This window comes from Ruminococcus sp. Marseille-P328, from assembly GCF_964249465.1.
Taxonomy (GTDB): Bacteria; Bacillota; Clostridia; order Lachnospirales; family Lachnospiraceae; genus Blautia_A; species Blautia_A faecis.
In genome coordinates this window covers 1-57,671 of the sequence record NZ_CAXUBQ010000014.1, presented here as the reverse complement: position 1 = coordinate 57,671, position 57,671 = coordinate 1, and the positions used below count along the sequence as shown (strand labels likewise).

General features: G+C 43.9%; 53 protein-coding genes and 4 pseudogenes. 11 read left to right on the top strand and 46 right to left on the bottom strand.

The annotated features are described in order from the left end of the window. Window positions 1-104: 104 nt before the first annotated feature. From ACESTK_RS11270 to nifS, 3 genes are all read right to left on the bottom strand, one after another. Window positions 105-2,711: a cation-translocating P-type ATPase gene (locus ACESTK_RS11270; protein ID WP_270413937.1), complete on the bottom strand. Its 2,607-nt coding sequence runs from the start codon at window positions 2,709-2,711 to the stop codon at window positions 105-107. A gap of 288 nt (window positions 2,712-2,999) precedes the next feature. Continuing rightward, window positions 3,000-3,446: a Fe-S cluster assembly scaffold protein NifU gene (gene nifU / locus ACESTK_RS11265; protein ID WP_118580961.1), complete on the bottom strand. Its 447-nt coding sequence runs from the start codon at window positions 3,444-3,446 to the stop codon at window positions 3,000-3,002. A 186-nt stretch (window positions 3,447-3,632) separates the two neighbouring features. After that, window positions 3,633-4,814, bottom strand: coding sequence for a cysteine desulfurase NifS (nifS, locus tag ACESTK_RS11260; protein ID WP_373119760.1), 1,182 nt, complete (start codon window positions 4,812-4,814; stop codon window positions 3,633-3,635). Window positions 4,815-5,017: 203 nt separating this feature from the next. Here nifS and ACESTK_RS11255 point away from each other — a divergent pair, with 203 nt between their 5' ends. Continuing rightward, window positions 5,018-6,454 carry an MATE family efflux transporter gene (locus tag ACESTK_RS11255; protein WP_373119758.1) on the top strand — a complete coding sequence of 479 codons (1,437 nt, stop codon included), beginning with the start codon at window positions 5,018-5,020 and terminating at the stop codon, window positions 6,452-6,454. Between the two features lie 96 nt (window positions 6,455-6,550). Then, window positions 6,551-7,582, top strand: coding sequence for a 3-deoxy-7-phosphoheptulonate synthase (locus ACESTK_RS11250; protein ID WP_118580970.1), 1,032 nt, complete (start codon window positions 6,551-6,553; stop codon window positions 7,580-7,582). A 394-nt stretch (window positions 7,583-7,976) separates the two neighbouring features. Here the strand turns inward: ACESTK_RS11250 and xerD are convergent, their stop codons facing one another. Then, window positions 7,977-8,858 (bottom strand): site-specific tyrosine recombinase XerD, encoded by an 882-nt coding sequence (gene xerD / locus ACESTK_RS11245; protein WP_373119757.1) that lies wholly within the window; start codon window positions 8,856-8,858, stop codon window positions 7,977-7,979. A 24-nt stretch (window positions 8,859-8,882) separates the two neighbouring features. Further along, window positions 8,883-8,996: pseudogene (locus ACESTK_RS11240) on the bottom strand (DUF6783 domain-containing protein); the annotation flags it as partial. Here ACESTK_RS11240 and ACESTK_RS11235 point away from each other — a divergent pair. Beyond that, window positions 8,955-9,113 (top strand): DUF6783 domain-containing protein, encoded by a 159-nt coding sequence (locus ACESTK_RS11235; RefSeq protein ID WP_368072541.1) that lies wholly within the window; start codon window positions 8,955-8,957, stop codon window positions 9,111-9,113. The pseudogene ACESTK_RS11240 and the gene ACESTK_RS11235 sit on opposite strands and share 42 nt — an antisense overlap. Before the next feature lie 126 nt (window positions 9,114-9,239). Here ACESTK_RS11235 and ACESTK_RS11230 read toward each other — a convergent pair whose 3' ends face one another. The 8 genes from ACESTK_RS11230 to spo0A form a co-directional block, all read right to left on the bottom strand. Then, the gene (locus ACESTK_RS11230; RefSeq protein ID WP_215659722.1) at window positions 9,240-9,842 is read right to left on the bottom strand and encodes a stage II sporulation protein M; all 603 of its coding nucleotides are present in this window, start codon (window positions 9,840-9,842) and stop codon (window positions 9,240-9,242) included. Between the two features lie 215 nt (window positions 9,843-10,057). Further along, window positions 10,058-11,614, bottom strand: a complete 1,557-nt coding sequence (rny, locus tag ACESTK_RS11225; protein ID WP_118580984.1) for a ribonuclease Y — start codon at window positions 11,612-11,614, stop codon at window positions 10,058-10,060. A 190-nt stretch (window positions 11,615-11,804) separates the two neighbouring features. Beyond that, window positions 11,805-12,293 (bottom strand): regulatory protein RecX, encoded by a 489-nt coding sequence (locus tag ACESTK_RS11220; protein ID WP_195409229.1) that lies wholly within the window; start codon window positions 12,291-12,293, stop codon window positions 11,805-11,807. A gap of 3 nt (window positions 12,294-12,296) precedes the next feature. Next, window positions 12,297-13,373, bottom strand: a complete 1,077-nt coding sequence (recA, locus tag ACESTK_RS11215) for a recombinase RecA (protein ID WP_118580990.1) — start codon at window positions 13,371-13,373, stop codon at window positions 12,297-12,299. Between the two features lie 654 nt (window positions 13,374-14,027). Then, window positions 14,028-14,276: a spore coat protein gene (locus ACESTK_RS11210; RefSeq protein ID WP_118580993.1), complete on the bottom strand. Its 249-nt coding sequence runs from the start codon at window positions 14,274-14,276 to the stop codon at window positions 14,028-14,030. A 12-nt stretch (window positions 14,277-14,288) separates the two neighbouring features. After that, entirely contained in the window at window positions 14,289-14,474 is a 186-nt protein-coding gene (locus ACESTK_RS11205; protein ID WP_148462515.1) for a hypothetical protein, read from the bottom strand. Window positions 14,475-14,868: 394 nt separating this feature from the next. Beyond that, window positions 14,869-16,314: a glycogen synthase GlgA gene (glgA, locus tag ACESTK_RS11200; RefSeq protein ID WP_118580996.1), complete on the bottom strand. Its 1,446-nt coding sequence runs from the start codon at window positions 16,312-16,314 to the stop codon at window positions 14,869-14,871. Window positions 16,315-16,405: 91 nt separating this feature from the next. Continuing rightward, window positions 16,406-17,212 carry a sporulation transcription factor Spo0A gene (gene spo0A / locus ACESTK_RS11195; protein WP_173718390.1) on the bottom strand — a complete coding sequence of 269 codons (807 nt, stop codon included), beginning with the start codon at window positions 17,210-17,212 and terminating at the stop codon, window positions 16,406-16,408. Window positions 17,213-17,784: 572 nt separating this feature from the next. On the opposite strand from spo0A, the gene ACESTK_RS11190 reads away from it, so the two are divergent. Beyond that, window positions 17,785-19,116: a SpoIVB peptidase S55 domain-containing protein gene (locus ACESTK_RS11190; protein WP_243284037.1), complete on the top strand. Its 1,332-nt coding sequence runs from the start codon at window positions 17,785-17,787 to the stop codon at window positions 19,114-19,116. A gap of 29 nt (window positions 19,117-19,145) precedes the next feature. On the opposite strand, the pseudogene ACESTK_RS11185 reads toward ACESTK_RS11190, so the two are convergent. Then, window positions 19,146-19,196: pseudogene (locus tag ACESTK_RS11185) on the bottom strand (DUF6783 domain-containing protein); the annotation flags it as partial. Between ACESTK_RS11185 and ACESTK_RS11180 the strand changes: the two are divergent. After that, window positions 19,173-19,304 (top strand): annotated as a pseudogene (locus ACESTK_RS11180) (DUF6783 domain-containing protein); the annotation flags it as partial. The pseudogenes ACESTK_RS11185 and ACESTK_RS11180 overlap by 24 nt on opposite strands. Before the next feature lie 30 nt (window positions 19,305-19,334). Here ACESTK_RS11180 and recN read toward each other — a convergent pair. The 25 genes from recN to ACESTK_RS11055 form a co-directional block, all read right to left on the bottom strand. Further along, window positions 19,335-21,011, bottom strand: a complete 1,677-nt coding sequence (gene recN / locus ACESTK_RS11175) for a DNA repair protein RecN (RefSeq protein ID WP_187565772.1) — start codon at window positions 21,009-21,011, stop codon at window positions 19,335-19,337. 239 nt (window positions 21,012-21,250) lie between these two features. Next, window positions 21,251-21,706 carry an arginine repressor gene (argR, locus tag ACESTK_RS11170; protein WP_118581008.1) on the bottom strand — a complete coding sequence of 152 codons (456 nt, stop codon included), beginning with the start codon at window positions 21,704-21,706 and terminating at the stop codon, window positions 21,251-21,253. A 191-nt stretch (window positions 21,707-21,897) separates the two neighbouring features. Then, window positions 21,898-22,776, bottom strand: coding sequence for an NAD(+)/NADH kinase (locus tag ACESTK_RS11165; RefSeq protein WP_148462519.1), 879 nt, complete (start codon window positions 22,774-22,776; stop codon window positions 21,898-21,900). 55 nt (window positions 22,777-22,831) lie between these two features. Beyond that, window positions 22,832-23,656 (bottom strand): TlyA family RNA methyltransferase, encoded by an 825-nt coding sequence (locus tag ACESTK_RS11160; RefSeq protein WP_118581011.1) that lies wholly within the window; start codon window positions 23,654-23,656, stop codon window positions 22,832-22,834. Continuing rightward, the gene (gene dxs / locus ACESTK_RS11155) at window positions 23,653-25,536 is read right to left on the bottom strand and encodes a 1-deoxy-D-xylulose-5-phosphate synthase (RefSeq protein ID WP_173715645.1); all 1,884 of its coding nucleotides are present in this window, start codon (window positions 25,534-25,536) and stop codon (window positions 23,653-23,655) included. Before dxs ends, ACESTK_RS11160 begins: the two co-directional genes overlap by 4 nt. A gap of 13 nt (window positions 25,537-25,549) precedes the next feature. Next, the gene (locus tag ACESTK_RS11150; RefSeq protein ID WP_243243779.1) at window positions 25,550-26,458 is read right to left on the bottom strand and encodes a polyprenyl synthetase family protein; all 909 of its coding nucleotides are present in this window, start codon (window positions 26,456-26,458) and stop codon (window positions 25,550-25,552) included. Further along, the gene (xseB, locus tag ACESTK_RS11145) at window positions 26,430-26,654 is read right to left on the bottom strand and encodes an exodeoxyribonuclease VII small subunit (protein ID WP_118581019.1); all 225 of its coding nucleotides are present in this window, start codon (window positions 26,652-26,654) and stop codon (window positions 26,430-26,432) included. Before xseB ends, ACESTK_RS11150 begins: the two co-directional genes overlap by 29 nt. A gap of 81 nt (window positions 26,655-26,735) precedes the next feature. Next, window positions 26,736-27,965 (bottom strand): exodeoxyribonuclease VII large subunit, encoded by a 1,230-nt coding sequence (xseA, locus tag ACESTK_RS11140; RefSeq protein ID WP_195379675.1) that lies wholly within the window; start codon window positions 27,963-27,965, stop codon window positions 26,736-26,738. Continuing rightward, entirely contained in the window at window positions 27,958-28,515 is a 558-nt protein-coding gene (nusB, locus tag ACESTK_RS11135; RefSeq protein WP_118581025.1) for a transcription antitermination factor NusB, read from the bottom strand. Before nusB ends, xseA begins: the two co-directional genes overlap by 8 nt. Window positions 28,516-28,619: 104 nt before the next feature. Beyond that, window positions 28,620-29,006, bottom strand: a complete 387-nt coding sequence (locus ACESTK_RS11130) for an Asp23/Gls24 family envelope stress response protein (protein ID WP_118581028.1) — start codon at window positions 29,004-29,006, stop codon at window positions 28,620-28,622. Window positions 29,007-29,189: 183 nt separating this feature from the next. After that, window positions 29,190-30,779, bottom strand: a complete 1,590-nt coding sequence (locus ACESTK_RS11125; RefSeq protein ID WP_118581031.1) for a peptide chain release factor 3 — start codon at window positions 30,777-30,779, stop codon at window positions 29,190-29,192. Between the two features lie 136 nt (window positions 30,780-30,915). Beyond that, window positions 30,916-31,611, bottom strand: coding sequence for a SpoIIIAH-like family protein (locus ACESTK_RS11120; protein ID WP_373119753.1), 696 nt, complete (start codon window positions 31,609-31,611; stop codon window positions 30,916-30,918). Window positions 31,612-31,622: 11 nt separating this feature from the next. Next, window positions 31,623-32,009: a hypothetical protein gene (locus tag ACESTK_RS11115; RefSeq protein ID WP_373119751.1), complete on the bottom strand. Its 387-nt coding sequence runs from the start codon at window positions 32,007-32,009 to the stop codon at window positions 31,623-31,625. Then, window positions 31,951-32,517, bottom strand: a complete 567-nt coding sequence (locus ACESTK_RS11110) for a stage III sporulation protein AF (protein WP_195379673.1) — start codon at window positions 32,515-32,517, stop codon at window positions 31,951-31,953. Before ACESTK_RS11110 ends, ACESTK_RS11115 begins: the two co-directional genes overlap by 59 nt. Before the next feature lie 87 nt (window positions 32,518-32,604). Then, complete coding sequence (locus tag ACESTK_RS11105; RefSeq protein ID WP_373119749.1) at window positions 32,605-33,873, bottom strand: stage III sporulation protein AE; 1,269 nt, start codon at window positions 33,871-33,873, stop codon at window positions 32,605-32,607. Continuing rightward, window positions 33,870-34,256 carry a SpoIIIAC/SpoIIIAD family protein gene (locus tag ACESTK_RS11100; RefSeq protein ID WP_118581049.1) on the bottom strand — a complete coding sequence of 129 codons (387 nt, stop codon included), beginning with the start codon at window positions 34,254-34,256 and terminating at the stop codon, window positions 33,870-33,872. Before ACESTK_RS11100 ends, ACESTK_RS11105 begins: the two co-directional genes overlap by 4 nt. A gap of 44 nt (window positions 34,257-34,300) precedes the next feature. Beyond that, window positions 34,301-34,495 carry a stage III sporulation protein AC gene (spoIIIAC, locus tag ACESTK_RS11095; RefSeq protein ID WP_021924294.1) on the bottom strand — a complete coding sequence of 65 codons (195 nt, stop codon included), beginning with the start codon at window positions 34,493-34,495 and terminating at the stop codon, window positions 34,301-34,303. A 74-nt stretch (window positions 34,496-34,569) separates the two neighbouring features. After that, entirely contained in the window at window positions 34,570-35,085 is a 516-nt protein-coding gene (locus ACESTK_RS11090; protein WP_226837127.1) for a stage III sporulation protein AB, read from the bottom strand. Continuing rightward, a complete protein-coding gene (gene spoIIIAA, locus ACESTK_RS11085; protein ID WP_330382709.1) occupies window positions 35,082-35,990 on the bottom strand; it encodes a stage III sporulation protein AA in 909 nt (302 codons plus the stop codon). The genes ACESTK_RS11090 and spoIIIAA overlap by 4 nt, the downstream gene beginning before the upstream one ends. 117 nt (window positions 35,991-36,107) lie before the next feature. Next, complete coding sequence (locus ACESTK_RS11080; protein ID WP_373119747.1) at window positions 36,108-37,256, bottom strand: hypothetical protein; 1,149 nt, start codon at window positions 37,254-37,256, stop codon at window positions 36,108-36,110. Window positions 37,257-37,518: 262 nt separating this feature from the next. Next, entirely contained in the window at window positions 37,519-39,348 is a 1,830-nt protein-coding gene (locus ACESTK_RS11075) for an ATP-dependent helicase (RefSeq protein ID WP_373119745.1), read from the bottom strand. A gap of 19 nt (window positions 39,349-39,367) precedes the next feature. Next, on the bottom strand, window positions 39,368-40,822 hold the full coding sequence (gltX, locus tag ACESTK_RS11070) for a glutamate--tRNA ligase (protein ID WP_173773261.1): 1,455 nt from the start codon (window positions 40,820-40,822) through the stop codon (window positions 39,368-39,370). A 331-nt stretch (window positions 40,823-41,153) separates the two neighbouring features. Continuing rightward, complete coding sequence (gene acpP, locus ACESTK_RS11065) at window positions 41,154-41,387, bottom strand: acyl carrier protein (protein WP_021924300.1); 234 nt, start codon at window positions 41,385-41,387, stop codon at window positions 41,154-41,156. A gap of 102 nt (window positions 41,388-41,489) precedes the next feature. Then, complete coding sequence (locus ACESTK_RS11060) at window positions 41,490-42,710, bottom strand: putative peptidoglycan glycosyltransferase FtsW (RefSeq protein WP_330656045.1); 1,221 nt, start codon at window positions 42,708-42,710, stop codon at window positions 41,490-41,492. Window positions 42,711-42,923: 213 nt separating this feature from the next. Further along, window positions 42,924-46,505, bottom strand: a complete 3,582-nt coding sequence (locus ACESTK_RS11055; RefSeq protein WP_373119742.1) for a hypothetical protein — start codon at window positions 46,503-46,505, stop codon at window positions 42,924-42,926. A gap of 348 nt (window positions 46,506-46,853) precedes the next feature. On the opposite strand from ACESTK_RS11055, the gene ACESTK_RS11050 reads away from it, so the two are divergent. Both ACESTK_RS11050 and ACESTK_RS11045 read left to right on the top strand, forming a co-directional pair. Then, on the top strand, window positions 46,854-47,474 hold the full coding sequence (locus tag ACESTK_RS11050; RefSeq protein ID WP_173773263.1) for a TetR/AcrR family transcriptional regulator: 621 nt from the start codon (window positions 46,854-46,856) through the stop codon (window positions 47,472-47,474). Between the two features lie 35 nt (window positions 47,475-47,509). Further along, on the top strand, window positions 47,510-48,283 hold the full coding sequence (locus ACESTK_RS11045; RefSeq protein WP_373119740.1) for a DUF6062 family protein: 774 nt from the start codon (window positions 47,510-47,512) through the stop codon (window positions 48,281-48,283). Window positions 48,284-48,332: 49 nt separating this feature from the next. Here ACESTK_RS11045 and ACESTK_RS11040 read toward each other — a convergent pair whose 3' ends face one another. Genes ACESTK_RS11040 through trkA form a run of 3 tightly spaced genes read right to left on the bottom strand, consistent with a single transcriptional unit; the run spans window position 48,333 to window position 51,356 of the window. Continuing rightward, window positions 48,333-48,497 carry a DUF6783 domain-containing protein gene (locus tag ACESTK_RS11040; RefSeq protein WP_373119738.1) on the bottom strand — a complete coding sequence of 55 codons (165 nt, stop codon included), beginning with the start codon at window positions 48,495-48,497 and terminating at the stop codon, window positions 48,333-48,335. 48 nt (window positions 48,498-48,545) lie between these two features. Then, window positions 48,546-49,985 (bottom strand): TrkH family potassium uptake protein, encoded by a 1,440-nt coding sequence (locus tag ACESTK_RS11035; protein ID WP_313717986.1) that lies wholly within the window; start codon window positions 49,983-49,985, stop codon window positions 48,546-48,548. A gap of 12 nt (window positions 49,986-49,997) precedes the next feature. Continuing rightward, window positions 49,998-51,356 carry a Trk system potassium transporter TrkA gene (gene trkA / locus ACESTK_RS11030; protein WP_373119737.1) on the bottom strand — a complete coding sequence of 453 codons (1,359 nt, stop codon included), beginning with the start codon at window positions 51,354-51,356 and terminating at the stop codon, window positions 49,998-50,000. A gap of 603 nt (window positions 51,357-51,959) precedes the next feature. On the opposite strand from trkA, the gene ACESTK_RS11025 reads away from it, so the two are divergent. The 4 genes and pseudogenes from ACESTK_RS11025 to ACESTK_RS11010 form a co-directional block, all read left to right on the top strand. Beyond that, complete coding sequence (locus ACESTK_RS11025) at window positions 51,960-52,613, top strand: restriction endonuclease (protein WP_118581084.1); 654 nt, start codon at window positions 51,960-51,962, stop codon at window positions 52,611-52,613. Window positions 52,614-52,749: 136 nt separating this feature from the next. Then, window positions 52,750-53,163, top strand: a complete 414-nt coding sequence (locus ACESTK_RS11020; protein WP_306467792.1) for a spore coat associated protein CotJA — start codon at window positions 52,750-52,752, stop codon at window positions 53,161-53,163. Then, a complete protein-coding gene (locus ACESTK_RS11015; RefSeq protein ID WP_373119736.1) occupies window positions 53,160-53,435 on the top strand; it encodes a spore coat protein CotJB in 276 nt (91 codons plus the stop codon). Before ACESTK_RS11020 ends, ACESTK_RS11015 begins: the two co-directional genes overlap by 4 nt. 6 nt (window positions 53,436-53,441) lie before the next feature. Further along, window positions 53,442-53,540, top strand: a pseudogene (locus ACESTK_RS11010) (manganese catalase family protein); the annotation flags it as partial. A gap of 228 nt (window positions 53,541-53,768) precedes the next feature. Here ACESTK_RS11010 and ACESTK_RS11005 read toward each other — a convergent pair. The 4 genes from ACESTK_RS11005 to ACESTK_RS10990 all read right to left on the bottom strand — a co-directional run. Beyond that, entirely contained in the window at window positions 53,769-54,560 is a 792-nt protein-coding gene (locus ACESTK_RS11005) for an N-acetylmuramoyl-L-alanine amidase (RefSeq protein ID WP_373119734.1), read from the bottom strand. Window positions 54,561-54,591: 31 nt separating this feature from the next. Continuing rightward, window positions 54,592-55,050: a holin family protein gene (locus ACESTK_RS11000; protein ID WP_195699441.1), complete on the bottom strand. Its 459-nt coding sequence runs from the start codon at window positions 55,048-55,050 to the stop codon at window positions 54,592-54,594. 87 nt (window positions 55,051-55,137) lie between these two features. Then, window positions 55,138-56,928: a hypothetical protein gene (locus ACESTK_RS10995; protein ID WP_373119733.1), complete on the bottom strand. Its 1,791-nt coding sequence runs from the start codon at window positions 56,926-56,928 to the stop codon at window positions 55,138-55,140. A gap of 263 nt (window positions 56,929-57,191) precedes the next feature. After that, window positions 57,192-57,671, bottom strand: a 480-nt coding sequence (locus tag ACESTK_RS10990) for a tyrosine-type recombinase/integrase (RefSeq protein ID WP_373119731.1), incomplete at its 5' end; no start/stop codon positions are given.

Sequence of the window (57,671 nt, the reverse complement as noted above, 5' to 3'; positions counted from 1 at the left end):
AAAATGCCTCATCGTCATAACAAGCGATGAAGCATTTTTTGCGTTTCTTTTCAAATTCAGCTTGAGGTATTATTTTTGATTGCCACTCAAGACCAGGTCAGTCATTATTTCTGCACTTTCTCCAAAAACAGAGAAATAATTCCTTTCTTTTCCTTCTCATGTGCCTTGTTATACAAAGATCTGCACCATTCTGTGATAACTTCGATTACAACCGGAGAGAAGGTCATCAGGATAAATACCAGGATGATCATTCCGAATTCCAGGGAGCCAAGTGCCAGCAGGTTCTGCACACATACGGCTGCGAAGAAAAAAATGAACTGCATACCGTAAATAATGATTTTCCTGTACCTGCTTAGAGGCGCGTATACCGTCTTCAAAGCTGCCATGTAGTTCCATCCGGTTACCAGGAAACAGGCTGTACTCAGCATTACATTGCTATGGTAAACGTTCTGGCAGACCAGCATAATGGTAAATACACATCCCGTAATGGTGACTGCTGCTGGGAATGCATTCATAAATACATAACGCAGAAAACCACTCTCAATCTTGTTGAAGTTGTTTTCCTGGGCTAGCAGGAAGGTTGGGATACCCACTGCGCAGGCACTGATCAGGGACATCTGAATTGGCTCAAACGGATAGCTATCGCCCCAGAAAATAGTGATCAGACACAGCAGCACAGAGAAAATAGTTTTGATCAGGAACATGGAGGCTGCGGTACGAATGTTGTTCACCACACGGCGTCCCTGGTTCACAATTTCCGGCATAGCGGCAAAATTGGAATCCATGAGCACTACATTTGCAATGTTCTTGGCAGCATCACTTCCCTCTGCCATAACCACGCTGCAGTCTGCCTCTTTCAGTGCCAAAACATCGTTCACACCGTCACCGGTCATGGCAACTGTATGCTTCTGTTTCTGAAGGGCAAGCACCATCTCTTTCTTCTGCTGCGGAGTTACACGGCCGAATACGGAACACTCTGCAACGGCACGCTCCATATCCTCCGGTGTGGTGATAGTGGTGGCATCAATATATTTATCAGCATTCTCCAGGCCTGCTTTTTTTGCAATGGCAGAAACAGTCACAGGATCATCACCGGAGATCACTTTCAGATCTACGCCCTGGTCTTTGAAAAATGCCAGAGTTTCAGGTGCATTATCCCTGATAATGTCAGTAAGCATAAATAACGCAACCGGCTTTAACCCTTCCGGAAGCTCATTCTCCCGATTCAGGTTTGGGCTATGCGCCAACACCAGAACACGTAAGCCTTCTTTTCCATAAGCAGCACACTGCTTGATCAAGTTTTCATTTCCATCCGGGAAAAGGAACTGGGCAGCACCCATCAGATAAGTTCCTTCTGTTTTAAAGGCTACACCGCTGTATTTGCGATCTGAGGAAAACGGAATGCAATGATCTACCGGCATGTCCGTTCTTCTGGAGAAGCGTTTGTGGAGTGCATCTGCGGTGGCGTTCTTGTCCTTTAAAACGGACATCATGTTTGCCATGACACGTTCGATCTCACCCATGGTCAATTCTGGCTGGGCGCCGCTGATGGCTAAATCAGTATTGACATTGCCCTGTGAATCTTGTGCTGACAGCTGTTCAGTAGTTCCCATAACAACTCCTATCTGCAATTGTGCCGCAACCACGGATACTTCAGACTGCGCCTCTGCAGCTGCCATTTCTGGAACTTTCTGAGCTTGATTCGCTATTCCATTTATTGTACTTTCGCTTATATTCTCATTTTCTGCTTCCGGAGCCTTGATCTCCATCCCTTCCACATAGGGCTGTACCTGTTCCACGCACATAGTACCGGCTGTGATGGTTCCGGTTTTATCCAGACAGAGGGTATCCACTCTCGCCAGAGTCTCAATACAATACAATTCCTGCACCAGGGTATTCTTACGGGTCAGTGTCAGCGCACCAAGAGTCAGCGCCACACTGGTAAGGAGCACCAGTCCCTCAGGGATCATTCCAAGGACAGCAGCCACCATATTCACTACTGCATCCCGGATTCCGTTTCCCGCAATGTAATATTGCTTATAAAACAACAGCATTCCCATAGGAACTATGATCACACTTATAGTCTTCAGAATCGCATTCAGGGAATTACGAAGTTCTGAGTTATGACGTTTAAATTCCTTCGCCTCGCTGGTAATCTGAGATGCGTAATTATCCTTGCCAACGTGGATAACCTGACAGCAGGCCTCTCCGGATGTGACAAAGCTTCCTGAAAAAAGCTCGTCCCCTTCATTTTTCTGAAGGTTATCCGATTCACCGGTCAGCAGGGATTCATTGACCTCAATACTGCCCTCAAGCACCCTGGCATCTGCGGGCACCTGATCTCCTGTTTTCAGAAAAAGAATATCATCCAGAACCAGCTTCTCCGTGGAGATGGACCATTTTTTCCCTTCACGCAAGACCACTGCCTTGCTCTCTGTAAGGATAGCCAGCTTATCCAGCGTCTTTTTCGCACGCACTTCCTGGATGATTCCGATCACCGTATTGATCACAATAATTCCCATGAACATGGAGTTCTTATAGGAACCAACCAGCAATACCATAATCATCAGAGCCAGATTCAGAAAGTTGAAAAATGTAAGCACATTCTCCCTTACGATCTGCTTATAGCTCCTTGTGTTGGGGTTCTCATTGACATTGATTTTCCCCTCTTCAATTCTTTGTTGTACCTGTTCGTTTGTCAGTCCTGTCATCGTTACTTCCTTCATTCTTATGTTTTATTTAAGGATGTTTCCGTTTTACTCTTTTTCCCATTGTATGATACCAGTGTCAAAAGGTCCAAAAACCGTTCGTGCCATTGTATTAAAATAGGGCAGATGATAACATCCGCCCTGATGAATTCTCTTTACGGTCTGCCTCATCTTTACCACCTATTTATCTGTAACGAAATAAATCTGCTTAAGGATTCGGTTTCCTGTAAAAAATATTATTCTTTTGTATCGATGACGACACTTTATAATTACTGCAGTTCGCAGTAACTATTAATACTCTTCTTCCTCTGCCTCTTCACCCTCATGGATGTCAGACTTCGGTTTCTTCAGACCTTCGATCTCAATGTGATGCTTCTGTGCGTAATCCCACAGTGCAGCATGTACAGCCTCCTCTGCAAGAAGAGAACAGTGTACTTTCACTGGCGGAAGTCCGTCAAGAGCCTCCATAACAGCCTTGTTGGTAAGCTTCATGGCTTCCTCAATAGTTTTACCTTTTACCATCTCAGTAGCCATACTGCTGGTTGCTACTGCGGCACCGCAGCCGAAAGTTTTGAATTTGCAGTCTCTGATAATATGTGTCTCGTCATCGATATCCAGGAAAATTCTCATAATATCGCCGCATTTGGCATTTCCTACTGTACCGACACCGCTTGCATTCTCTATTTCTCCAACATTACGTGGATGCTGGAAATGATCCATTACTTTCTCACTATACATCTTTTTTTCCTCCTGGCAAGTGTTTTAATCAAATTTTTTATTTTTTTTAACTATTCAGCAGGCACTATTCCGCGAGGTGTTTTTTGTGAACGTAGTTCACAGAAAACCCGAAAATGTCGGCGCGAAATCATGCAAAGCATGATTTCTGTGCATCGCGAAGCGTGTAACTGTGAAGGTACTGAACAGTTACTGTTTTTTTATAAAATCTTCATATAATGGAGACATTGATCTCAGGTAAGCTACGATTTCTTTCAGCTTATCTACTACAAAATCAGCATCTTCCATGGTAGTCTCCTCACTTAAGGTCATACGCAGGGAACCATGTGCAATCTCATGTGGGAGTCCGATAGCCAGAAGTACATGGGACGGATCCAGGGAGCCTGATGTACAAGCAGAACCGCTGGATGCACAGATGCCATAATTGTCAAGCATGAGCAGCATGGACTCTCCTTCGATGAACTGGAAGCTTACATTTACATTATTCGGAAGACGTTTGGTGCGGTCACCATTTAATTTCACATACGGAATCTCTTTCAGGATTCTTTCAATGAAATGATCTCTTACCTGAATCTCTTTGTCTGTACGTTCTTTCATAGTGCGGACTGCACGATCTGCAGCAACGCCGTAACCTACGATTCCAGGAACATTCTCTGTACCTGCACGGCGCTTTCTCTCCTGCGCTCCACCATGTACAAAGGAACGTATCTTAACACCCTTGCGGATGTAAAGGAAACCGATTCCCTTCGGTCCATTCAGCTTGTGTCCACTGGAACTGAGCATATCAATTCCTAACTCATCTACATTGATCGGCACCTGTCCAAAAACCTGTACTGCATCTGTGTGGAAAAGAATGCCATGCTCTTTGGCAATTGCACCGATTTCCCTGATCGGCTGGATAGATCCGATCTCATTGTTCGCAAACATAACAGAAATCAGAATCGTCTCTGGTGTAATAGCTTTCTCAAGCTCGTCAAGCTTCACAATACCATTTTCATCTACATCAAGATATGTGATCTTCGCTCCGCGCTCTTTCTCAAGGTATTCGCAGGTGTGAAGGATTGCATGATGCTCGATTTTGGTTGTGATGATGTGGTTTCCTTTGGATTTATATGCTTCAAAGGTGGCTTTCAGTGCCCAGTTATCAGCCTCTGATCCGCCAGCTGTGAAATAGATTTCTTCTTTCTTGGCACCAAGTGCATCTGCGATCTGGCCTCTTGCCTTGCTGACGCCCTCTTTGCTCTTGGATGCGAAGTCGTAAATGCTGGATGGATTTCCATACATTTCGGTAAAATAAGGAAGCATTGCTTCTACTACTTCCGGAGCGGTCTTGGTAGTAGCCGCATTATCCAGATATATCATTTTTCCCATTTTTCTTCCTCCTGGTTTATTGGTATCAATTCGATATGAAAGACTCCCGGGAAAGGGTTATTTCATCTATCTCCTTAGGTACTTTTCTATTTCCTAGTATTTCGCTTGGATTTCTATCCCACTTTACCAGATAATAACAGTTCTGTCAAGGCACATTTACAGCATAAACTAACTAAAAGGATGAAGAGGATAGGCGGATTCTTATGTCTGACAAACTTTTTATCAGAGGAACCCTGATTCTTACTCTTACCGGCCTTGTCAGCCGCCTGATGGGTTTCTTCTATAGAATATTCTTATCTCATACTATTGGTGCACAGGGAGTGGGAATTTACCAGCTTACGCTTCCGGTTCACGCAATCGTACTGGCAGCCTGCTGTATGGGCATTCAGGCTGCTATTTCCAGGCTGTGTGCCTCTTTCACTGCCCTTGGAAAAGAAAAAGAGTCCAGAGATGCGTTGCTTCTTGGAACATTTCTTTCGATGGCACTTTGCGGACTTTTATCTTTTCTGGTCTATTGGAATGCAGATTTTGTGGCTTCTGCCTTGTTAAAAGAGCCGCGTACTGCGGTTCTGCTTCGTATTCTTGCCTTTAGTTTTCCTTTTTCAGCCTTGCATTCATGCGTAAATAGCTTTTATTATGCCAGAAAAACGACTGGAATTCCAGCTTTTATCCTGCTTCTTGAGCAGACTTCCCGGATCGGCAGCACTTACGTGATCTACCTGATTCTGATTTCCCAGAAAAAAGAGATTACCCCTGTAATAGCGGCCGGAGGTGCACTTTTCAGTGAGCTTACAGCCACTGCAGCATGTATGCTGGCGCTTGGACTGGATTTTTCCAGGGAAAATTACAAACCAGGCACCGGACTGCTTCGACGTATTTTACGAGTATTTTTCTGTATGAGCAAAGGTGCTCACAGAAATTCACCTTCTGCTGTAAAATATATTTCACATATACCACCAGCTTCTGCCAAAAACAATACTGCCACTTCCATAAATGTTCTTTTAAAAGAAATCGCCCAGATTGCAGTTCCCCACTCTGTCAACCGGCTGCTGCTTACCTTACTCTCTGGCATCGAAATGGTTCTTATTCCCCAAAGATTGCTTCTGTCTGGAATAAATCAGACTGATTCCTTGTCTGTGTACGGAATTTTTACCGGAATGGCGCTGCCGCTGATTCTTTTCCCGGCGACACTGACAAATTCTGCCTCTGTTATGCTGATGCCTTCTGTGGCTGGTTTACAGGCCCTCGGTCATGAAAAAAAAATCCGTCATGTGATCCGCCGCACCTGCGAAAACTGCTTTTTCTTCGGAGGCTTCTGTACATTCTTTTTCTTTATTTTCGGAAAATCACTGGGAAATTTTCTTTTTCACAGTGAAACTGCGGGGATTTACATAAGGACGCTGGCTTTTATCTGCCCTTTTCTTTATACAAATACTGCACTGGAAAGTATTCTGAACGGTCTCGGGCGCCCGGATACCTGCCTTTTTCACAATATTGCAGGAGTGTGTATCCGAATTGGATTTGTTTTCTTTTCCATTCCTGTGCTTGGAATCCGTGGATATTTTTACGGAATGCTCCTTTCCCAACTGATTCTCACCTTGCTTCATTTCATTTATCTAAACAGACTGGAGCGTGTTTGAAAAATCATTCCTGCAATTTGCCTATCGACATTTTTTCCATCATAGTCTATAATATTGAATCGAAAATAAATTTTGCCGATAAAAGGAGAAAATACCATGGGATTTGAATTCATCAAAAAGCTTCCAACCCCCGACGAGATCCGCAACCAATATCCCATTGATGCAAAGATCAAGGCACTGAAAGAGAAACGTGATCAGGAAATCCGTGACGTATTCACTGGAAAATCCGATAAATTTCTTGCAATCATTGGTCCCTGTTCTGCAGATAATGAAGATGCTGTATGCGACTATCTGCTGAGACTTCGCAAAGTTCAGGACAAGATTGCGGATAAAGTTTTAATCATTCCTCGTGTTTATACAAATAAACCCCGTACTACCGGAGAGGGTTATAAAGGAATGGTTCATCAGCCAGATCCGGAGAAAAAACCTAATATGCTTGCCGGTCTTGTTGCCATCCGAAAAATGCACATCCGTGCTATTGAAGAGAGCGGATTTACCTGTGCGGACGAGATGCTTTACCCTGAGAACTGGCGTTACCTTTCCGATCTTCTTTCCTATGTTGCTGTAGGAGCACGTTCTGTTGAGGATCAGCAGCACCGTCTCACTGTCAGCGGTATGGATGTTCCGGCGGGAATGAAGAATCCTACAAGTGGTGACTTCAGTGTTATGCTGAACTCTGTTGTTGCAGCTCAGGGCAGCCATACATTTATCTACAGGGGATGGGAAGTTGAAACTACAGGAAATGAGTTGACACATACCATTCTTCGTGGTGCTGTAAACAAACACGGAGAGGCTATTCCTAATTACCATTACGAAGATCTTCGTCTTCTTTTCGAGAAATATTCCGCTAAGAACCTGAAGAATATGGCTACCATCGTGGATACCAACCATTCCAACTCCAACAAGCAGTATGAGCAGCAGATCCGTATTGCCAAAGAAGTTCTTCACAGCCGTCAGGTTGATTCTGATGTTCGTGGGCTGGTAAAGGGTCTTATGATCGAAAGCTACATTGAGCCAGGCAATCAGAAGATCGGACCAAACCATGTATATGGTAAATCCATTACAGATGCTTGTCTTGGATGGGAAGAATCTGAGAAGCTGCTTTATACAATCGCTGAGATGTGCTAGCGCCTGTTTGAAAAATCATTTCCGCAATCTACACGCCCCACTTTGCGGTATATTTTCAGAAATAAAATTTATTTATCTCCTGTATTCTGATTTCGGAATGCGGGAGATTTTTCAGACACGCTCTAATATCTTTCGATAGAATTTTCGGTCAAACATTTTTATAATACAAGAAAGAATCTTACTTTGCAGAATTTTCATTACATAAAAAAGAATCCTGCTTGCAGGCTTCTCCGCCTGCGGCGGGTCGCCTCGAGCGACAACTACCTTTCCGCCGCAGTGCGATCCTGCCCGGTAGGGCTTTTTATGTAATAGGAAATTCCAACAGAATTTCCTATTACATAAAAAACTGCCCACAGGTCTCTCCCATGGACAGTTATCATCTTATTCGATCTTCTCAATGTCTTGGATGTGCTTTCATATACACATCTCGCATCCGGTTAATATTCATGCTTAAATATACCTGAGTCGTAGAAATATCGGAATGTCCCAGCATTTCCTGGACGCTTCGGATGTCTGCTCCATTCTGCAGCATATGTACTGCAAAAGAATGTCTCAATGTATGTGGCGTAATATCTCTGTGAATTCCAGCCGCCTGGGCATAGCCTTTCAGCATTTTCCAGAATCCCTGACGGCTCATGGCCTTACCGGAGCAATTTGTGAACAGCGCATGCTCTGAATCATCTTTCACAAATACCTTACGTCCCTCTTCAAGATAAAGATTCAACGCTTCCTTGCTTACATTTCCAATCGGAATGATACGCTCTTTATTCTCCTGGCAAACCACATAGCCAAGCTGAAGGTTTACATCTGTGGTCTCCAGATGGATCAGTTCGCTGACACGCATACCAGTGGCATATAAAAGCTCTAACATAGCCTTATCCCGAATTCCCTTAGGCGTAGTCAGATCTGGCTGCTTCAAAAGATCGTCAACTTCCTGAATACTGAGAATCTCCGGAAGCTTCTTCTCTACCTTTGGAGATTTCAGATTATCTGTGGGGTTCTCTTCCATCTTCCTAAGTGCAAACATGTGTTGAAAAAAAGCACGCATGGAAGCAACACTTCTTGAAATAGTGGATGACGCGAAGTTCTCTTTCTCCATATAATCCATGTATCCCATGAGATCAAATTCACGGACATCTTCCGCTTTCATAATCCCCTTCATTTCCAGGTATGCAGCCATCTTGTTCAGATCCCGCTGATAGGAAACCTCTGTATTCTGGGATGTTTTTTTCGTATTATGTAAGTATTCAATAAACTCGCGTATTTCCTGTTCCATATTGTTTACTTCCTGTCTCTTTTGTTATAAATTCATTTCATATATCCCATGATCATACTGCTTTAGACCATGTTTGAAAAAGATTCTGGAGCGTGTTTGAAAAAGGCTTTCTGTAAGATGTGCGTCACAATTTGTGGGAGATTTCGCCCGGAATTCCTATTGTCCATTGCATTTGCTCTTTCACGCTTTATTGCAGGAACGGGCTACCTCCCCACAATAACTGATCTTAAAATGTATTTGTATTATACTTTGTAATTGACATAAAATCAAACCTTTTTTTCGGCCAAAAATCGTATAAAAACAAGCTTTTTTTGCCCATTTTACAAAATAACGTCGCTTTTATGGTAACCAATACTATATCTTGTATTTTTCATATTATTCTCATTCAAAAAATTTCGAAAAATCCAGAATTTTGTTTAAAATCCATGGATTTACACGCCATTCCAAAAGAATTCCCACACCGTATAAAGCTGTATATAAGAGCACTTTCAGGAGATAAGCGCTTACTTTCTGTGGAAAAATTCCATGATTGCGCCAGATTCCCATAGATTCCCTGTAGACCGTCTGATACACCGAATCCCATAATGGCAGATAGATCAGATAATGCGGAAAAAGAAGTGCTACGGCAACTGCGCCTCCGGTAAGTCCGAACTGCAGAATAGACATGGAAAATACGATTCCCAGTCCAATCCCGGTAAAAAGCATCGCCATAATTGCCATAGGGACTCCAAATACAGTAAAACCACAGATTAGAGAAAGGAAAAAAATCCCACCGCGCATCCAGAGAATCTGCAAAAGATAATCGATTCCTCCTGCTTCTGTTTTCCCATAGGTTTCCAAAAGGTACACTGCGGAAAATGCCTGCTGCTTCCAGGAAAAACGGTATATAAAGTTCGGGATCAGCATTCCTGCAAGAAATCCTGCAAGCAGCAAAGTCAGTCCTGGAAAAAAACTTTTCTTTTTGATACTGAGTAAATTTTCCATATATTCACCCTGTACCATTGTACGCAAGCGATGATTTGATTATGAATTACATAAAAAAATTCTTTTTGATTTTCCATGAATCAGCCCATGCAAGCATAGCTCGTTCATGGCTGCCGTCCGGGACTTTCATAATAAAAACCGCCTCCGCATCCTTCATATAGTATGAAAAATGCGGAAGCGGTTTCTTAATATTTCTTAATGTAAATTAACTCCGATTATTTGGCATAATCAACAGCTCTGCTCTCGCGGATCACATTGACTTTGATCTGACCCGGATACTCAAGCTCAGCCTCAATCTGCTTCGCTATGTCTCTTGCAAGAAGCACCATCTCAGAATCATTCACATGCTCAGGAACTACCATAACACGGATTTCTCTACCAGCCTGGATAGCAAAGGATTTCTCAACCCCCTTGAACTGATTGGTAATATCCTCAAGCTGCTTCAGTCTGTTGGTATAAGTCTCCAGTGTCTCTCTTCTGGCACCTGGACGCGCCGCGGAAATCGCATCTGCTGCCTGCACGATACAGGCAATAAGGCTCTCTGGCTCCACATCACCGTGGTGTGCTGCTACCGCATTGATCACAATAGGTGATTCCTTATATTTCTTACAAAGGTTTACACCAATCTCAATATGGGATCCCTCAACTTCATGGTCAATAGATTTACCGATATCATGAAGCAGACCGGCACGTTTCGCCATGCGCACGTCTACACCAATTTCACCGGCAAGCAGACCGGAAAGCTGTGCTACTTCAATAGAATGCTTCAGCGCATTCTGTCCATAACTTGAACGGAATTTCATACGTCCAAGAAGTTTCAGAAGCTCTGGATGAATACCATGAACTCCAACATCCATAGCTGCATTCTCGCCATCCTCGCGGATCTGAGTTTCAACTTCTTTCTGTGCCTTCTCAACCATTTCCTCGATTCTGGCCGGATGGATACGTCCATCTACGATCAGTTTCTCAAGTGCTACTCTTGCCACTTCACGTCTGATAGGATCAAATGATGAGAGAACTACTGCCTCAGGAGTATCATCAATGATAAGGTCTACACCTGTCAGGGTCTCCATAGTACGAATATTACGTCCCTCACGTCCGATAATACGTCCCTTCATCTCATCGCTTGGAAGCTGCACTACGGAAATAGTAGTCTCGGCAACATGGTCTACCGCACATTTCTGAATGGCATTTACCACATATTCCTTGGCTTTCTTTCCTGCCTCTTCCTTCGCCTGGCTCTCAAGTTCCTTGTAAAGTCTGGCAACATCAACTTTAACATCGTCTTCCACAGATCTGAGCAATTCTTCTTTTGCCTGTTCGGAGGTCAGACCGGAAACACGTTCCAGTTCCTGTACTCCTTTCAGCTCGAGTTCATCTACTCTCTTTTCTTTCTTCTGCAATTCAGCAAATCTCGCTGTGCACTCTGCCTCGCGCTTCTCAACTGCTTCAGCTTTCTTATCAACGGTTTCTTCCTTCGATAAGACACGCTTCTCATATTTCTGCAGTTCGTTTCTACGTTCCTTGGTTTCCTTCTCCAGTTCGTTCTTTGTACGGAGAGATTCTTCCTTTACTTCCAATAAAGTTTCACGTTTCTTTGTTTCGGCCGCTTTTAAGGCTTCATCAATGATGCCTCTGGCCTTTTCTTCAGCTGACCCAATCGTTTCTGCGTCTTTCTTAACTTTGTTATCCACAGAAACTTTACTAGTAATAGGAACTGCAATCAGTAGAGTGGCTACTACAGCGACAACTGCAACAATAATTGTTGTCACAGGAGCACCTCCTCAATATTTAGTTTTCATTGTGCAATCACAACAATACAAGTTTATCTTTTTTTTAGAATTATGTCAAGTTTTTCTACACAAAAACAAAATTTAAATTTCCAAAGAAACGTCTAGCGTTACTGTTCACTCCGCGACCAGTAACACGCTTCGCGATGCACAGAAAGAATCCAGCAATTTATCAATAGCTTCTCTCACAGGTAATATTCATGTCTTCCAGCACGTGGGAAATATCTCCATAGGAAAAACCTCTTCGAAGGAGAAATCCCTGGAGGCGGCGCATCCCCTTCTCGTCCAGGGCAGTACCAGGCTGACACTTTTTCTCTACTGTAGTTCGGAGAATGGCCAGTTCATCTGGCTCTTCAATCTCTGCTGCCTCTTCCCAGGCTGCAAGGGCAGTCTCGCGGTCAATTCCTTTCCCTGAAAGCTCCTGGAGAATCTTCTGACGGCTCTTGTTTCCCATGCGGAAGGAAATATAATTCATGGCATAGCGGTAATCGTTCAGATACCCATAGGAACGCACATAGTTCATGGCATCCTCTGTGGCTTCTGCTGAAAAGCCTGCCTGACGCAGCCGGTCAGACAGGCCTTTCTCTGTACGGTCCATATGCTCCAGAAGAAGCATTGCCTTTCTTCTGGCATTCTTTTGCTCTTCAGGTGTAACCGCCATATTTTATTCCTCTTCTGCTGCCGGAGCGTCAGATTCTGGTGTAGTTTCTTCTTGCTTCACATCCTGCTGCTCTTCTTCCTCACCTGGAAGAAGGTGATAATGGATACGAACCTTGCGTTCAATCTCATCGCAGATGTCCGGATGCTCTTTCAGGAACAGCTTGGCATTCTCACGTCCCTGGCCGATCTTATTTCCTTCGTATGCATACCATGCACCGCTCTTATTCACAATGGAATTCTCAGCAGCAAGATCAAGGATATCCCCTTCCTTGGAGATGCCGGTACCAAACATAATATCAAACTCAGCCTGCTTAAATGGCGGAGCAACCTTATTCTTAACAACCTTGATCCTGGTGTGGTTTCCAACCATCTCGCCGCCCTGCTTCAATGTCTCTACACGGCGTACATCAAGACGTATGGATGAATAGAACTTAAGGGCACGTCCACCAGTAGTTGTCTCCGGGTTACCAAACATAACACCAACCTTCTCACGGAGCTGGTTGATAAAGATCACAACGCAGTTAGACTTACTGATAATAGCGGTCAGCTTACGAAGTGCCTGTGACATCAGACGTGCCTGCAAACCTACATGACTGTCTCCCATGTCACCATCAATCTCTGCCTTGGGAACCAGAGCTGCAACGGAATCCACGATGATAATGTCAACTGCACCGGAACGAACCATGGTCTCTGTAATCTCCAGAGCCTGCTCACCATTATCCGGCTGGGAAATGTAAAGATTATCAATATCTACGCCGATGTTCTTCGCATATACAGGGTCAAGAGCATGCTCGGCATCGATAAAACCGGCAATTCCGCCTCTTTTCTGAACCTCGGCTACCATATGTAATGCAACAGTGGTCTTACCACTGGACTCTGGTCCGTAGATTTCTATAATACGTCCCTTCGGCACACCGCCTACCCCAAGTGCAATGTCAAGGCTCAGGGAACCGGTAGGAACAGTCTCCACCTGCATATTGGCACTGGACTCACCCAGTTTCATTACAGAGCCCTTGCCATATTGCTTCTCAATATGTCCAAGAGCCGCTTCCAGCGCTTTCTTCTTCTCTTCATTTATCATTATTCCGATCTCCTATTCTTAATAATCAGACAAGTCCGTAGTAATTTCTGTAATCATTAACCGGACTGTATAACCTGTTACCATTCACAAAAGGCACCTGGCAGAACCTTATCCGTGAACAGCAGCCAGGATCTGTTACTGTTCACTCCGTTCACAGTAACGCGCTTCGCGATGCACAGAAATCATGCAAAGCATGATTTCGCGCCGCAATTCTCGGGTTTTCTGTGAACTTTGTTCACAAAAACACCTCGCGGAACGTTACCAGTGAACAGCAGCCAGGATCTTCTTGCTTGCACAATACGAACCTATGTTCGTTTCTCTGTAGTACATACTATCTTAAATCAGTTCACTTGTCAAGCCCCTACTCGCCATATAAAAATTTTATTTTTCATGTTAAGCCAAACGAACTGTAAAGTTATTTTCACCGGTGGAATCATCCCGGAATACGGGTGTGAAATTCTTGTATACCCGGAGACAGACAAAACTCCGGTAAATTTTGAAATGAATCGTATACGACTTTTATATTGTCGTTTTCCTGTCAGTAATTCTACTATATAGCAAAACATCCGGAATTACAAGAATTATTTCCTGCAACCCGGATGTTATTTACTATCCCATTACTGTTCACTCCGTGACCAGTAACACTAGCCCCTCTTATCCCTGGCTAAGCACGCTTCTGACATGATCCACTTCTTCCCTTGTTGCCTGAGCTGCCGGCACATAATAGCCTCTTGCACGGGCAATCTGGTAAATCTCCTCCTGGGACATCTCGCACTGATTTCTCATCTGTTTTAAGGTTTGTTTCAGCTGAGGATTCTCTGTCTGAGGGATCATCTCCCCATAACGGGTCAGTTCACCGTTAATTCCGGCAAGGGTATCTGCTACCATCACTTTTTCATTCATCTGCGGCACCTCCTACTGTAAATACTGCATAAGCTGATTTTTGCAGTCCACTGCCGACTGGGCAGACTTCTGGAAAAACTGTTTTACCTGGGCATCTGTAGCCTTACTTGCATACTCCTCCATTTTACAATGGGTGGTGTCAAATCCTCCGATCAGGTGACGTAAATTCTGTAGATCCAGTTCTGAAATTTGGTTCATATAACCTGCCTCCTGTTAAAATATGTTACTGTTCACTCCGTTCACAGCAACGCGCTTCGCGATGCACAGAAATCATGCATTTGCATGATTTCGCGCCGCACTTCTCGGGTTTTCTGTGAACTACGTTCACAAAAAACACCTCGCGGAATGTTACCAGTGAACAGTAACTAAAATATTTCTGTAGCGAAAACCAACAGTATGGAACCTTTGTTTTCGACAGCCTTCAAATGTCCATATATACAAAATACAGGAGAAAATTAATCTCTCCTGTATCCTGAGGCGGACACTTTACAGAAAGTAGTATGTCCGAATTTCATCTTATTATGTACCGTATATATTATGTACCATATATATCTATATCCGTACTTTAAATGGCATATTTCTTACAAAATCCTTATTCCCCGATCAGCCAGTTGTACATCTCTTCATACTGACGTGCGGAATTACTCCATGAGAAATCCTTTGCCATAGCCCGGTCTACCATCTTATTCCATTCGCGCTTCTTGTCATAGTAAATGTGCTCTGCATAGCGGATCGTGGAAAGCATCTCATGTGCATTGTAATTGCTGAATGAAAATCCGGTTCCGGTTCCTTCGAATTCATTGTAAGGCTCTACCGTATCCTTCAGACCACCTGTCTCTCTGACGATTGGAAGAGTACCATAACGAAGGCTCATCAGCTGGCTCAGACCGCATGGCTCAAACAATGACGGCATCAGAAATGCATCAGAAGCTGCATAGATTCTGTGAGACATGCTCTCATCGTAATAAATCTGTGCAGAAACCTTGCCATGATATTTCCAGTCAAAGTGACGGAACATATTCTCATAGCGCTCATCTCCTGTGCCAAGAGCTACAATCTGTACACTATCCTGACAAAGCTCGTCCATGATATAAGCGATCAGGTCAAATCCCTTCTGATCTGTCAGACGGGAAACAATACCGATCATCATAGCCTTCGGATCCTGCTCAAGTCCTAAATCTTTCTGTAGCTGGATCTTATTCTTAACCTTCTCCTTACGGAAGGTGGTAGCATTATAACGAGCTGACAGATTAATATCTGTCTCCGGATTAAAATCATTATAATCAATACCATTTACAATACCACGCAGACTGTTGGAGCGTGCACGGAGCAGTCCGTCCAGACCTTCGCCATAGAACGGTGTCTTGATCTCATCTGCATATGTATTACTTACTGTAGTAACAGCATCTGCAAATACAATACCACCCTTCAGGAAGTTGCCATCCTTGTATGCTTCCAGCTTATCCGGTGTAAAATAGTAATCGGAAAGTCCTGTAAGCTCCTTGATCGTCTTCACATCATATACACCCTGGAATTTCAGGTTATGTATGGTCATGATGGTCTTAATTCCCCAGAAAAACTGATTCTGCTGGAAGCTGTCGTGCAGATAAACCGGAACAAGACCTGTCTGCCAGTCATGGCAGTGAATAATGTCCGGGCGGAAATCAATTACCGGAAGTACGGAAAGCACTGCCTTGGAGAAGAATGCAAATTTCTCCAGATCCCACGGAGCACTGTCATATGGCTTCGGTCCACTGAAATAATACTCATTATCTATAAAGTAGAACTTAATGCCATCATACTCCATCTGAAGAATACCTACATAACAGTTTTTGTATCCAAGATCCATGTAGAAGTGTGTGACATATTCCATTTTATCTTTCCATTCCTGCTTCATGCAGGCATATTTCGGTAAGATCACGCGAATATCAAAATAACGTTTATCAAAGCATTTCGGCAGTGAGCCGGCTACATCAGCCAATCCTCCGGTCTTAATAAAAGGCACTGCCTCTGATGTTGCAAAAAGAATTCTTTTCATTCAAAAAACCCTCCTTAGTAATAGCAAATAGCGTTACTGCCACTTAATGCCAGTAACCTGCTTCTGTCTTTTATTATACCCCAAATTCGGCTCATTGGAAAGAACGATTTTTATATTCCAGTCTGATTTTGTCAGCAATCAGTGCAATAAACTCGGAATTGGTAGGTTTTCCTTTCCCATTGCTCACTGTATAGCCAAACAGCTGGTCAATGGTATCCATTTTTCCACGGCTCCATGCAACTTCAATGGCATGTCGGATAGCCCGCTCCACGCGGCTTGGCGTTGTCTGATGGCGTTTGGCTATGGTTGGATATAAAATTTTTGTAATAGAATTCAGCATTTCCATGTCATTTACGGATAAAATAATAGCATCCCGCAGATACTGATAACCTTTAATATGTGCAGGTACTCCGATTTCATGTATGATATCTGTCACATCCGTTTCCAGATTTCCTGAATTGTAAGTATTTTCCTCTTCCTTTTGTCTTGGACGGTTCATTTCCCTAACGCGTCTCTCTCCCGCCCGGCGGATGTGTTTGATTCGGTTCAGCAGCATTTTGTTGTCAAAAGGCTTCAGCATAAAATAATCTGCTCCAAGATCAAAAGCGTCCTCTGTGATCCGCTCCTGTCCCACTGCCGAAACCACAATAAATGACGGCACTTTTTTCAAATTTTCATCGTGACTGAAGCGCTCCATCACTGAAAGTCCGTCTACTTTTGGCATGATAATATCCAGTACAACCACGTCAGGCTGTTTTTCCTTTATGATGTTACAGATTTCTTCTCCATTATGTGCTTTTCCAACCAGTTTCAGGTCTTCGTCCTGATCAATGATCTTACTCAGTACCTCCACCATTTTCTCATTATCGTCCGCAATTGCCACATTCAATTTTTCCATGAGGCCATTCTCCTTCTACTATTTTGAAAATTCTCCGGCAATCCACAGCCGGAAAGTTGCTATATTTCTGATATCAGGAAGCAAACGCGTTTTTCTTCCCAATATCTTCCTATCACCTGTACAAAACAGCAGGGCCCTGTTTGCTCTTGCACATTTTTCAGAAAAATTTTCCTTTGCTGTAACAACGTCTATTATAGTGGAACTGCCATGGGGAAATCAAGCCGAAACTGCCGTTTTTACTGCATTTTCGTTCGATTAGTTTCGAGCTTTTTTGCGTCTTTTAACGACAATAATTTCATTTTTTCTGAGGGGATTTTTATATTAAGACAGCGTTTTACACCGACTCTCAATTTAACACAGTTTATTTTTTTCGCGTTTTATGATTGAAAGATATGGAACAGGTTCATAAAAATACAAGAGTGAAATCATGATTTTTCTCCATACTAGTACAGTGAAAATTAAGTTTCTGCTATATTGACACAGTATATGAAAAATCAGACAAGTCACTATAGCGGCTACTTAATATTTGCTGTACCAGCACAGTGAAAAACAAAAGAAAAGGATGTGAAAACATGTACCAGAAACGAAAATACAAACATTTTATCCTGCTCTGTCTTGTCCTTGACCTTCTGACAATGGTATTTCTGGGATATCGTTATCTGGACCGGAAAATTCCGGATGAAATACACATTGACAAAAATTCAGGACTTGACCTTTCCCAGATTTCCAATCTTCCTTTTGTATCTTTCGGAGATACAATCACTGCTTCCGGGGAAGGCAGCTACCAACTGCCTTGCAGACTTTTTGGAAAAATAGCTTTCAAGAATATTAAAGTGAAACCAACAGAGGCAGACACCATTCTGGTCAGCGGCAGCACAGTGGGGATTTACATGGAAACAGACGGAGTTCTTGTGATCGACACCGGAGAAATCCTTTCTAAAAATGGGCAGATGCAGGATCCGGCAAAAAATATTTTAAAGCCTGGCGATTATATTGTTGCACTAAATGAGCAGAAAATATCCTGCAAGCAGGATTTAATTAACGATCTGGAAACTATTGATGGAAAGCCTGTTACGGTAAGCGTGCGAAGAAATAACAGTACCATTCCGGTTTCTCTCTCCCCGGCACAGGATGCTTCCGGAAAGTACAAGCTTGGAATCTGGGTCCGGGATGATACCCAGGGAATCGGAACCCTTACCTATGTAACAAAAGACGGAAATTTCGGTGCTCTTGGCCATGGAATCAGCGATATCGACACAGGAAATCTTTTGTCAATAAAGGGAGGAAATCTTTACTGTGCCCAGATTCTCGGAGTGCAAAAAGGAGAAAAAGGAAGTCCCGGAGAACTTTCAGGGCTGATCCGTTACAGAAATGACAATGTGATCGGACAGATTCGTGTAAATAGTTCAAATGGAATTTACGGCAGTTTCACCAGCAGTTCTGGCAATAATATTACAGAGCTCCAGGCCGCAGCTTCTGCTTCAGATGATACGGTCAATGCTTCTGAAAGCTTTAACCAGTCCAAAACTTCTTTCTGGGATTTTGCAGACAGTTTTTCCGGAAATGATTCTCTGCCAATTTCCCTCCGCCAGATGAAAATCGGCTACAAACAGGAAGTACAGACCGGTCCGGCTTCCATTCTGTGTGATGTAGGTAATGGAGTAAAAGAATACGATGCAGAAATCACCAGAATCGACATGAACCACGAGGACACTAACAAAAGTTTCGTCATCCATATCACCGATCAGCGGCTTCTTAACACCACCGGCGGCATTGTCCAGGGCATGTCAGGCAGTCCCATCCTGCAAAATGGAAAAGTAATCGGTGCGGTAACCCACGTTTTTGTCCAGGATGCGGCAAGTGGGTATGGAATTTTTATTGAAAACATGCTGGAGCGTGTCTGAAAAAGGCTTTCTGCAAGATGTGCGTCACAATTTGTGGGAGATTTTGCCCGGATGAGGGCGCCGTAGCGGGCTACGGCAACTGAATTCGGGCAAAATATACCGCAAAGTGGGGCGTGCAGATTGCGGGAATGATTTTTCAGACTCGCTCCGGAGCCTGTCTCACAGAGGATTTCAACTTACATGTTTGAAAACTCATTTTCTCAATCTACAAAAAGAAATTATGCCTTGCACTCCCTGGCCAGTTTTTTCATCTCCCTTGCATTTTCCAGCACAGCGCCAGTGATCTGGGCACCCCCAAGAAGACGGGCCAGTTCGCGGATGGAGGCTTCTTCATCAAGGGGATGGATCTGAGTGGTGGTCTTGGTGCCTTCAACCTGCTTCTCGATCTCAAAATGGGAATCTGCCATGGCTGCGATCTGGGGAAGATGGGTAATGCAGAGCACCTGATGATGATGCCCGATCACTGCCATTTTCTCAGAAACCTTCTGAGCAGTACGTCCACTGATTCCCGTATCTATTTCATCAAAAATCAATGTTTCGATCTGGTCACGGTCTGCCAGGATTGCCTTCAGTGCAAGCATAATTCTGGAAAGCTCACCGCCGGATACGATTTTACCAAGGGGCTTCAGACTTTCTCCCGGATTTGTGGAAATTTCATACTGGATTTCATCATAACCATTCTCTGTAAAACTGCTTCTTCTGGAAAACGTGATGGCAAACTGTACATCCAGGAAATTTAAGTCTTTTAATCCCTGGATTACCTTTTTCTCCAGCTGATGGCTGTATTCTTTACGAATTTCCGAAAGACGGCTGCAGGCCACTTCCAGCTTTTTTTCTGCCTTTTTCAGTTCTTCCCTGGAAGCCTCGAAAATTTCTTCATACTTCTGAAGTTTGTTCAGCTTTTCCTGCTGTTTTTTCTGGTATTCCTGGATTTCTTCGATACGCTGACCGTATTTGGCTTTCAGACCATTGAGCAAATCCAGGCGGCGCTCTGTCTCATAAAATACGGATTCATCAAAAGTCATGTCATCCATATAGGAGGACAGCTCCCTGTTAAAATCATTGAGAAGTCCGTCCACTTCGCTTAAGGTCTGGGAAAGGGATTCCAGCTGATCATCGTACTCTGTCACTCTGGAAAGCTCCCGAAGAGCCTCTCCCACTGCTTCCCCAGCTCCCTGTCCATCATATCCGGTAAGGGCATGGGCACTTTGCAGGGAATCGATAATTCTGCGTCCATTGGAGAGCTTTCGATACTGCTTTTCCAATTCTTCGTCTTCTCCTGGAACCAGAGATGCTTTCTCAATCTCATTGATCTCAAATTCCAGAAAAGCCATTTCCCGATTCTTCTGCTCTTCGTCCATATCAAGGGATTTCAGTTCTGCCTGACATTTCTTATATTCCTGATAGGCAGCTTTCACCTTCTCTTTTTCCGGAAAGATTTTCTCACGGCCATAAGCGTCCAGGATTTCCAGCTGTTTCTCCTCATAGAGAAGGGACTGGTGCTCATGCTGCCCGTGAATGTCAAGAAGACAGGCTGCAGCGGCCTTCATCTGGCTGACAGTGCTTGTCTCCCCATTTATCTTATTAATGCTCCTGCCGTCCATGATTTTTCTTGACATGAGGATCTGTCCGTCCTCCGGATAAATATCAAGTGCGGCAAGTGCTTCTTTTGCTTTCGTATTTTCAACCTGAAATAAAAGCTCTACCAGTGCATAGGGCGCATTTTCCCTGATCATGCTTCTGGATGTCTTTCCTCCCAGGATCAGCTGCATGGAACCGAGAAGAATGGACTTACCGGCACCAGTCTCACCGGTGAGGATATTCAGCCCTGGTCCGAATTCCACTTCAATTTCATCTATGAGTGCAAGGTTTTTTACGTGTAAATGTACTAACAAGGTTGACCTCCTTACGTTACTGTATATTCAAATGGACAGTAACTCCTTACTCTTTTCTCATACCCTTATAAACAGGCCTAAATGCCCATATGTAATGTCAGGCAACGCTATGCTTCAAAGCCACACATGCCCTTCAGATAGTAACAATCGAGCAGGAAATTCCTGCCCGATCCACTTTATGTTCTCAGTCAGCTCTGAAACCCGATTGAAAATTCCGGTCATGCAAACTGTTTCCATTTTTATCTTCTGTTCAAAATACTGCCCAGCTTCTCCATGACACCCTCCGCCAGCTCAGAGCTTTTGCAGGCACACATAATCGTGTCATCTCCTGCAATACAGCCCAGGATTTCCGGCCATTTCAAGGCATCCAGAGCTGTGGCAACTCCCATTGCCATTCCGGTAACTGTTTTGATCACTACCAGATTCTGTCCAACCTCAATGGACACAACCGCATCATTTAACACTCTTGTATACTGGTCCCCAAGCCCTGGCTGTGTATCCTGCAGGATGGCATAGCGGGATTTCCCGTCTTTTCCTGCAACCTTGGTCATTTTCAGTGCACGGATATCTCGTGAAACCGTAGCCTGTGTCACCTTAAAACCGGCTTCATTCAATCTGGCTGCAAGCTCTTCCTGTGTATCTATGTCATATTCTTTTATCAGTTCGATAATTTTCTCATGTCTTGCTAATTTCACTTCTTAACCTCCCCTGCAAAGATTTTCTGCCCTGAAGTCTGTTAAAAAAGGCTGTCACTTACAATACCCCTTTTTCAAACAAGCTCTGAATGAACCTTTGCAACGCATTCTGAAAATGATATTATCAATAAAATTCCCATACTATGATCAATACTTATAATAATATTTGTATTCTGATACGTTAATAAAAATCAGCTATCCCTCATTTTTTGTCTCAACACTTCAACAAAACTAAGATGATTCAGCTTCAAAATCCTGGTTTTCACCTCTGCCTTTCGGATCACAATCTTATCTCCTGTGATCATTGGAATTTCAGAATCCCCATCAAAAGAAGCCAGTCCTTTTTCACAATCCTGGTGACGTCCCTCTCCCATTTCCACCGTGATCACATCCTCCGCTGGGAAAACAATGCTTCGGCTGTTCAGAGTGTGTGGCGCGATCGGTGTCATAATCGTCATCTCTCCACTTGGTGAAACAATAGGACCGCCAACAGAAAGGCTGTATCCTGTCGAACCTGTAGGTGTGGAAATAATAATTCCATCAGCGTTATAAGAGTTCAGATATTCGTCATTGACAAAATTTTTAAATCTTACAACACGAAGGGGACCTTCCCTTGCGATTACAATGTCGTTTAAGGCAATATCCTTGCCGATGACCCTGTCTCCCCGGTAAACAGTCCCGGAGAGCATCATTCTCTCTTCCACCTCGTAGACATCCTCCGTAAGCTTGTCAAGAGCCTGGTATACAGACTGCCTGTCCACCTCAGCCAGAAAGCCCAGATTTCCAAGATTGACTCCCAGAAGGGGAATCTGACTGCGCTTCTTATCGTGAGCCGCCTGAATGTCTCTGGCAGCCTGAAGAAGGGTTCCATCACCGCCAAGTACTATAATGCACTGTGTTTCTTCCGGAATCTTTCTTGGATCCGTATAGTGGAACGGACCTGCAGTCTGTCTTCCTGCAAGCTGAACTTCACAGTGTCCGCCTCTTTTTCCAAGATAATCCACTACCCGGTCTGTAAATTCCAGATTTTTATCTTTTTCATTGTTGGTTATAATATAAAACTTATTCATACCAAAGTCCTGTATCTGTTTACTGCCCCTGTAAGCAACAGCATTCAACTGCATACTATTTTTCTGCCGGTTTATCCAATGCTCCGTGTGCCTGTGCAACCACATCTTCCACTTTCACAGTAAGACTGTCCGGAACCTCCGTTCCCTCCGGTCTTTTCTTCAGATGCAGAAGATATTCAATATTTCCCTCTGGTCCTTTGATCGGAGAAAAAGAAAGATGGCATGGCTCGAGGGAAATACTCATGGCGAAATCCCTCACCTTCTCTATCACTTCCTCGTGTACAGCAGGATCACGGACAACTCCTTTCTTTCCCACCTTTTCCCTGCCAGCCTCAAACTGGGGTTTTATCAGGCAGACGATTTCGCCATCCTCTGTAAGAAGATTTCGCACAGGTCCCAGTACCTTGGTCAGGGAAATAAAGGAAACATCAATAGAGGAAAATGCAGGTTTCTCCTGGATATCCTCCGGTACCACATAGCGAATGTTGGTTTTCTCCATGCACACAACTCTTGGGTCGTTGCGAAGCTTCCAGTCCAGCTGGCCATATCCCACATCAATAGAATATACCTTCACACCGCCATTCTGAAGCATACAGTCTGTAAAACCGCCTGTAGAGGCGCCTACATCCATGCACACCTTCCCCTCAAGACTTACATCAAATTCATTCATTGCTTTTTCAAGCTTCAGGCCGCCGCGGCTTACATATGGAAGGGTGTTTCCTCTGACTTCCACTTTCACCGTTTCAGTAAACATGGAGCCTGCTTTATCTTCCTTCTGACCATCTACATAAACCTGTCCGGCCATGATATATGCTTTTGCTTTTTCTCTGGAAGGTGCAAGAGCGCGCTCCACCAGCATCATATCCAATCGTTTCTTCATTCTCTTATTCCTTCTGAATAGTTACCTGAAATTTTCTTTATCTTCTCTGCAATGGCATTGGCGCTAAGCCCCAGCTGTACCCTAAGACTGTCCACACCTCCATGAGGCACAAAACGATCCGGAATAGCCACTGGCAGCACCTGGATACCAGGATGATGTTCTTCCATATAACCGCATACCTGCTGTCCAAAGCCACCATTTTGCACATTTTCTTCTACTGTTACCACCAGGCTGTGATTCCGCGCCAGCTGATCCAGCAAAGCTGTATCTAATGGCTTTACAAATCTGACATTTACAAAGGTAGAATCAATTCCTTCCTTCTGTAATTCACTGCAGACCTCTGCACAGATCTCCACCATGCTTCCAAGTGCCAGAACTGCTACCTTACAACCGCTGTGAAGGACTTCACTTTTCCCCATCTCCACAGCTGTCTGATATTCCTGCAGCCCCTGATATGCATTACCTCTTGGGTAACGGATTGCTACCGGGCCATCCGCTTTCACAGCAAAGCGAAGCATTTCCTTTAACTCCCAGTCATTCTTCGGTGCCATCACTGTCATTCCAGGCATCATGCTGAGATAGGAAATGTCAAAATTGCCCTGATGTGTCTCACCATCTGCTCCAACAAGACCTGCCCTGTCCACTGCAAAGATCACATGAAGCTTCTGCATGCACACATCGTGAAGCATCTGATCCACAGCTCTTTGCAAAAAGGAGGAATAAATGGCAACCACCGGGACTACTCCACCAAGTGCCAGTCCGGCTGCAAAGGAAACTGCATGCTCTTCTGCAATTCCCACATCAAAGAACCGGTCTGGAAATCTCTGGGAAAACTTTTTCAGCCCGGTACCATCAGGCATGGCAGCTGTAATGGCAACCAGCTTCTCTTCTTCTGCTGCCACCTGGCACAAAGCATCTGCAAACACATCCGTATAACCCGGACAGACCTTCTTCTGGGTTGGCTTTCCAGTCTTGATGTCAAACGGTCCGATTCCATGAAACATATCCGGATTCTGTCTTGCAGGTTCATAGCCACGTCCCTTTTCTGTAAGAACATGAACCACAACCGGTCCCTTCACACGCTTTGCCTCATTAAAAAGACGCATCATCTGGCGCATATTATGCCCGTCCACCGGTCCAAGATAGGTCAGGCCCATATTTTCAAAGAGCATTCCCGGAATAAAAAGCTGCTTAATGCTGCTTTTCGTCCTTCTCACAGCATCCACCATAGCGGTTCCCACACGGGGAATCTTTTTTACCGCCTTATTCAAGCTCATTTTCATTCCGGTGTATGCTTCTGCAGTACGGATCGCACTGAGATAATTTGACATTCCTCCTACATTTGGAGAGATTGACATATTATTGTCATTTAAAACAATTATAAAATTGGTATCCAATTCGGCTGCATTATTCAGCGCCTCATAAGCCATACCGCCTGTAAGCGCACCATCGCCGATCACAGAAACCACATGATAATTCTCTCCAAGAAGATCCCTTGCATGCACATAACCAAGGCCTGCAGAAATAGAATCTGAGCTATGTCCCGCGTCAAAAGAGTCGCAATTGCTCTCCCCTCTTTTTGGAAAACCACTCAGTCCGCCTTCCTTGCGCAGGGTCTCAAATTCACCTTTTCGTCCGGTGAGGATCTTATGAGTATATGCCTGATGGCCTACATCCCAAATCAGCTTGTCATCTGGAAAATCCAGTACATTATGCAGTGCCAGTGTAAGTTCTACCACTCCAAGATTGGATGCCAGATGTCCTCCTGTCCTGCTGACGGATTCAATCAAAAAGCTTCGTATTTCTTCTGCCAGCTGCGGAAATTCAGCCAGAGGAATTTTGTGAATATCGTTGGGCTTTTTTATTTTATCCAGAATCATTTGTATCCTTCTTTCACTTCCTGCGTCCCACCAGCTCGTTCACCAGAGTAAACAGGAATTCATTTTTCTTATTCAGTCCTTCAAGCAAAGTAACTGCCTCATCTGACAGCTTCTTCACCTGCTGTGATGCTTTCTCAATTCCCATAAGTGTCACATAAGTAGTCTTATGGTTCTTCTCATCACTGTGAATTGGCTTACCCAGCTCTTCCTCGGTGCTGGTCACATCCAGGATATCATCCTGGATCTGGAACGCAAGGCCGATATTTTTTGCTGCCTTTTCTACTATAACAATCTCTTCTTCCGTGGCACCTCCAAGAATTGCGCCTGTCATCACAGAGGCTTCAATAAGTGCAGAAGTCTTATTCTCATAAATATAATCAATCATCTCACGGCTCATAGGCTTGCCGTCATTTTCCACATCCACACTCTGTCCGCCAAGCATTCCGTAAAGCCCGGTCTTATGGGACATTACCTTCAGTGCCTGAATCACATGTGCCTGACAATCTGGTGTATCTGCCTTGTCAAAAGCTGTAAGCATCACTTCATAAGCATAATTGAGAAGTGCCACACCGCTAAGAACCCCCATAGCTTCCCCATAAACTTTATGGGTAGTAAGACGTCCTCTCCGGTAATCGTCATTATCAAGAGCCGGAAGATCATCATGGACCAGTGAATGGGTATGAATCATCTCCATTGCTGCCATAAAAGGATATACCAGCTTCTCTTCTCCTCCAAACAGCCTTAAGGTTTCCAGGATCAGCATAGGGCGAAGGCGCTTTCCTCCTGCCAGAATACTGTAATTCATTGCCTGTGCCATAGTCTTCGCAAAACCTTCCTCTGCAGGAAGATAAGACTGGATCACTTTATTAATTTCTTCTGTTCTTTTCTTTAATTCATCTTGAAAATTCACCAAGGCTACCATCCTCATTCATCTGCAGCATTTTTTTCTCTACGGTATCAAGCTTATCATTGCAATATTTCAGAAGCTCCATTCCCTGTTTATAAAGGCGAAATGAATCTTCCAGGGAGGTCTCACGGTCTTCCAGTCTTCCCGCCAGAACATCCAGCTCTGAAAAAGCCTCCTCCAGAGTTTTCTCTTCTTTTTTCTCATCAGCCATCCTTCCGCACCTCCGTCTTTATTGCTGCACACATTGTGCACAGAAGCCTTCTATTAGCTATGCACGATCTGCATGCTGACTTCATTTTTCACTGTCTGTATCCGCTCCATAACTGCTGGCTTTTGTATTCTGTACAGACGCCTCTATTGTACCATCTGTAACATAAATCAGCAGACCATCCCCTTGTTTTACCTGTGAAACGCTTGTCAATGTCTTTCCTTCCTTATCAGAAACGTAGGAGTAACCCTGATTCAGCTTCCGAAGAGGAGAAAGACCATGAAATCTTTCCAGATAGAGGGACAGTCTGTGTCTTTTATCTTTTATCTTTTGTTCCATGGCAGACTGGATTCGTTCCTGCACATCTGCCGCATACTGCTGACGGTCACGCAGACGGCTCTCCGGATTCAGATACTGAAGACGTGTTCCATATCTTTCCAGTTTTGCCCTGTTTACGTCAATTTTATTCCACACTGCCCGTTCCAGCCGTTCCTGATGCCCTTGCATGGAGTTCAAAAGAGTCCGGCAGTCAAAATAGGCGAGTTCTGCCGCTGCTGAAGGTGTAGGGGCACGAAGATCCGCCACAAAATCCGCGATGGTAAAGTCAGTCTCATGTCCCACTGCAGAAATTACAGGTGTATGGCACTCAAAAATCGCCCTTGCCACCTCTTCTTCGTTAAAAGCCCATAGTTCCTCAATAGAACCACCGCCCCGGCCTACAATGATCACATCCACGCCTGCCTCGTCCAGCATGCGGATACCACGTACAATACTGGCCGCTGCTCCCTCGCCCTGCACAAGTGCCGGGTAAAGAATACTCTGGATAAAAGGATTTCTTCGGGTGGAAACGTTGATAATATCCCGAATCGCAGCACCTGTAGGAGATGTGACAATCCCCACTCTGTGGGCAAATTCCGGTATGGGCTGCTTATACTCCTGTGCAAACATTCCCATATCCTCCAGCTCCTGCTTCAACGCCAGGTATCTTTCATAAAGCGCACCAGCTCCCTCTAAAGTAATCTCCTTCGCATAGAACTGATATGCGCCATCTCTTTCATAAACATCTACTCTGCCCCCGGCTATCACCTTGTCTCCGTCTTTCATGCGGAAAGCAAGACCTTTTCTGGAACCTGCGAACATAACGCATTTCAGTGTGCCGCCTTCGTCCTTCAAGGTAAAATAGATGTGTCCTGTGGAGTGGTATTTACAGTTGGATACCTCTCCCTTTACATAAATATTCTGTAAAAAATAGTCCTGGGTAAACATGTTCTTCACATAGCGGTTTACCTGACCAACAGAATAGACATTATTCATTTTTATTTTCCGGTGCCCTGGAGCTTACATTGCGGTTGACAACTACCACCTTTTTGGAAGGATCCTTTACCTTGAAACCGGACTTCGGTCTTGCAGAGGTCTGTTCTTCTTTCTTAGAAGATGCCTTTCTTGCAGCAACCTTCTTATCCGGGTTGGCAATTTTTCCAAGGATTCCGTTTACGAATGCACCGGACTCTTCAGAACCGAAGCATTTCGCCAGTTCTACAGCCTCATTGATGGCAACTCCTACCGGCACTTCCTCTTTCTCATATTCAAGCTCATACACAGCCAAACGAAGAACTGTCAGATCAACACGGTTCATACGGCTTGTCTTCCATCCCATACTGATGCTGTTCAGCTTCTCATCAAGCTCATCTGTGTGGTTCATAATGTTCATATATTTGCGACTGATATAGTCCCGGTCGCTCTCTTCCAGATTCTCAATATCAGCTAAATATAAAGCCAGCTGCTCTTCCATTTCTTTCTGTGTATTAAACTCGCTGATAAAAAGCAGCTTAAAAATATGTTCTCTCTGTTCCCTTCTTCTCATGTTTCCTCCTACTATCTGTAACTCCCGAAAATCCCTGCAAAGAAATGCCAGCTCACGCAGACATTCATAGAAAAAAAAGGAAAGGTTTACTTTCCTTTTTTCGTTTACTTGCTTTTTTCATTCTCCATATCTACGCTTGCAATATGAATATTGACATCTGCAACCTCAAGTCCTGTCATGTTCTCAATGGCTGCTTTTACTTTCTCCTGAACCTTCTTGCTGGTCTCAAGGATATTCATGCCATATTCAATATTCAGGGTAAGGTCAACGCTTACCACACTGTCAACAATTTCAACCTTAACTCCCTTGGAGAGATTCTTCATTCCAAGCTTGCTTACCAGCTCATTGGTAATATTACCTGCCATGGAGGCAACTCCGTCTACTTCTGTAGCGGCAAGTCCGGCGATAATAGTAACGACCTCATCTGCGATCTGAACCTCACCGATTCCCTCAATATCCTGTATTTTATATGTTGTTCTCTTCTCTGCCATGCTTACAAACCTCCTAGGTTTAATCTGCCGGCTGCCGGAAAATTCGCATCTTTCCACGAGGCCAGCGTCAAATCTGCCTTACGGCGTATTTACACGAAACGGATCATCCCACGCATCTGCGCAGTTCTATTTCTATCCGAGACTTTCTTTAATTATAGCAAAATGCGTCAAAAATGAAAAGAGTTATTTACTGAATTCTGTTAATATTAAATCCGGATTTCTGTCTTCTGTCATGCCCACACTCCATGCATTGATAAACAGAAGCAACGGATTGCCTTTCAGATCTGTAACCTTCTTCATGTCAGAAGTTCCGACGATCTTGTCCACCTGAATCTCATCCTTGTTCGCAATCCATCTGATGTGCTCATATGGCAGATTTTCCAGACGAATTTCCACATTATACTCGTTCTCCAGACGATATTTCAAAACATCAAACTGGAGCACACCAACAACGCCCACAATGATCTCTTCCATATTTCCGTAAAGCTCCTGGAAAATCTGGATGGCACCTTCCTGTGCGATCTGGTTAATTCCCTTTACAAACTGCTTTCTCTTCATGGTATCCAGAAGTCTTACCCTTGCAAAGTGCTCCGGTGCAAATGTAGGAATGCCCTCAAATGCAAATTTTTTTCCAGGCGTACAGATCGTATCTCCAATAGAGAAAATACCGGGATCAAATACACCGATAATATCTCCTGCATAAGCCTCCTCAACTACATGGCGTGACTCAGCCATCATCTGCTGGGGCTGAAGAAGTCTCATCTTCTTATCCCCCTGTACATGATAAACCTCCTGGGAGGCATCGAATTTGCCGGAGCAGATACGCATAAATGCAATTCTGTCACGGTGAGCCTTATTCATATTTGCCTGAATCTTAAATACAAAAGCAGAAAAATCATCGCTCATAGGATCAACAAGACCTGAGTCTGCCATTCTTGGAAGAGGTGACGTAGTCATCTTCAGGAAATGCTCCAGGAAAGTCTCAACACCAAAATTGGTAAGAGCGGATCCAAAGAACACAGGAGTCAGTTCTCCCTTACTTACCATCTCCTGATCGAACTCGGCACTTGCGCCATCCAGAAGCTCGATTTCCTCCAGAAGCTGTTCTTTCTGCTCCGGATCCATAACCTCAAGTGCATGAGGAGAATCCAGATCGATTTCCTCAATAGTTCCCTCCTTGGTACCTTTCTGGGTATCTGTGAAAGTAAGGATCTTATTCGTGTTGCGGTCGTAAACACCGCGGAATTTCTTACCGGAACCGATTGGCCAGTTAATAGGGCAGGTTGCGATTCCAAGCTCTTTTTCGATCTCGTCAAGAAGATCAAAGGTATCGTTGGCATCACGGTCCATTTTATTGATAAAAGTAAAAATAGGAATGTGTCTCATAACGCAGACCTTGAACAGCTTTCTGGTCTGTGCCTCAACACCCTTGGACCCATCGATTACCATAACTGCAGAATCTGCAGCCATCAGGGTACGATAAGTATCCTCTGAGAAATCCTGATGTCCAGGAGTATCCAGAATGTTGATGCAGTAACCGTCATAATGGAACTGCAATACGGAAGAAGTAACGGAAATACCTCTCTCCTTTTCAATTTCCATCCAGTCTGATACTGCATGGCGGGCCGTTGCCTTTCCTTTAACACTACCGGCCAGATTAATGGCTCCGCCATACAGCAGGAATTTCTCAGTCAGAGTAGTCTTACCTGCATCCGGGTGGGAAATGATGGCAAAGGTTCTTCTTTTTTCTATTTCTTTCGTATACTTCGACACGTTTAGCCTCCTATTTGAATTCTCTATTTCAGACACGCTCTAGAGCGTGTATTCTTATATTTTTGCAGCATTCCTATTCTAGTATAAGGACTGCTGCACTGTCAAGGGGGTATATCATGGATTTACTGTAGTATTATCACGGATTTACTGTAGTATCATCATCAATATCCACGGAAGTCTCCAGTGATTCATCTTTATTTACCAGTTCTTCCTCGCTTTCATTTAACGGCGTGATCACAATATTTTCCGGCGCAATTCCCGTTTTTCTTTTCACAATGTCTTCAATCTGAGCCCGTTTTGCATCTGTCAGATCTGCTTCCGGAACCACCACATCTGCCGTTTCTCCGGTAAGGTTTACGATCACATTTTCGAAGCCTTTGGCTTCCAGAAGAAGTTCTGCTGCCGACTCTTTTTCCGTCAGATCCGCCATGGAAACCATGGTGCTCACAGCCTCCTGCTTCTGGTCATCTCCCAGATCCTGGTTGTTAATAATAGCCTGCAGGTCTGCTTTATTCTGGGAACGGATCTGTTCTCTGGAAAGTTTGGCCTGGGCCGCAAAATCAGAAGCCGCAGTAAGTACAGCTTCCCCCGGCGTGCTGGTGGTCTGATCCTGCACATCCGTAAGGCTGCTATCCGCCCCGTTCTCATCCAGAAGGGCTGTTTCATCGGTCGGATCATAGTCTACATCCTCCAGAATACTGCTGCTGTCCGCGCTTGCCTCCTTATTTTTCAGGCCAAGATCTACATCTGCAAAATTCAGGTATCCTGCAACTGCGATCAGAACCGCCAGTGAAGTAATGATTACCTGGTTCTTTTTCAGAATCTTTTTCACTTTACCTCTCCTCATTTCATTTTCATTACTTTAATTTTATGGGCATCCAGCTGAAATAATGCCATAACTCCTTCTACAATATTCCTGGAAACCACAGAATTATCTGCTCCTTCCGCCGCGATCAGCACTCCGGTCACCGCCTGATTTCCGGAATCGTAGAAACTGCTGCTGTCTTTTTCTTCCCCCGTCATAAGGAGCACCCGCACTTTTCCCACTCCTTCTGTCTGGGATAAAAGATCTTCCAGTTTTTTCTCCAGAACTGTCCGTTCTGCATCTGTATTTTCCTCAGAAGAAGCTGAAAAAAAGGAACTGCTTTTTACTTCCGGGGAGCTATCCTTTTTATCGGATACCGGAAGTGCAATTACCGTAAGCAGAAGTCCCAGAAGGAGAAGAATCACCCATTGTCTGCTTCCCATTTTTCCAAGCAAGGACTTCACAGTTTTCTTCCCTGATTCCCCAGTTTGCTGCAAGTTCATCTTTTATCCCCCTCTCAAGCTCTCCATCTGGCACCTCTTTCGTCCACAGGCAGGCTTTTAACAGCTCCCCTTCTATATGTACTTTGCATGCCGTCACTTCTATGCCTTTCTTTTTCAAAGATTCCGGAATATTTTTCTCAAGCTGCTCCTCCACACCTTTTTCCAGAAGGCTTTTCTGAAGATTTTCCATATCAAGAGTGAGCCGCTTTTTTTCTTCCTGCTGGTAAAGGCTGGAAAAGCTTTCCGGCAGTGTCTTAGCTTTTTCCAGAATGGAAAGCATGGGAGTGATCAGCATAACCATCAGCAAAAGTCCCATAAAAAAACGCACATAACGCTGATATTTCCCGGTAGGCACCAGATGGATGAGCATAGTCAACAGAATATAAAATATGGCAAGGCATTTGATCCAGCTGTAGATGGCTTCTTTCATAATATATCACTTCCCGCATCCCATTTTGGTCCCATATCTCAGTCATATGCTCAGGTTATTATGGTTCATTTCCGCTTACTGTTACTTTTATCCGCCTACAGACGCCATGAGAACTATAAAGGTAAGCACACACAGAATTTCCGCAGTCAGCATGATCCGCAGAAGCAGGGCACAGCCTTCTCCCATTGTGCCAAGGCAGCCTACGATTCGTTTGTCTGATACAGGCTGTGCCACTGCACCAAGGAAGCGAAAGCTAAGGGATAGGAGACCATAATGAATCACAGGTCCTGCTCCTGCAAGAAGCAGAACCACCACCGCCATTGCTCCAAGACAGTTTTTCACAAGCAGTGCCCCTGCCAGAATCAATTCTGTTACCGCATTTACGGCATTTCCCACAGCCGGAATCGCTCCGGCAGTTCTGCCCAGGGCAGTTCGTTTGATGGCATCCATGGCAGGCGCAACCAGTCCTCGTACCGCCTGAAGCCCAAGGACAGCCCCAAGCATGGTTTTCAGGCTCCAGTTGATCATAGTTTCCAGAAGTTCTGCCATCTTGCTTAACATATCCTCTTTGGAAAGATGGTTCACCATACAAAGAAGAACATACAGATTAGCCCCTGGCAGAATCAAAGTGAGAAGAAGCCATTCCACCAGCCACACCAGAAGAAGAACCCCCTGATAAAATACAGAAGCCGTGACAGCTCCTGATGCTGCTGAAACTGCCACGAAATAAGCAGGTGCCAGGCCTTTCATAAACTGAGTCATCCATTCCAGCTGTTTTCCAAGAGAAACTCCAAGCTGCTGATAGCTGTTCATCAGAATGGTAAATAATAAAAGATATACCATGTAAAAACTTACCTCTCCAATCTGGCTGTTTTCAAATACCTCTGCAAAATTTGAAAAAACAGCAGCTGCCAGCACCAGGAGAAGAATGCGAAAAAAATTAGCCCGTTCTTTTTCCAGCCGTTCAAAAAAGAGGCTGCGCAGAAATTGCTGCACCGCCTCTTTTGAAAATACTGTTTCGCCGTTTATCATGTTTTTTAATGCTGTTCCTATGGAGAAGCTGTCCTCTCCCAGCATTTCATCCATTAAAGTTTGTACCTGTTCGAAAGACATGTCAGAAACCAGCTGCTCCGTAATGCCCTCAGAATCAGCGGAAGCTGCACGATAGCCAATACCTGCTGTTACCGTTTTCTCCTTTGTCTCTTCCTCTGTTTCGACTGCTGTTTCACCTGTAAAACTCTCTGCTTCCATGTTCTCTGCGTTTACATTTATTTTTCTGGTTCCCATCAGAATCCATACTGCAAACAACAATGCAGCAATTACCTGCCATTTTTGTTTTTTTCTCCAGACCCTCATACCATGAACTCCTGAATCGTCTTCAGAAGTGCCATAAGCACCGGCATGCTCAGAACCATCACCGACAATTTACAGAACAGCTCAATCTGCGCCGCTGTTGTGCTGTAGCCTGCATCTTTACAGATTCCGGAGGCAAACTGACCGATGTAGGTAATTCCGATCATTTTTACCAGTGTGGAAATATATTCCGTGTCCACTGGAAGTGTCTCCTGGATTTTCCCCAGAGATTCAAACAGGTAATAAATTTTCCCCACAGCAAGTCCCATGATCACAAGACCAATTCCAACTGTAATAAAACAGGCGTATTCCGGTTTGGTTCCTTTCATAAGAAATCCAAGAATAACACCGCATACGCCTAGTAACGAAATCTTTATAATGTCCATTTTCCACCTCCTGAACACAGGTGACAGGATATTGGTGAATCAGATCACAATTCAAATAATTTTTTTATGCTGTCAAACAACTCATAAATATATGGTACGATCCAGAAGAGTACCACAAGGAGACCTGCCAGGCTGACTAAAAAAGCCTGTTCCTCTCTGCCGCTGTGTTTCAGAACCTGAGAAAGCACGGAGACCAGAATCCCCACAGCAGCTATTTTAAAAATAATACTGACTTCCAAGGGGGCCTCCTTTCTTACCGTTATCTGCCTTACATAACCGTTTTCCAGGCAATTTTTCCAGATATTATATGAAATTACCACAACAAGACTGCCAGCAGAATTCCGCCCAGAATTCCCATGCTCTGATATGTTTTCTGCTGCTTTGGCATAGCACTTTTCAGAGTCTTTATCCTGTAGCCTAGCTCCTCCTCCAGAAGTGTCAGCTGTGCCACCTGCATTTCCCTGTCCAGATATCCCAGTTTTTCACCCAGAGAAAGAAAGCTTTCCCTCTCTTCCTCTGAAAGTCTGTAAAGGGGAAGCAGTCTTACCGCGCATTCCCTGAAAATCTCATCAAAGGTAATTCCAGGCCGCTGCTGAAGCCATCCTGCAGTTTCTTTGAGAAAAAGCCTGTACTCTCCTGGCATTTTTGCTGCAGCATCAAGAAAGGCATCTTCCAACGTCGCCCCTGTGCAGCGGATTTCCCCTTTCAGTAACAGAAGAAGCTGAGCCAGTTTTTCCAGAATTTTCAGTCTGGCTGTCAATTCCATGCTTTTACACAATCCAAGACCTGTTCCGGAAAAAAGGATCAGAATGATTCCTGCTGTTTTCAACAAGGCCTCCCGTTTCTGTCATAAATTCCAAGTATGGTTCCCGCATGTTCTCCCTTGTCCAGGAAAATATACCGTTCAAACACTCTTCTTCTCACCAGCCTTTCAAAATAAGGCTGATGGATCACGTCCTCAATGGAATTTCCATGAGCGGTGGCGATTACTTTACATCCACTGTGAATCACAGATTCCACAGCTTTAAAGTCTTCTTTCCGTCCCAGTTCATCTACGGCCACAACTGCCGGAGACATAGAACGGATCAGCATTTCCATCCCTTCTGCCTTTGGACAGCCGTCCAGCACATCCGTACGCATGCCAAGGTCATTCTGGGGAACTCCCTGATAGGAACCGGCAAGCTCACTTCTCTCATCTACAACGCCAACCGTTACCCCCGGCATTTTTTTCTTTTCCTCACCATTGCTCAGCTGACGGATAATATCCCGAAGCAGGGTTGTTTTCCCCCCTCTTGGCGGAGAAACGATCAAAGTATGGGCTACCCAGTCTTTTTTGCGGATATAGGGCATCACCTGGTCTGCGCAGCCTACCACTTCGTGAGCCAGACGTACATTTATACAGGAAATATATTTCATTCCCTGGATCTCATTGCCGTCAAGAATCACCTTTCCGGTAACACCTACCCGATGACCTCCCTGAACAGTAAGAAACCCCTGGCGCATTTCATCTTCATAGGAATAAAGGGAATAACCACTTATATATTCCATGGTTTCCTTCAGATCTTCCCTTGTCACCACGTATTTGCCATCATGGTCGGTAAGGAAACCCTCACCTCCGTCATAGGTGTAGAACAGCGGTCGTCCTACTCTTAACCGTATCTCATATATTTTGTCATAATCAAGGTTTGCATTCATCAACAGTCTGCGGATATTGCCCGCAAACAGGTTCTGAATCTGCTCTGCTTCTATGTTGTATCACCTCTCAATTTTAATATATGTGGACAATCCCGGATTCATTCTTAAATAAATCCACCAGATTTACAGGCTCTAGAGCGTGTTTGAAAAATCCTTCTAATACTGGCTCACATTACTCTGTATGCTCTGCTGGTATTCTTCCATTCTGGGAAGGCTCAGTTTTAAAACCCTGTCCACAATATTCACAGACGCTGAACTATATGCATAAGCAGCGGATTCAAACAGCACGTACAAGTCATCCCCATCCACAAAAATCTGTTCGATTCGTTCCGGAAACCGATAGCTGACAGCAGAATTTTCATCTACATAAAGCCTTTTATCGGATTTCTCATAAAATACCACTCTGGAAGGCAGAATTCCAAAGGAATGAGACAAAAGAAGCTTGTCGTTATAAAAAGCCATTCCCTGTGCCTGTTCGGAAATGGTGGAATAATCAAGGGGAACTGCCATCCCAAAGTTCATTCCCAGACCTTCATCCATAGTATTTATCAGGTTTCCCTGATCATCTACTGCATATCTTGCAATTGCACTGTCTGTATATTTTGTAAAGCAGCCAACGTATAGACACCCATCATAAAAGGTCATAAAGGAATCACGGACGATTCCGTAAAGGCTGGCTATCTGGTTGGTCGCGATAGGATGCCTACCCGCATCATAGTCATAATTTTCAATGGATTCCATGGTAAGACTCACTGCCTGGGCAAGCTCCTGCGTATTTGAAGAATACCACAGAATCTGATGTTCACTGTCATACGCCAGACCGCCAACATGTGGCTGTCCGGGCAAAATAATTTCTTTTATAAAACGGTGCGATTCTTTATTAATCATATAGATCACAGAGTTATGCTTTTTCGCATGACAATAGGCACTTACAAAAACATAATCCTCTGTTACTGCCAGACCCTGCGGTGTCATAGTGGTACACATGGCCGGCATATCACCTTCACTGGTAAGAAGGGTTCGTGTTGCTTTCAGACCAGGAATAATATAGGTTCCGTATTCCCGCTCTTTTTTCCTGTCTTCAAAGGCAAATGCCATCAGCTCTTCTTTCTGGGAAAGCATCTGGATCTGTCCACGAAGAGTATAGTAAGCCGCTTCCTGATTGGTGGTTTTCCTCTTGGTGGGCGGCTCATTTCTGCCTCTGTATATAAAGGCATATGCCAGATAAGATCCCACAATGACCAGAACCATGATCAGGATCCTGAGCCAGAAAATGCGGTTTCTCCATTTCATCTTTTTCGTCATTTATCTGCACTGCTTCCGCAATAGTACTCTTTTGGTAACTGTTCCATACCTTCACAACTACATGCTTTACAATTGCATGCTTCGCGATACACAAAAAATCATGCTTTCCATGATTTCACGCCGAAATTCCCGGGCTTTCTGTGAACTGTGTTCACAAAAAAACCTCGCGAAATACTGTCTCCTAAATAGTTACCTCTTTTTTTGTTATAATTTCACAACAGACATCATTATACTTTATCAGGTTTACGTTTACAAGAGGAAATTAGAACAGCCCGGTTTCTTCCAGAAACCGTGAAGGGGCACGCTCTTTATCGTACTGACGTCGCACATAACAGAGCATAAGTTCTTTCTTCGCCCGAGTCATGCCTACATAAAAAAGACGGCGTTCTTCTTCCAAAGACTCTGCCAGAACAGCCTTTTTATAGGGAATGCTCCCTTCGTTTACATTCATAATATAAACTTTATCGTATTCCAGCCCTTTTACCGCATGAAGGGTGGAAATTACAATCCCTTCCCTTTTCGTCTCCTGTTTTTTCGCCTGTTCGGCCAGCTTCTTTGTGTAATCCTCTATGTAGTTTTCCCACTCTTCCAGGGTTTTCATGCCTTTGGCACTTTCCTGTATGCGTTCAAGGACCTCAAGAAGCTCCTCCGGACGAATTTTACGGTACTGGGCATATTCAATCAGATATTGCTCATAGCCCATTCCTTTTCGGATAAAATTCACTGCAGCATAGGGTGCCAAAGTGGAAAGAATCCGAAGATGTGTTTCCAGTGTGGTAATCCTGTCGCACATCCAGTCTTTGTCTTTATAGAAATCTCTCAATGCAGAAAATGAGATTGTGGTCTGTGTCAGGGCATCCCTTGCTATATACCGGTTGGGGCGGTTCATAATTTCCAGGAAAAGCTTTCTCGTCCTGTCTCCTGCTGCCATTTTCAGATATGCCATCAGGTTTCTGCTGATCCAATGCCGGAACAGATTGGGCAGCTGTTCTTTCATGGTAAAAGGAATCTGGTACTCCATCAAGGCTCCAACAAGCCCCTCTGCCTCCTGATTGGTACGAAAAAGCACTGCAGTATCCTCCAGATTCTCTCCTGCCTCCAGCCGCTTCTTCAAAAAAGCGGCAATCTTCACATACTCTTCTCTTGGATTGTCAAATTCCATCAACTTCACAGGTTTTCCCTGCTCATTTGGCGTAGACAGCCTCTTCTTAAAGCGGATCTGGTTGCAGCCCACCACATTCATGGCTGCCTGAAGTACATTTTTCGTACAGCGATAATTAATGTCCAAAAGAACCGTTTCTGCCTTAGGATAATCTTTGGTAAAGTTCAGCATGATCTCTGGCTTGGCGCCACGAAAATGATAAATAGACTGATCATCGTCTCCCACTATGAACAGGTTATCCCTGGGCTTTGCCAGCATCCTAACAATATCATACTGTAGATGGTTGATATCCTGAAATTCATCTACCATAATGTATTGGAATTTGTTTTGCCATGCCGCCAGAATATCTTTTCTCTTGACAAAAAGTTCATAGCAGCAAAGAAGCATGTCATCGAAATCCAGTTTTCTTCTCTGACGCAAGGCCTTCTGATACCCATTATAAATCTGGCGGAATACCTCATCTGGGCAGCAGGAAGAATAATAGTGATCCAAGGAAATCCTCCCCCCTTTTACCACGCTGATTTCCTTTGCCACATCCTCCTGGAAATCTCCCTCCTGCGCCAGTTCCTGACCAAATTCCAGAGTCATTTCTTTTAAAATGGCATATTTTTCTTCTTCTGACAAAATATTGCCGGCACCAAGTCCATAAGCCTGCTTCAGAATTCCATAAAAAACACCGTGAAAGGTTCCGAAGGTAACAGCCGTGGAGGTCTGTCCGGTAAACTTCAGAAAACGCTCTCTCATCTCTTTTGCTGCAGCCCGGGAAAAGGTTACAACAAGAACAGAGGACGCCGGTATTTCCCCCTCACCAGTCATATATGCAGTTCTTTCAACGATCACTGAAGTTTTCCCCGAACCGGGGCCTGCCAGAACCATCATAGGTCCTGACAGGTGGGCGATTGCCCTTAATTGAGATGGATTTTTCTTCATAATTGAGACAGATTCTTCATTACAGATTCTCAAGCTTCTCAATTGCAGCTTTCACACGGCGGATTGTCTCATCCTTGCCAATGATCTCCATGATCTCGGTAGCGCCTGCCGGTGTCATCTGCTTACCTGAAACAGCTGTACGAAGAGGCCACATTACATAGCCGTTCTTGTAACCTTTCTCCTTGACAAATTCACTTAAGGAAGCGAACAGCGGATCATTGGTGTAATCCTCCTGAGCTTCCAGAAGCGGAAGAACTTCTTTCAAAACTGTAAGAGAAGTCTCTTCGTTTGTTTTCATTTTCTTATGGCAATACATAGATGCATCATACTCCGGAACTTCCTGGAAGAAATCAATCAATGCCGGAATGTCAGGGAAAGTTTCGATTCTGGTCTGAACCATTCCTGCAATTTTCTTAAAGTTAAAGTCTCCCTTCAGAACTTCCTTCATGTATGGAAGTGCTCTCTCATAAAATACTTCCGGATCCATTTTCTTAATATACTCGCCATTCATCCAGCGAAGCTTGTTGATATCAAATACAGCCGGAGATTTATTAATGTGATGATAATCAAATTTTTCAACCAGTTCCCTGAGGCTGAAGATCTCGTTATTATCTGCCGGACTCCATCCCAGAAGTGCAACATAGTTTACAATTGCCTCGGAAACAAATCCCTGATCCAGAAGGTCCTCATAGGAGGAATGTCCGGAACGTTTGGACAATTTGGCGTGAGTTTCATCCGTGATCAGCGGACAATGTACATAAACCGGAATATCCCAGCCAAATGCCTCATAGATACGGTTGTATTTCGGGGAAGAGGAAAGATATTCATTGCCTCGTACCACATGTGTGATTCCCATAAGATGATCGTCTACAACGTTAGCAAAATTATAAGTCGGATATCCGTCAGATTTGATCAGGATCAGATCCTCAAGTTCCTCATTGTTTACTGTAATATCTCCGTAAATTACATCATGGAAAGTGGTAGTTCCCTCTGTAGGCATGTTAAAACGGATTACATGTGGCTCTCCGGCATCCAGACGGCGCTGAACTTCTTCCTTGGAAAGCTTCAGGCAGCGTTTGTCATAAATGGAAATCTCCTTGCCTGCTACCACACGCTTCATGCTCTCTAATTCTTCCTTCTGGCAGAAGCAGTAGTATGCATCGCCCTGGTCTACAAGCTGTCTGGCATATTTCATGTAAATCCCCTGTGCCTGGCGCTCGCTCTGTACATATGGGCCATATCCACCGTCCTTATCCGGACCTTCGTCATGAATAAGACCAGTCTTCTCCATAGTACGATAAATAATATCTACAGCGCCCTCTACATAGCGCTCCTGGTCTGTATCCTCAATACGGAGAATAAAATCTCCGCCTTCATGCTTTGTAATAAGATATGCGTATAACGCAGTACGTAAATTTCCAACATGCATTCTGCCTGTAGGGCTTGGTGCAAATCTGGTTCTGATCTTAGTCATGTCTTCTCTATTCTCCCTGTTTATTCTTTCTTATCTTCTGCTGCTATTCCGTGATGGCAACTGCCTTTTCACATTATATACCTAATCCATTCAAAATGTCTATAGAAAAAATCCCCCTGAAGCCCAGCCTCAGGGAGATCGTTACGTTCACTCCGTTCACCGTAACGCGCTTCGCGATGCACAGAAAGACGAACCTTCTTGTGACAAGCACAAGAAGTAGCGTTTGCTGCGCAAACTTAATTCTCGGGTTTTCTGTGAACTTTGTTCACAGAAACACCTCGCGGAATGTTACCAGTGAACAGTAGCGGGAGATCATCATCTGCGAAAAAAATTAAGCATCGATTCCTTTATCTCTCAGATAGTCGATTACATCACCAACTGTGTTCAGCTCTGTAAGCTCCTCTGCCGGAATCTCGATGTTGTACTCATCTTCCAGAGCCATAACAAGCTCGAAGAGGTCAAGGGAATCTGCTCCCAGGTCATCCTTGAAAGAAGTATCTGCTGTAATTGTCTCTGCGTCGCAGTTAAGCTGCTCTGCGATCATTTCACTCATCTTTTCTAACATTGCTCATTCTCCTTTAATAAATATCTCGAAAACCGGCTTCTATCAGCCGTATGTCATACACTGCGGAAAGTATATAATCTGCTGGCTCATTTGTCAAGAGAATTATAGGATAAATTCCGGCTCCTGGAATTTAATCTGTCTGGCCACACTTAAGGCCAGTCCCATCTCTGCCATCAGGAACAAAATGGAGGTACCTCCATAGCTGATAAATGGCAATGTGACACCTGTGTTTGGCATGATATTCAGCACAACGGCCACGTTCATAATAACCTGCAAAGCGATATGTACAAAAACGCCGCTCACAAGCAGGGAGCCAAACATATCCGGTGCATTCTGTGCAACAAAAAACAATCTGTACAACAGATAACCAAACAACGCCAAAACCATGATCGCGCCAAAAATCCCCAGTTCTTCACAAATAATGGAAAATATCATGTCATTCTGTGCCTCAGGCACACTTCCAAGCTTCTGAATACTGTTTCCAAGACCTCTGCCAAAGAAACCTCCTGAACCAATTGCATACAAAGCCTGCAGAGTCTGATAGCCATCTCCGCTTGCATAATCCTCCGGATGAAGCCATACCTGAATACGACGTAAACGGAAGTTAGAGCTCTGATCCATATGGGAAAGACTGTATACCAGGATTGCCACCAAAATAACCGCAACAACAGCAAGGATAACAAATGGTTTTGTTTTTGGATGTGCGATAAACACCAGACCTACGGTAATCCCCAAAATAATCATAGCAGTACTCAGGTTATCCGTAAACACATATGCAAACAGTGCCTGAATGCCGCCCATTCCCAGAAGTACCATAGTAGCTTTCAGGGTTTCCACTCTCTTTCCCATTTTGACGATCAGATAGGACAATGTGATGATCACTGCAATCTTTGCAATCTCTGCCGGCTGAAACTGTACCCCAAGCTTCAGCCATCTTCTCGCTCCATGAGAGGTGACTCCCAGGGGAGTCTTTACCAGCACCATGAGAACAGCGGCTACTACATAGATCACAAACGGAAATTTCGCCAGAATATGATAATCAAAATAGGACACTATAATTGCCAGCACAAGACAGCCAATACTGTACATTGCCTGTTTTTTGAAATAGAACATATCGTCCCCTTCATTAATCTGAGCCATATAAGAGCTTGTACTGTAAAGCATGATCAGACCAAAACACATGATCAATATGATTACTGCGACCAGATTAAAATCATAGTAATCTGATTTCGCCTTTTTCATTTTGATCTTGGACTTATAGCCAGGACCTGCCTTTTTCTTTCCTGACCGGATACTTGCTTTTTTCTTTTTCGCAATATCCACTTTATCACCTTTTTCTGTTCATTTTTATATAAACTCTTTTATTTCCTTAATTGTTTTTCATTATAGCAGACTCTTTTTGCAGGTGCAACCCAAAGGTGCTGTTACTCCGTGAACGGTAACGGCTGCAGGGTTTATCCCGTAATAGAAAAGAGCAGGATACTCTCCTGCCCTTCTCTGTTTCCTTATAGAAATTTATATCTGACCTGCTTAAGATCAGTCTTCACTGCCATCATCGAAGCCTTCTGTTTCAATAATGAACTTCACGTTGCCACTCATGGAAGCATCTTTTCCTGTGAAGGATGTATAAGCAGCATCATCAGACTGGAGTGCTTCCAGGCGATCCAGAACACTCTGGAAATCATCTTCCATAGTATCTTTCAGTTTCTTGATACCCTCATCGTAGAACTCTTTCTCACCATCCTTCAGATCTTTTGCTCCATCCTTCAGATCCTTAGCTCCGTCTTTCAGATCTTTTGCCCCATCCTTCAGGTCTTTTGCTCCATCATCCAGGGTCTTAGCTCCGTCTTTCAGACTGCTTGTTCCGTCTTTCAGAGTCTTAGCTCCGTCATTCAGCTCCTTAGCTCCATCCTTCAAAGTCTTGGTTCCGTCTTTCAGATCTTTTGTTCCGCTTACTAAAGAAGATGTACCACTCTTCAATTCACGAGTTCCATTATTAACACTGTTTGCACCGCTTCTTAACTGGGAAGCTCCGCTTCTCAGATCTGCAGCACCGTTCTTTAGCTGTGCAATACCGGATTTTACCTGTCCACTGGCTGCTACTAATGTACCTGCTCCGCTTACAAGGCTCTTGGTTCCTGCTGTCAGCTGGGATGCTCCACTGTTCAGGGTATCACTACTTGCTGTCAGCTGAGAAGCTCCGCTTCTCAGTGCCACACTGTTTGCTGCAATCTGACCAACACCAGTTACCAGCTTGCCGGTTGCTTTGCTGATTGAACTGATACCTGCATCAAGGCTCTCCTTTGCACTCTTTAATGTACTTGCGCCACTGAGAAGTGCTGTTGCGTTGGCATTATCCTTGCCCTGAAGGGTATTGATTCCATCTGTAATAGTCTTCTCACTGTTAAGGATCTGATCTGCTCCGCTTGTAAGTGTCTCAGCAGCCTTGGTATCCTGTAACTGTTTATAGCCAGCCTGAAGCTTCTCATTTCCTTCTGAAATCTGTTTAGCACCTTCCGCTAACTGATTCACAGAATCTGTCATAGAAGAAAGATCTCCAAGTCCTGCAACCAGACTGCTTACTGCTGTCAGACTCTCTCTTACCTGCGTTCCGGCTGCTTTCAGATTTGATGCTCCTGTAGATAACTGACCTTCACCTGCTTCCTTCAGCTGTGCCATTCCACTGTTCAGAGAATCAGCACCTGTGCTCAGCTGTGCGGCTCCTGCATTTGCGGTCTGGGCTCCTGATTCAACAGCAGCTGCACCTGCAATCAGTTTATCTGCTTCACCAGCTAAAGTTGAGGAGCTCGCTGATGCTGCTTCTGAAATACTGCCCGCTGCACCTTCCAGGGTGGACGCAATGGCATTTAAGGATTCCTGAACACTGCTTCCGTTTGTCTCAGCCTGGACAGCTACCTGTGACTGTGCCTGAATGTTACCTAGCTCACCCTGGGCGGCAGAAGCATTTCCAAGACCTGCATTTAACTGCTCGATTGCAGAATTAATAGCTGCTGCAGTTCCTTCGTCAAGTCCCTCTGTTCCAAGTGCTCCCTGCAAAGTTGCGATTGCACTGCTCATAGAGCTCTGGGTTGCACTGATTGCACCAGCGGCAGCATCTGTAGATACCCCTGCGGACTGTGCAGTAACCGTAGTCTCAATCTGGGCAGCTGCCTCATGGATACTTGCTGCTGAATCCTTCATTGTCTTAGAGGCACTGTCGCCGATCTGACTGATTGAATAGCTTGTTCCTTCTTTTAATTTTCCAATTCCGTCTTTTACCTGAGTTGCACCGGAAACAAGAGCCGCTGTACCATCAGTCAGGCTCTTTGCACCCTCTGCAACACTTGCTGCTCCAGAAGCAGCCTCACCTACTTTTCCAACGTATTCCGTTACACCGTCAGCCAAGGAATCAGCTCCATCTGCATACTGATTCAGGCTCTTCACCATTGTTTCCGGCTTTGCAGCTGCTACATTCTTGGCAATTTCTGTAAGTTTTGCAGAAGCAGCGCTGATTCCTTCTGAAGCCTGCTGGATTCCAGGTGCCAGCTGTCCTACCCCTTCAACCAGTGCAGATGTTCCACTTACATAGTCCTTGGTTCCCTGTGCCAGGGCACTTGCACCGCTTACATAAGTGCTTACTCCGTCAGTCAGCTGAGTTGCACCATTTACATAAGCGGTTACACCGTCTGCCAGCTGATTTCCACCAGCCACATATTTGTTCACACCATCTGTCAGGGATTTCATTCCTTTATTGTACTCTGCCATGTTGCTGTTTACAGTGTCAACACCTTCTGTGTAGCTGTTCACACCAGAAGCCAGTGAATCCACCCCTGCAGTATACTGGGAAATACCGCTCTGCAGTGTTTTTGCACCGCTGTTTAACTGGGAAGCACCAGTCTTGGCACTTGCCACACCAGCATCAAATTCATTGTAACTGGAAGCCAGTGTACTGGCTCCGCCATAAAGAGTTCTGGTCCCATCGTACAGAGTCTTTGTTCCACTGTATAAGGAAGTAGTTCCATCATAAAGCTGACCGGCTCCTGTATTAAGAGTCTTGGCTCCGTCGTAAAGCTGGCTGGCTCCGTCATCCAGGTCTTTACTTCCATCATAAAGCTGGCTGGTTCCATCTTTCAGAGTCTTGGCTCCGTCATCCAGTTCCTTGGCTCCATCATAAAGCTGGCTGGTTCCGTCTTTCAGATCTTCGGTTCCATCATAAAGATCTTTCGTTCCATCATAAAGCTTCTTAGTTCCATCAAAAAGATCCTTAGATCCATCTACCAGCTTCACTGCTGCATCATCCAGTTCATCCAGAGAATCCTGAAGTTCATCCAAATCATCGGAATCCTCAAGATTCAGACTGCTGAGCAAGTCTGTAACCGCCATAGTGAAAGTATTTCCCATAGTACAGTCTGTAACATCAGCCTCCATTGTGAATCCTTCCGGAATATCAATCTTATCGGAAAGGTCACCGCTTAAATCCAGGCTATCCTTTAAACCTGGAACTGCAACTCCTACAACCATTTCCTTGTCGCCATCGGAAATCACCTTTCCATTATCAATGGTAACATTGGAAAAATTATCGGAAGAAAGGATCATTCCGGTTACCATAACAAACGGAGAATAAACTTCTACGTCTTTTTTATCAACTTTTACTGTCTTTTTGGATTTGTTTGTATAAGAAACTTCCATACGAAGATGTCCACTCTTGCCAGCAAGCTCCTCTGGAGTAATTTCCTGGTCATCCAGATAATATTTGATCTTCATATCTACCGGAAGTTCCTTGTTGGAAGTTCCCTGATAGTAAATATCACTGCTGTCTGTATTCCAGGTAATCTTGTCGCCATCCTGGGTAAAGGTTTCATCACCTTTTACATTCTTGATTCCTTCCAGGTCAGATACATCGGATACATCTCCCTCTGCTGATCCGGAATTCTTCAGCCAGTCAGATACGGTGATGTCTTTTATTTCACCTTCTGCAGTAGCGTTTACATATACGGTTTCTTCCTTGGATACTCCATTGTCTGCTTCCTGTGCTGCAGCAATTACCGGTGTAGTTCCAAGGACGGCAGCCATTCCGGCAGCCATTGTAACATTCAGAATCTTTTTATTTCGGTTCATGTTAGCCAACTCCTTAATTCTTACTTAAATATCTGACGTCTGCAAACTCCTCCCGCTGTCCTGCAGCGTATCTGTTTTCCCGACATCAGTTAGTCATCTCTTAGCCTATGAAAGTTATACAACAAAACTGACCAGTAGTCAATATCTGCTTTTTACCCAAATCTTTTCCTGTTTTGATATTGACTTTTGGTCATTTTTGTTTAAAATAGAAATAAACCACCATAATTATCAAGAAAAGTTCAGATAGTGAAGCTGTAATTGTAACAACCGGCTTTTATTGCTGCTGGGAGAGACAGTAAACTTTTATTTATAGAATGTCTGACGGACATAAGCTTAGGAGGAACTGGCATGGGAAAACTGGAGTTAAATAAAAAAAGGAAGAAAAGTGCTCTATACAACACTGCCTTTGAACTCTTTACCACTAAGGGGCTTGCCAAGACAACCATTTCCGATATTGTGGAAAATGCAGGAGTTGCCAAAGGAACTTTTTACCTCTATTTTAAAGATAAATATGATATTCGAAATAAGCTGATCTCTCACAAAGCCGGCGAACTTTTTTCCGAGGCGCATGATGCTCTGGAAGCCTCCCACATTACCGGTTTCACTGCACAGCTTCATTTTATTGTAGATAATATTCTGGACAGGCTGGAAACTGAGAGTAATCTGCTTGGCTTTATTTCCAAGAATCTGTCCTGGGGAGTTTTTAAGGATGCGTTTCAGGAACAGGCAGATGACGATGATTTTCCATTTTTCCAGGAATATCTCAATCTTCTGGATCAATCTGATGTACAGTATGATTCCCCGGAGCTGCTTCTTTTTACCATTATTGAACTGGTAAGTTCCACAAGTTACAGCTGTATTCTTCACTCCCAGCCAGTCTGTCTTGCTGAATACCGTCCTTATCTTCATCGGACGATAGACTGTATTTTGCAGGCATTTATCCATGGAGCAGATGTTGAAAAATTATAGACTTATACATTAAAATCCTGAAGGAGACCTTACAGATGAAAGAAAAATTATATACCATTCCCCTGATGGATGCTTTTAAAGCAGAGGACGAATGCCCTTTCTGTTTTGTGGAGCGCCAGCTGGAACAGCATGCCATGGATTTCGTTTTAGGTGCCGGTGCATCTTATATGGAAGACGATGTACGGGCAGAAACTGATAAAATGGGCTTTTGCCGTACACACTATAAGAAAATGTATGACTATGGAAACCGTCTGGGTACAGGTCTGATTCTGAAAACCCATTTTCAGTACAAAACAAAAGAACTTCATGAACAGATCAGGATTTTCGCCCCTTCCAGGGCTTCCGTTTTTTCCCGATTTAAGAAGGGAAACACAGATACAGATGCACCGAAGACTTCTCTTGGCGTATGGGTAAAAGAACAGGAAGATACCTGCTATATCTGCAATTTTTATAAAGATACCTATGCAAGATATCTGGATACTTTTTTCGAACTGTTTAAAAAAAATCAGGAATTTCTCCCGCTTTTTGAAAACTGTAAGGGATTTTGCATTCCCCATTTCGGAGATCTGGTTGAAACAGCTGAAAGTGCTTTATCTGATAAAGAGAAAAAAGCCTTTTACACTATCCTTTTCCCAATGATGGAGCAGAATATGCAAAGGCTTTCTGATGATCTGGACTGGTTCTGCGATAAGTTTGATTACCGCAATAAAGATGCGGACTGGCGTACTTCCAAGGATGCACTGCCGCGTGGAATGCAGAAAGCGGCAGGAGGATATCCGGCAGATGAGCCATATACTATGGACAAGTAAGACCAAACAGGCTCCTGCTCGTTACTTACGCAAATAAAGACTCCTCAAATTAACATTCTTTAGAGCGTGTTTGAAAAAGGCTTTCTGCAAGATGTGCGTCACAATTTGTGGGAGATTTCGCTCGGATGAGGGCGCCGTAGCGGGCTACGGCAACCGAATTCGGGTGAAATCTCCCGCAAAGTGGGGCGTGCAGATTGCGGGAATGATTTTTCAAACAGGCTCTAGAGCGTGTTAATTTGAGGAGTTTTTTATTTGTCAGTTTTCAGAACTTTCTCCAGGTATCTCTCTTAAACAAAAGTAACAGCGGGAATACTTCAAGCCTTCCTGCCAGCATATCAAAGATCATAACAGCCTTGGAAATATAAGAATACGTATTAAAGTTCCCGGTAGGTCCCACAGCTCCAAGACCAGGTCCTATATTATTCAAAGTGGCTGCGATCGCGGTGAAATTGGAAACCATATCCAGATTGTCCAGACTTATAATCAACAGTGAAGTAACAAAAATCATAATGTACACAAACAGGAACATGTTTGTAGCTCGCACCACCTCATGGGGAATCGCCTTATCATCCATCTTGATCTTCTTCACTGCATTTGGGTGCAGATACAGCTGCAGTTCCTTGCGTGCAGATTTACACAGGATCAGAAGACGGGATACCTTGATACCGCCGCCTGTACTTCCTGCACAGGCTCCCACAAACATAAGGATAACCAGAATAGTCTTAGAAAATACCGGCCACACATTGAAATCTGTGGTAGCATATCCAGTAGTCGTAATGATGGATCCCACCTGGAAAGCAGCCTGCTGGAAAGCTCTTCCAAAGCTTGTGAACATTTCTCTTGTATTAATAGCGATAGCTACAATGGCCAAGCCAATAATCCCCAGATAGTAACGTACCTCTTCATTCTTGGCTGCCTGCATTACTTTCTTGGTCAGAAGCAGATAATAGGCATTAAAGTTGATTCCAAAAAGAATCATAAAGACCGTAATCACCACCTGATTATACGTGCTGTAGCTTGCAATACTGTCATTTTTGATACCAAAACCACCGGTACCTGCGGTACCAAAACTAAGGCACAATGTATCAAACAGAGGCATTTTTCCAATGAGAAGGAAAATGATCTCCACAATAGTCAGAATAATGTATATGGTATACAAAATCTTGGCTGTGGACTGTACCTTCGGTACCAATTTGCTGACAGACGGTCCCGGGCTCTCTGCTTTCATCAGATTCATGTGGTATCCACCGGTAAGAGGCAGCAGGCAGAGAATAAATACCAGTACTCCCATTCCGCCAATCCAGTGGGTAAAGCTTCTCCAGATCAGCATACAGTGAGACAGAGCCTCCACATCACTCAAAATACTGGCTCCAGTCGTGGTAAAACCGGAAACAGTTTCAAATATTGCATCTATAGGATGGGGAATACTTCCTGAAATAATAAAAGGAAGCGCTCCTGCAATACTGAGTACCAGCCAGCTGAGAGCAACTGTAACAGCACCCTCTTTGGCATGGAATACTTTGCTTTTTCTTTTCCTCCTGGTAAGCGGAATTCCAATTGTCAGACAGATCAACATCGTGATCAGAAATGCCAGACCATTTTTTTCCCGGTAAATGATTGCTGTAATTCCTGGCAAAATCATAAATGCCGCTTCAAAATTGAAGATCCAGCCAAGAATATAAGATATCATGGAATAATTCATGTCCGGACTCCTTTACTTTGCAAGTATATCGTTGATATCACGAAGGCCTCTGTTAGTGGTAACAATTACAACTCTGTCTCCAATCTCCAGGGCATCATGTCCACGAGGAATGCGAACACTGCCATCCCGGTAAAGACATCCAACAAGAAGATTCTTCTTCAGATTCAGTTCGGACAATGTCCTTCCTACAATAGGTGAATTATCACAGATCTTAAATTCCAGAGCTTCTGCCTTTCCATCCAGAATGTGATACAAGGTCTCCACATTACTTCCAATGGAATTCTGGGTTGCTCTTACATACTGCAAAATATAATCTGCAGTAATGTATTTCGGGTAAATAACACTTCCGATGTCCAGACTGTCAATAATATCGTCATAGGCAAGTCTGTTTACCTTGGCAACCAGCTTGGCATTCGAAATAGTCTTTGCGAAAAGGGAAAGGAAAATATTCTCCTCGTCCATATTAGTCAAAGTTACAAAGGACTCAGCACTTTCCAGCCCCTCTTCCAGAAGAAGGGAACGGTCTGTGCCGTCACCGTTAATAATCGTAGCATCTGTAAGTTCTTCGCTTAGGAACTCACAGCGGTTCTTATCTTTCTCAATTACCTTGACTTTGATCTTCATGGCAAGCAGGGCCTGGGCAAGATAATAAGAAATAGTTCCGCCGCCTACGATCACGGTGTTCTTTACCTGATGGGTCTTCAAGCCAATCTTTTTAAAGAAAGCTGCTGCATTCTGCGGGGTAGCAAGAATAGAAATCACATCTCCATTCCGGATCACATTGGTACCACCTGGAATGGTAGTATAATCTTTTCCCTCAATAGCACAGAAAAGAATATCGCAGCGAAAGTGCTCCGTAATCTGCTGAATGCTCTTTCCATCCAGTTCAAATTCAGGCATTACTTTAAATTTCAGAAGTTCTACCTTGCCTCTGGCAAAAGTATCGATCTTTATGGCGGATGGAAAACGCAGAAGTTTTGAAATCTCCTGTGCCGCTGCCAGTTCCGGGTTGATGATCATGGTTACGCCCAGACGCTCCTTGATAAAACCGATTTCCTTACTGTAAATCGGATTACGCACACGGGCAATTGTGTGGCAGTGACCAGTCTTCTGGGCGATCAGACAGCATAGAAGGTTCATCTCATCTGATACAGTAACTGCGATAAGAATGTCTGCGTTCTCAATTCCCGCTTCCATAAGAGTATTGATACTTGCTCCATTTCCAACAACGCCCATAGCATCTACTTCATCTGTAATCGCATTAATCCTGTCCGGATTGATATCGATCAAAGTTATATCAGTATCCTCTTCCTGAAGCTGTTCTGCAAGTGTACGTCCAACTTTTCCACACCCGACAATTATAATTTGCATAAATCCTCCAAATATATAAATAATAGGAAAATGTCAGGTCACAGACAAAAAGTGAGTCTGCCCCTAACATTCTAAACACTGCTATTATAGCACTACTGTATGCTTTTGGAAATAGTCATTTTCTTACAGTAAATCTTAGAGTGTGTTTGAAGTTAACTGTGAACTTTGTTCACAAAAAGCCCGGGAAGTGCGGCGCGAAATCATGCGAATGCGTGATTTCTGTGCATCGCGAAGCGCGTTACTGTGAACGGAGTGAACAGCAACGTGTTGTTCGAACAGGTGTTTACTTTTTATTTCATATGTAGTACAATGACTTTATCTCTATAAATATACTTTTATTTCATTTTCCCGAATTTGGCTTTCGCCATTAACTTTATAAACAGGATATTTTCCCCAGAAATGGAAGGAGGCCGGTGCTTTCGCACCGGCGCGTATGAAAAAGAAAAATATTAAATTAAGAAAGACTTGGTGCTTTCTACAGTTAATAATATACGAAACAAATGTGATAAAAGTGTGAAAGACTTTTGAAAAAATCATGAAACGATTTCTGCTGTTTTTGTATAAAAAAACGAAACAATAACTCAAAATAAGGGATTTTACCAGATGAATGGACACAAATTTGAATATAAATGCGCCCGGATGCTGCGCCGAAAGGGATTTCACCATGTAGAAGTTACCAAAAAAAGTGGTGACCAGGGTGTTGACATCATTGCCTACAAACATTTTTCAAAATATGCAGTTCAATGCAAATATTATTCTTATCCAGTTGGGAATAAAGCAGTGCAAGAGGTCTATGCCGGGGGCAAATACTATGACTGCGACCGCTGCATCGTTATGACAAATGGCACTTTCACCAAGGCAGCTATCAGCGCAGCCAATAAATTAGATGTAAAGCTATGGGACAACTGCTCTATGTTAAAGAGTACAAGTCTGATTTTTGAAATAATGAGAGCAATGAATATTCTTGGAATCCTATTTGGATGTTATCTTCTAAGAAATGTTTTTCCATTTTCTTCGGATACTTATTTGCAGTATTATCGGGAATTTTCCCTGATTCTGGCTGGGCTTCTTGGCTGGCTGGGCTGGGAGAACTGGATGTTAAGTACTTTAGCTGGAGCACTGTACCTTTTCCTTGAATTTACATTTCAAGGAGCAGGCAACGTTCCTGAATTCCTGGCAGGCGGTGTAAATCTTGTATTTCTGATTCCCGCACTGATTTATTTTGTGCATGTGTATCTCTTAAAACCAAAGCCATAATAAAAAATACCATCCGTTCTTTTCACTGCACCACCAACAGTATACGTAACTATTACATTCTCTTATATAAACACATTTATATATTTTTACATAGAATAAAGGGAAAGACCTTACGGAATAAGGAAAGGATCTGTTTATGGAAAATTATCAGATGAACCGTTCGGGCTGCCGCCCTTATAATAGAACCTGCGGGATGATGAATTTCTCTCCCGCTCCACTGTCGCAAATGCGGCGAGAGACTTCTTGCAGCGAAATGAATTGTGAGTCCTCAGACTGTACCAGACCATATAAAAATTCCGGTGATTTCATACCTGTGAAGTCTTCATACAATCCGCCAATTTCCCAAACACCAAACTGCCCCTGCACTAAACCAGTTTCATCAAAAACAGATAATATGTATGAGCACCTGAAACACCTGACACCAGCAATGGCCTATGTACCATATCAGAATTTCACTTCAGCCTATGATCTTGACTATGCCTTGTCTGTGGGCACTATTTTCCCACAGCTTTGTAAACCATTCTGTGGAAAGAGAGGTATTCGAAGATGATGAGAAAGCAGCCTTCCCCAAGATGCTCTTTTTTACAGCAGATCAATGAGGTTAGTTTCGCTGTCAATGACATGCTTCTTTATCTGGATACTCACCCTGAGGATCAAAAAGCATTGCGCTATTTTTCCGATATTTCTGACCGTCGCAACCAGCTGATGGCCGAATATGCTGAGAAATACGGTCCTCTGACCATCGACAGTGCAGCTGTAAGCAGTGAAAATGCATGGAAATGGTCTCAGCAGCCATTTCCATGGGAAAAGGAAGGAGTGTGACAGTTTATGTGGAATTATGAAAAAAGATTACAGTATCCAATCAATATCAAAACACCAAATGCGAAGCTGGCTCAGTTCATTATGAGCCAGTATGGTGGCCCGGAGTGCAACAACCTATACTAGGACAATATTCACCTTTTTAGGGTTATTTTTCAAACCGGTTGATGATACAATATTTAATAAGAAGAAAAGCCTTTACTCTCCTGAGGGGCAACTCGCGGGATTGTAAGGGCTTTTCTTGTCTAAGGGAAATCTCATGTTCAGTTTTACTGTACCAGATTCTTTCTTATCTGTCGAGTTTTATCGTGCGAGATAGTACGACAGCATTCGACATCACAGGTTCTTCACCAGGACTGTGAATCCTGCTGCCTTCAGCTTCTTTACCACCTTATTGGCAGCTTTCTTTGTTCTGTAGGTGCCGACCTGGACACGGTATGGGACGGAGCCGGATACTTTGCGGATACTTGATGAAAATCCTTTTTTCTTAAGCACTTTCACCATTACATCTGCATTTTCTTTTGTTCCGTAGGCTCCAGCCTGGATGTAATACTTTGCTTTTGGTTGCGCCGGCGCAATTGTGATCGTTTTTCCCAGAATGCCCTCTGCGATCAGCTTTCCGTGAGCATCCATGCCAAGTTTTTTCGCTTTGGCATAATCGTCTTTGTTATCACAGAAGAAAGATTCTACCAGGACAGCTTTTGCCTTGGTCTTTCTGGTCCAGTACAAACCTGGACGTTCTTCAGCTCCTCTGTCATGCCAGACAGTGCCAAGCTTCGCGCTGATCCGCTGGGCTTCCGGAAGTCCATTTGCATTGTAGCAGTACACTTCACAGCCATATGCCTCTCCATTAAAGGCATTCAGATGAAGCTGAACAGACAGATCATAGTTCTGTTTATGCTCTTCTTCAATGAAATACTTGATTTCATCATTCAGGGAATGCAGCTGACCTTCCGGAGCAATACACAAGGTTGCCTCATGACCTGCTGTCTTAAGCCATTTGCACACATAAGGTGCCAATTCTTTGTTGTACTTATATTCGTTCACGCCACCCTTGCTGGTGCCATCTGCAGATGAGATGATGCCACCGCCATAGTTTGCGTGACCTACACAGATAAAATATTTCATGTTGAAATTCTCCTTTCAAAAAGGAGGGCGATCACTCGCCCTCGTCAATATCTTCTCCATCCTTATTGATTGCCTTGTCTGCCACTTCCAGTCCCTTGATCAGAATCTTCGGGACGTCAACTCCCATCTCCACCAGATTCTCACAAATAGACCTAATCTCATTTACTAACAGGGATGCCAGGACAAAGAACCCCAGCAATGTAGTGATTCCAAGATCAATTCCAAGCGTCTTGCCTAACTCCACGAACACTGCCGAAGCTCCAAAGGCTACTGCGATCATAATCCAGTAAGCCAGTTTCTTCAGAACGCCCTTCCATCCTGCCTTGGAATTCTCTTTGTGTGTCAGTCTGGCTTTCATCCAACCTGTGATCCAGTCCGCAACATTGAACGCCAGGAAAAGAGCAAACAGAATCCAATGTTCTCCAAAAATATAACTTAATACAGCAACAACTGCGCCAACAATGGCATTATACGTATCAATCACCTTCATAATTATGTGTTCTCCTTCTTATTATATTATTTTATGGTATAAAAATAAGACCGGTTACACGGTCTCGCCCTGGGTTGGTTCATATTATCACCCTGCCTTTCTTTTAAGCGCTTCGATTTCTTCATGCTGCATTTGAATTGCCTTAATCAGATATGGGATCACAGCTCTTTCATTCCAGTCTTCAATCAGTCCATTCTGGTATCTGGCGGCTAATGGAAGGTACTGCTCCACATCCTCTGCGTAAAGCCCGGGAATGGGAACTGCGCTGTCTTTTTCCAGATAGCCAGGCTTATAAACAAAGAATACGGTTGGAAGCTTATACAGATTTTGTATATCATTATCTGTCATGTCCCGGATATGGTTCTTGTATCTTCTGGATGAACTGGATAAATAAGAAACCGTAGCCCCATCACTGTCAAAGACCAGGTGTCCTCCAGACGATACATGGCCTAATCCGAATATCTTGAATCTCTCCGTACCATCATCGAAACCACTGCTATCTGTATTTACATTTGTGTAAAGATGTAAGCCATTTTTTACTGTGAGCGCTCCTCCAGTTGAACTTATTTTACATGTTCCGAATTTTAAATATCCATCCGAGTGTATAGTCATCGCATCTATTCCGGCAAAACGTGACTGAATTTTATCGGACGATATCGTCCATCCTCCCAGCGTACCTTTGGTGCTTTTTATACTTCCATCGGTTAAAATGCAAAAATAGCTATTAGCAGTTACCACACCGTTTAAATTGATCTTACTCGCGTTAATGGAAATACTTTCTGCAGACTGGTTGATCTGGGAGATCAGACTGGCCTTGTCTGCCTTTTTGCTCCAGGATGTGGAACTGGTTACGGTGCTGACGATTGCAGAATCTGTGATCTTCAGTGCGGCCTGGGACTTCCAGGTCTCTAGATTTGATATCTTTGTACTGGCGTCGCTCAGCCCCTCCTTAGTTGCATAAGTCTTTGAAACAGATGCTGTGATAGAATCCGCATTCTGCTTAATGGCTGATTCCATAGCGGTTACAGTCGGATACGATTTCAGAAGTTCTTCTGTATTTGCATTCGCAGCTTTTACCGCTGCACTTTGTGCAGCATCCGCATATCCCTTTGCTGATTTATCCGCTGATTGTAAGGCATTGTCCGCATAGTTTTTAGCCTTCTGGTCTGCACCGGATAGACCAGCTGAGAGATCTGCTCCTGTCGCATAGGTCTTGGAAACGCTAAGTGTTATACTGTCGGCCATTTGCTTGATTGCAGAATTCATGGCTATGGTAGTGGAATAATTCTTCAGTTTATTATCGGTATCAGCCTTTGCATTGGATTCCGCTGCATCTGCCTTGGACGTTGCGTCTTGCTGTGCCTGGCTTATTGCTGTGTTCTGTGCACTGTCTGCATATTTCTTTGCATTGGTATCCGCTTCTGCCAGTGAAGATTTAACATTTTGCGTTGTTGCATAAGTCTGTGAAACAGTACTGGACAGCCCATCCACACTGGCTTTAATGGCTGCATTCATTGCCGTAGTCGTGGAATAGTCATTGTTTATCCTGGTACTGAGGTTGGTCAGATTTACTGAGAGTCCGTCTAGGCCTGCTTTGTAATCTGCTACTTTTGCATCCAGGGAACTGTACTGACCGGTTACGGTATCGTATTTACTGCTGATATCGGAAAACTGCAGCTGAAGGCTGTTTATATCCAGTATGGCTGATGCAAGTTTACTGTACATGGTTGCCTTGCTGTTCTGCAGCTCAATCAATTCTGACTCGCTGATCAGAGCAGAGAGCTTTCCTCTGACTACCTGGACAGCTGTTTCATTTGACTGGAAACGCTTCAGTGCATAATCCTGCGAGTATATATTGACTGGTTGTTCGAATATCATCTGGTTTTTCCTCCTTTCCGGATAAAAATCCATAATAAAAGACACCTTTGGAGGTGCCCTTTAGCATGGGTTCTTATTAGTTAAACCAACAAAATAGTGAGAGTAAAAAAAGTTTTATAAAAGATGCTGGTGATTATGATTTCAATCACTATTTTATATGCGGTCTTCCTTTTCGCTATAAATGTCCATCCAATCCTTAGCAGGCCGTGTTTGCCCAAGCCACCTTTTCAGCCGGCCATTTTTTTGCCTATTTGCAAGTTACCTTATGCCATTAATCGCATAAATGAAGCTTTCACTGTTTCATCTTTAACTGATACATATAACATTGTTGTATCTGGTTTGGCATGACCGGCATAAGCTTGTATCTCCTGCAACGGTACACCTCTAGTTCCTGCATCAGTAAGCAGTGTTCGCCGGAACTTATGCGGATGTGCATGTATTCCAGCTTCTGCTCCAAGCTTTCTTAGCATTGTTTGAATTGCTTCCCTTTGTAGTCGGCTATATGTTTTCCGATCTACGACAAATAAAGCTGGATTGTCATCTGTTCGGCTTGCCAGGTATTTCTTCAAATGATATATGCACCCCTCCGTAAGATATACTTTGCGCTCTTTCTTTCCCTTCTGTCCATATATCACAATTTCACGGTTAGGAAAATCTACATCTTCCCGATTGATTGATACTACCTCTCCAATACGCCCAGCAGTACTGTAAAGTAGCTCCATGATGGCTACGTCTCGTTCTGT

Excerpts from the sequence above, each read along its gene's own strand:
- xerD (WP_373119757.1), bottom strand. The coding sequence starts at position 8,858 with ATGGAACAGGAAATACGCGAGTTTATTGAATACTTACATAATACGAAA.
- glgA (WP_118580996.1), bottom strand. The coding sequence starts at position 16,314 with ATGAAAAGAATTCTTTTTGCAACATCAGAGGCAGTGCCTTTTATTAAG.
- ACESTK_RS11220 (WP_195409229.1), bottom strand. The coding sequence starts at position 12,293 with ATGGCGGTTACACCTGAAGAGCAAAAGAATGCCAGAAGAAAGGCAATG.
- ACESTK_RS11270 (WP_270413937.1), bottom strand. The coding sequence starts at position 2,711 with ATGACAGGACTGACAAACGAACAGGTACAACAAAGAATTGAAGAGGGG.
- ACESTK_RS11025 (WP_118581084.1), top strand. The coding sequence starts at position 51,960 with ATGAATGGACACAAATTTGAATATAAATGCGCCCGGATGCTGCGCCGA.
- xseA (WP_195379675.1), bottom strand. The coding sequence starts at position 27,965 with ATGAATAATGTCTATTCTGTTGGTCAGGTAAACCGCTATGTGAAGAAC.
- gltX (WP_173773261.1), bottom strand. The coding sequence starts at position 40,822 with ATGACTAAGATCAGAACCAGATTTGCACCAAGCCCTACAGGCAGAATG.
- ACESTK_RS11110 (WP_195379673.1), bottom strand. The coding sequence starts at position 32,517 with ATGAAAGAAGCCATCTACAGCTGGATCAAATGCCTTGCCATATTTTAT.
- ACESTK_RS11165 (WP_148462519.1), bottom strand. The coding sequence starts at position 22,776 with ATGAATAAGTTTTATATTATAACCAACAATGAAAAAGATAAAAATCTG.
- ACESTK_RS11160 (WP_118581011.1), bottom strand. The coding sequence starts at position 23,656 with ATGAAGAAACGATTGGATATGATGCTGGTGGAGCGCGCTCTTGCACCT.
- ACESTK_RS11050 (WP_173773263.1), top strand. The coding sequence starts at position 46,854 with ATGGGAAAACTGGAGTTAAATAAAAAAAGGAAGAAAAGTGCTCTATAC.
- ACESTK_RS10995 (WP_373119733.1), bottom strand. The coding sequence starts at position 56,928 with ATGATATTCGAACAACCAGTCAATATATACTCGCAGGATTATGCACTG.
- ACESTK_RS11080 (WP_373119747.1), bottom strand. The coding sequence starts at position 37,256 with ATGACGAAAAAGATGAAATGGAGAAACCGCATTTTCTGGCTCAGGATC.
- ACESTK_RS11015 (WP_373119736.1), top strand. The coding sequence starts at position 53,160 with ATGATGAGAAAGCAGCCTTCCCCAAGATGCTCTTTTTTACAGCAGATC.
- dxs (WP_173715645.1), bottom strand. The coding sequence starts at position 25,536 with ATGATTCTGGATAAAATAAAAAAGCCCAACGATATTCACAAAATTCCT.
- ACESTK_RS11045 (WP_373119740.1), top strand. The coding sequence starts at position 47,510 with ATGAAAGAAAAATTATATACCATTCCCCTGATGGATGCTTTTAAAGCA.
- ACESTK_RS11230 (WP_215659722.1), bottom strand. The coding sequence starts at position 9,842 with ATGGAAAATTTACTCAGTATCAAAAAGAAAAGTTTTTTTCCAGGACTG.
- nifS (WP_373119760.1), bottom strand. The coding sequence starts at position 4,814 with ATGGGAAAAATGATATATCTGGATAATGCGGCTACTACCAAGACCGCT.
- nusB (WP_118581025.1), bottom strand. The coding sequence starts at position 28,515 with ATGAGAAGAAGGGAACAGAGAGAACATATTTTTAAGCTGCTTTTTATC.
- ACESTK_RS11190 (WP_243284037.1), top strand. The coding sequence starts at position 17,785 with ATGTACCAGAAACGAAAATACAAACATTTTATCCTGCTCTGTCTTGTC.
- ACESTK_RS11210 (WP_118580993.1), bottom strand. The coding sequence starts at position 14,276 with ATGAATGAAAAAGTGATGGTAGCAGATACCCTTGCCGGAATTAACGGT.
- trkA (WP_373119737.1), bottom strand. The coding sequence starts at position 51,356 with ATGCAAATTATAATTGTCGGGTGTGGAAAAGTTGGACGTACACTTGCA.
- ACESTK_RS11035 (WP_313717986.1), bottom strand. The coding sequence starts at position 49,985 with ATGAATTATTCCATGATATCTTATATTCTTGGCTGGATCTTCAATTTT.
- ACESTK_RS11020 (WP_306467792.1), top strand. The coding sequence starts at position 52,750 with ATGGAAAATTATCAGATGAACCGTTCGGGCTGCCGCCCTTATAATAGA.
- ACESTK_RS11075 (WP_373119745.1), bottom strand. The coding sequence starts at position 39,348 with ATGAAGAAAAATCCATCTCAATTAAGGGCAATCGCCCACCTGTCAGGA.
- ACESTK_RS11055 (WP_373119742.1), bottom strand. The coding sequence starts at position 46,505 with ATGAACCGAAATAAAAAGATTCTGAATGTTACAATGGCTGCCGGAATG.
- ACESTK_RS11005 (WP_373119734.1), bottom strand. The coding sequence starts at position 54,560 with ATGAAATATTTTATCTGTGTAGGTCACGCAAACTATGGCGGTGGCATC.
- recA (WP_118580990.1), bottom strand. The coding sequence starts at position 13,373 with ATGATAAATGAAGAGAAGAAGAAAGCGCTGGAAGCGGCTCTTGGACAT.
- ACESTK_RS11000 (WP_195699441.1), bottom strand. The coding sequence starts at position 55,050 with ATGAAGGTGATTGATACGTATAATGCCATTGTTGGCGCAGTTGTTGCT.
- ACESTK_RS11130 (WP_118581028.1), bottom strand. The coding sequence starts at position 29,006 with ATGGCAGAGAAGAGAACAACATATAAAATACAGGATATTGAGGGAATC.
- xseB (WP_118581019.1), bottom strand. The coding sequence starts at position 26,654 with ATGGCTGATGAGAAAAAAGAAGAGAAAACTCTGGAGGAGGCTTTTTCA.
- spo0A (WP_173718390.1), bottom strand. The coding sequence starts at position 17,212 with ATGGAAAAATTGAATGTGGCAATTGCGGACGATAATGAGAAAATGGTG.
- ACESTK_RS11100 (WP_118581049.1), bottom strand. The coding sequence starts at position 34,256 with ATGGACATTATAAAGATTTCGTTACTAGGCGTATGCGGTGTTATTCTT.
- ACESTK_RS11105 (WP_373119749.1), bottom strand. The coding sequence starts at position 33,873 with ATGAGGGTCTGGAGAAAAAAACAAAAATGGCAGGTAATTGCTGCATTG.
- ACESTK_RS11250 (WP_118580970.1), top strand. The coding sequence starts at position 6,551 with ATGGGATTTGAATTCATCAAAAAGCTTCCAACCCCCGACGAGATCCGC.
- ACESTK_RS11205 (WP_148462515.1), bottom strand. The coding sequence starts at position 14,474 with ATGAACCAAATTTCAGAACTGGATCTACAGAATTTACGTCACCTGATC.
- ACESTK_RS11150 (WP_243243779.1), bottom strand. The coding sequence starts at position 26,458 with ATGGTAGCCTTGGTGAATTTTCAAGATGAATTAAAGAAAAGAACAGAA.
- acpP (WP_021924300.1), bottom strand. The coding sequence starts at position 41,387 with ATGTTAGAAAAGATGAGTGAAATGATCGCAGAGCAGCTTAACTGCGAC.
- ACESTK_RS11255 (WP_373119758.1), top strand. The coding sequence starts at position 5,018 with ATGTCTGACAAACTTTTTATCAGAGGAACCCTGATTCTTACTCTTACC.
- nifU (WP_118580961.1), bottom strand. The coding sequence starts at position 3,446 with ATGTATAGTGAGAAAGTAATGGATCATTTCCAGCATCCACGTAATGTT.